Source organism: Streptomyces sp. NPDC017936, assembly GCF_044328485.1.
In the GTDB taxonomy this organism is placed as follows: domain Bacteria; phylum Actinomycetota; class Actinomycetes; order Streptomycetales; family Streptomycetaceae; genus Streptomyces.
Window position 1 is genome coordinate 659,866 of the sequence record NZ_JBIRHK010000002.1, and the last position, 47,173, is coordinate 707,038.

39 protein-coding genes and 2 pseudogenes are annotated in these 47,173 nt (G+C 74.2%); 17 read left to right on the forward strand and 24 right to left on the reverse strand.

Going from position 1 to position 47,173, the window contains the following annotated elements; translation table 11 throughout:
* Positions 1 to 125 precede the first annotated feature (125 nt).
* From ACH4F6_RS06455 to ACH4F6_RS06500, 10 genes are all read right to left on the reverse strand, one after another.
* Positions 126 to 461 carry a TcmI family type II polyketide cyclase gene (locus tag ACH4F6_RS06455; RefSeq protein ID WP_397958736.1) on the reverse strand — a complete coding sequence of 112 codons (336 nt, stop codon included), beginning with the start codon at positions 459 to 461 and terminating at the stop codon, positions 126 to 128.
* A gap of 21 nt (positions 462 to 482) precedes the next feature.
* Positions 483 to 962 (reverse strand): SRPBCC family protein, encoded by a 480-nt coding sequence (locus tag ACH4F6_RS06460; RefSeq protein WP_397958737.1) that lies wholly within the window; start codon positions 960 to 962, stop codon positions 483 to 485.
* Between the two features lies 1 nt (position 963).
* Positions 964 to 1,221, reverse strand: a complete 258-nt coding sequence (locus ACH4F6_RS06465) for an acyl carrier protein (RefSeq protein WP_397958738.1) — start codon at positions 1,219 to 1,221, stop codon at positions 964 to 966.
* A gap of 30 nt (positions 1,222 to 1,251) precedes the next feature.
* Entirely contained in the window at positions 1,252 to 2,502 is a 1,251-nt protein-coding gene (locus ACH4F6_RS06470) for a ketosynthase chain-length factor (protein WP_397958739.1), read from the reverse strand.
* A complete protein-coding gene (locus tag ACH4F6_RS06475; RefSeq protein ID WP_397958740.1) occupies positions 2,499 to 3,767 on the reverse strand; it encodes a beta-ketoacyl-[acyl-carrier-protein] synthase family protein in 1,269 nt (422 codons plus the stop codon). Before ACH4F6_RS06475 ends, ACH4F6_RS06470 begins: the two co-directional genes overlap by 4 nt.
* Positions 3,764 to 4,150: a cupin domain-containing protein gene (locus ACH4F6_RS06480; protein ID WP_397958741.1), complete on the reverse strand. Its 387-nt coding sequence runs from the start codon at positions 4,148 to 4,150 to the stop codon at positions 3,764 to 3,766. The genes ACH4F6_RS06475 and ACH4F6_RS06480 overlap by 4 nt, the downstream gene beginning before the upstream one ends.
* Positions 4,151 to 4,245: 95 nt before the next feature.
* Positions 4,246 to 5,400 (reverse strand): SchA/CurD-like domain-containing protein, encoded by a 1,155-nt coding sequence (locus ACH4F6_RS06485; RefSeq protein ID WP_397958742.1) that lies wholly within the window; start codon positions 5,398 to 5,400, stop codon positions 4,246 to 4,248.
* Between the two features lie 175 nt (positions 5,401 to 5,575).
* Complete coding sequence (locus ACH4F6_RS06490; protein ID WP_397958743.1) at positions 5,576 to 6,271, reverse strand: class F sortase; 696 nt, start codon at positions 6,269 to 6,271, stop codon at positions 5,576 to 5,578.
* A gap of 114 nt (positions 6,272 to 6,385) precedes the next feature.
* Positions 6,386 to 7,132 (reverse strand): hypothetical protein, encoded by a 747-nt coding sequence (locus ACH4F6_RS06495; RefSeq protein ID WP_397958744.1) that lies wholly within the window; start codon positions 7,130 to 7,132, stop codon positions 6,386 to 6,388.
* A 276-nt stretch (positions 7,133 to 7,408) separates the two neighbouring features.
* Positions 7,409 to 9,061, reverse strand: a complete 1,653-nt coding sequence (locus ACH4F6_RS06500) for an FAD-dependent oxidoreductase (protein WP_397958745.1) — start codon at positions 9,059 to 9,061, stop codon at positions 7,409 to 7,411.
* Between the two features lie 439 nt (positions 9,062 to 9,500).
* Between ACH4F6_RS06500 and pqqA the strand changes: the two genes are divergently transcribed.
* The 5 genes and pseudogenes from pqqA (at position 9,501) to pqqE (ending at position 12,902) form a co-directional block, all read left to right on the forward strand.
* Complete coding sequence (gene pqqA, locus ACH4F6_RS06505; RefSeq protein ID WP_397958746.1) at positions 9,501 to 9,641, forward strand: pyrroloquinoline quinone precursor peptide PqqA; 141 nt, start codon at positions 9,501 to 9,503, stop codon at positions 9,639 to 9,641.
* 9 nt (positions 9,642 to 9,650) lie between these two features.
* Positions 9,651 to 10,547 carry a pyrroloquinoline quinone biosynthesis protein PqqB gene (gene pqqB, locus ACH4F6_RS06510; protein WP_397958747.1) on the forward strand — a complete coding sequence of 299 codons (897 nt, stop codon included), beginning with the start codon at positions 9,651 to 9,653 and terminating at the stop codon, positions 10,545 to 10,547.
* Positions 10,544 to 11,278 (forward strand): annotated as a pseudogene (gene pqqC / locus ACH4F6_RS06515) (pyrroloquinoline-quinone synthase PqqC); the annotation flags it as partial. The gene pqqB and the pseudogene pqqC, both read left to right, overlap by 4 nt.
* A 275-nt stretch (positions 11,279 to 11,553) precedes the next feature.
* Positions 11,554 to 11,775, forward strand: coding sequence for a pyrroloquinoline quinone biosynthesis peptide chaperone PqqD (gene pqqD, locus ACH4F6_RS06520; RefSeq protein WP_397958803.1), 222 nt, complete (start codon positions 11,554 to 11,556; stop codon positions 11,773 to 11,775).
* On the forward strand, positions 11,772 to 12,902 hold the full coding sequence (pqqE, locus tag ACH4F6_RS06525; RefSeq protein ID WP_397958748.1) for a pyrroloquinoline quinone biosynthesis protein PqqE: 1,131 nt from the start codon (positions 11,772 to 11,774) through the stop codon (positions 12,900 to 12,902). The genes pqqD and pqqE overlap by 4 nt, the downstream gene beginning before the upstream one ends.
* A gap of 166 nt (positions 12,903 to 13,068) precedes the next feature.
* Here the strand turns inward: pqqE and ACH4F6_RS06530 are convergent, their stop codons facing one another.
* On the reverse strand, positions 13,069 to 14,553 hold the full coding sequence (locus ACH4F6_RS06530; protein ID WP_397958804.1) for a glycosyltransferase family 2 protein: 1,485 nt from the start codon (positions 14,551 to 14,553) through the stop codon (positions 13,069 to 13,071).
* 517 nt (positions 14,554 to 15,070) lie between these two features.
* On the opposite strand from ACH4F6_RS06530, the gene ACH4F6_RS06535 reads away from it, so the two are divergent.
* The 5 genes from ACH4F6_RS06535 to ACH4F6_RS06555 all read left to right on the forward strand — a co-directional run bounded on the left by ACH4F6_RS06535 (position 15,071) and on the right by ACH4F6_RS06555 (position 20,479).
* On the forward strand, positions 15,071 to 16,105 hold the full coding sequence (locus ACH4F6_RS06535; RefSeq protein ID WP_397958749.1) for a glycoside hydrolase family 5 protein: 1,035 nt from the start codon (positions 15,071 to 15,073) through the stop codon (positions 16,103 to 16,105).
* A gap of 89 nt (positions 16,106 to 16,194) precedes the next feature.
* On the forward strand, positions 16,195 to 17,355 hold the full coding sequence (locus ACH4F6_RS06540; RefSeq protein ID WP_397958750.1) for a PQQ-dependent sugar dehydrogenase: 1,161 nt from the start codon (positions 16,195 to 16,197) through the stop codon (positions 17,353 to 17,355).
* Positions 17,356 to 17,639: 284 nt separating this feature from the next.
* Positions 17,640 to 19,811, forward strand: a complete 2,172-nt coding sequence (locus tag ACH4F6_RS06545; RefSeq protein ID WP_397958751.1) for a SpoIIE family protein phosphatase — start codon at positions 17,640 to 17,642, stop codon at positions 19,809 to 19,811.
* Positions 19,812 to 19,912: 101 nt separating this feature from the next.
* Positions 19,913 to 20,140 carry a DUF2945 domain-containing protein gene (locus ACH4F6_RS06550; protein WP_397958752.1) on the forward strand — a complete coding sequence of 76 codons (228 nt, stop codon included), beginning with the start codon at positions 19,913 to 19,915 and terminating at the stop codon, positions 20,138 to 20,140.
* A 6-nt stretch (positions 20,141 to 20,146) separates the two neighbouring features.
* Complete coding sequence (locus tag ACH4F6_RS06555; protein ID WP_397958753.1) at positions 20,147 to 20,479, forward strand: DUF3140 domain-containing protein; 333 nt, start codon at positions 20,147 to 20,149, stop codon at positions 20,477 to 20,479.
* Between the two features lie 165 nt (positions 20,480 to 20,644).
* Here the strand turns inward: ACH4F6_RS06555 and ACH4F6_RS06560 are convergent, their stop codons facing one another.
* Both ACH4F6_RS06560 and ACH4F6_RS06565 read right to left on the reverse strand, forming a co-directional pair.
* The gene (locus tag ACH4F6_RS06560; protein ID WP_397958754.1) at positions 20,645 to 21,700 is read right to left on the reverse strand and encodes a YncE family protein; all 1,056 of its coding nucleotides are present in this window, start codon (positions 21,698 to 21,700) and stop codon (positions 20,645 to 20,647) included.
* An 84-nt stretch (positions 21,701 to 21,784) separates the two neighbouring features.
* Positions 21,785 to 23,614, reverse strand: a complete 1,830-nt coding sequence (locus ACH4F6_RS06565) for a hypothetical protein (protein ID WP_397958755.1) — start codon at positions 23,612 to 23,614, stop codon at positions 21,785 to 21,787.
* Positions 23,615 to 23,757: 143 nt separating this feature from the next.
* Here ACH4F6_RS06565 and fes point away from each other — a divergent pair, with 143 nt between their 5' ends.
* On the forward strand, positions 23,758 to 25,056 hold the full coding sequence (fes, locus tag ACH4F6_RS06570) for an enterochelin esterase (protein WP_397958756.1): 1,299 nt from the start codon (positions 23,758 to 23,760) through the stop codon (positions 25,054 to 25,056).
* Positions 25,057 to 25,088: 32 nt separating this feature from the next.
* Here fes and ACH4F6_RS06575 read toward each other — a convergent pair whose 3' ends face one another.
* The 7 genes from ACH4F6_RS06575 to ACH4F6_RS06605 are packed head-to-tail and all read right to left on the reverse strand — an operon-like array spanning position 25,089 to position 34,442.
* Positions 25,089 to 28,943: an amino acid adenylation domain-containing protein gene (locus ACH4F6_RS06575; RefSeq protein ID WP_397958757.1), complete on the reverse strand. Its 3,855-nt coding sequence runs from the start codon at positions 28,941 to 28,943 to the stop codon at positions 25,089 to 25,091.
* Positions 28,940 to 29,167, reverse strand: coding sequence for a phosphopantetheine-binding protein (locus ACH4F6_RS06580; protein ID WP_397958758.1), 228 nt, complete (start codon positions 29,165 to 29,167; stop codon positions 28,940 to 28,942). The genes ACH4F6_RS06575 and ACH4F6_RS06580 overlap by 4 nt, the downstream gene beginning before the upstream one ends.
* Positions 29,168 to 29,170: 3 nt before the next feature.
* A complete protein-coding gene (locus ACH4F6_RS06585) occupies positions 29,171 to 29,803 on the reverse strand; it encodes an isochorismatase family protein (protein ID WP_397958759.1) in 633 nt (210 codons plus the stop codon).
* Between the two features lie 14 nt (positions 29,804 to 29,817).
* The gene (locus tag ACH4F6_RS06590; protein WP_397958760.1) at positions 29,818 to 31,458 is read right to left on the reverse strand and encodes a (2,3-dihydroxybenzoyl)adenylate synthase; all 1,641 of its coding nucleotides are present in this window, start codon (positions 31,456 to 31,458) and stop codon (positions 29,818 to 29,820) included.
* On the reverse strand, positions 31,455 to 32,648 hold the full coding sequence (locus tag ACH4F6_RS06595) for an isochorismate synthase (protein ID WP_397958761.1): 1,194 nt from the start codon (positions 32,646 to 32,648) through the stop codon (positions 31,455 to 31,457). The genes ACH4F6_RS06590 and ACH4F6_RS06595 overlap by 4 nt, the downstream gene beginning before the upstream one ends.
* Positions 32,649 to 32,688: 40 nt before the next feature.
* The gene (locus ACH4F6_RS06600; RefSeq protein ID WP_397958762.1) at positions 32,689 to 33,471 is read right to left on the reverse strand and encodes a 2,3-dihydro-2,3-dihydroxybenzoate dehydrogenase; all 783 of its coding nucleotides are present in this window, start codon (positions 33,469 to 33,471) and stop codon (positions 32,689 to 32,691) included.
* Entirely contained in the window at positions 33,468 to 34,442 is a 975-nt protein-coding gene (locus ACH4F6_RS06605) for an ABC transporter substrate-binding protein (protein WP_397958763.1), read from the reverse strand. Before ACH4F6_RS06605 ends, ACH4F6_RS06600 begins: the two co-directional genes overlap by 4 nt.
* 498 nt (positions 34,443 to 34,940) lie before the next feature.
* On the opposite strand from ACH4F6_RS06605, the gene ACH4F6_RS06610 reads away from it, so the two are divergent.
* The 4 genes and pseudogenes from ACH4F6_RS06610 to ACH4F6_RS06625 all read left to right on the forward strand — a co-directional run.
* The gene (locus tag ACH4F6_RS06610; RefSeq protein ID WP_397958764.1) at positions 34,941 to 35,993 is read left to right on the forward strand and encodes a FecCD family ABC transporter permease; all 1,053 of its coding nucleotides are present in this window, start codon (positions 34,941 to 34,943) and stop codon (positions 35,991 to 35,993) included.
* A complete protein-coding gene (locus ACH4F6_RS06615) occupies positions 35,990 to 37,063 on the forward strand; it encodes a FecCD family ABC transporter permease (protein ID WP_397958765.1) in 1,074 nt (357 codons plus the stop codon). Before ACH4F6_RS06610 ends, ACH4F6_RS06615 begins: the two co-directional genes overlap by 4 nt.
* Positions 37,064 to 37,347: 284 nt before the next feature.
* A complete protein-coding gene (locus ACH4F6_RS06620) occupies positions 37,348 to 38,154 on the forward strand; it encodes an SDR family NAD(P)-dependent oxidoreductase (protein ID WP_397958766.1) in 807 nt (268 codons plus the stop codon).
* A 156-nt stretch (positions 38,155 to 38,310) separates the two neighbouring features.
* Positions 38,311 to 38,457: pseudogene (locus tag ACH4F6_RS06625) on the forward strand (winged helix-turn-helix transcriptional regulator); the annotation flags it as partial.
* Between the two features lie 33 nt (positions 38,458 to 38,490).
* Here the strand turns inward: ACH4F6_RS06625 and ACH4F6_RS06630 are convergent.
* From ACH4F6_RS06630 to ACH4F6_RS06645, 4 genes are all read right to left on the reverse strand, one after another.
* Positions 38,491 to 39,462 carry an anti-sigma factor RsbA family regulatory protein gene (locus ACH4F6_RS06630; RefSeq protein ID WP_397958767.1) on the reverse strand — a complete coding sequence of 324 codons (972 nt, stop codon included), beginning with the start codon at positions 39,460 to 39,462 and terminating at the stop codon, positions 38,491 to 38,493.
* Positions 39,459 to 40,313 carry an MEDS domain-containing protein gene (locus ACH4F6_RS06635; RefSeq protein WP_397958768.1) on the reverse strand — a complete coding sequence of 285 codons (855 nt, stop codon included), beginning with the start codon at positions 40,311 to 40,313 and terminating at the stop codon, positions 39,459 to 39,461. The genes ACH4F6_RS06630 and ACH4F6_RS06635 overlap by 4 nt, the downstream gene beginning before the upstream one ends.
* Before the next feature lie 196 nt (positions 40,314 to 40,509).
* The gene (locus ACH4F6_RS06640; RefSeq protein ID WP_397958769.1) at positions 40,510 to 40,869 is read right to left on the reverse strand and encodes an STAS domain-containing protein; all 360 of its coding nucleotides are present in this window, start codon (positions 40,867 to 40,869) and stop codon (positions 40,510 to 40,512) included.
* Positions 40,866 to 42,239, reverse strand: a complete 1,374-nt coding sequence (locus tag ACH4F6_RS06645; RefSeq protein ID WP_397958770.1) for a PP2C family protein-serine/threonine phosphatase — start codon at positions 42,237 to 42,239, stop codon at positions 40,866 to 40,868. Before ACH4F6_RS06645 ends, ACH4F6_RS06640 begins: the two co-directional genes overlap by 4 nt.
* Positions 42,240 to 42,452: 213 nt before the next feature.
* Between ACH4F6_RS06645 and ACH4F6_RS06650 the strand changes: the two genes are divergently transcribed.
* Entirely contained in the window at positions 42,453 to 46,613 is a 4,161-nt protein-coding gene (locus tag ACH4F6_RS06650; RefSeq protein ID WP_397958771.1) for a SpoIIE family protein phosphatase, read from the forward strand.
* Entirely contained in the window at positions 46,613 to 46,909 is a 297-nt protein-coding gene (locus tag ACH4F6_RS06655; RefSeq protein ID WP_397958772.1) for an STAS domain-containing protein, read from the forward strand. The genes ACH4F6_RS06650 and ACH4F6_RS06655 overlap by 1 nt, the downstream gene beginning before the upstream one ends.
* The last annotated feature ends 264 nt before the right edge of the window (positions 46,910 to 47,173 follow it).

Below are 47,173 nucleotides of genomic sequence, written 5' to 3' on the forward strand. Positions count from 1 at the left end.
GCTCCCGTGGTAGCCGCCCGCCGCCGCTCGCCCCGCCGGGGGGGGGCCGGGGGGGCCCCCCCCCGGGGGGGGGGCCCGGGGGCCCCCCCCCCCCCGGCGCCGGGTGGCCGGCCGGGGAACGTGCCTCAGCCGGCGGAGGAGTCCCGCTCCCAGCGGTAGAAACAGTGCGCCATGGCGTCCTTCGGCGAACGCCAGGTCTGCGGGTCGTACGCGCTGACGTACGCCTGCAGCCGCTCACTGACGTCCCGGAACTCGGGGTGCCCGGCCACCTTGGCGATGGCGGGTCCGGGGTCCTGCTCGGACTCGATCAGGTGCAGGTAGACGTCGTTGAACTGGAAGAGGCTGCGCCGGGCGACGCCCACCAGGTGCGGCAGCTCTCCCCGGTCGGACTCCTCGAACAGCTTGGCGATGTCGGGTGCCGACCCCGGAGCCATGCGGGCGACGATCAGGGCGTGGTGCATGGTCCTCTCCTTCCCCTCCGGCTAGTCGGTGACGGACGGCACGGCCCCGCGGTCCGCGGCGGCCTTCTCGATGCGGTCCCGGATCAGGGCCAGCTGGACCTTGGAGTTCCGGTTGATGTTGTCGGTCATCCAGGCGTCGTCGACCGGCGCCTCCGGCTTCATCTCGAAGTCCTGGGTCCACACCATCCGGACGCCCCGGGGCACCTCCTCGTACTGCCACCGGATGTTCATGTACGCGAAGGGACCGGTCTCGACGCGGCGGGCCTTGACGGTGAGCGTGTCGCGGTCCGTCTCCCGCTCCGAGACCCAGCTCCACACGGTGCCGTTCTCGTCCGGGTGCATCGTCAGCCGGAAGGTGGTCCTGTTCCCCTCCTGGGACAGGATGTCCGCGGAGGCGTACTCGCTGAACAGCCGCGGCCAGTTCGCCACGTCGTTCGTCATGTCCCAGACCAGGTCCAGGGGCGCCGAGATGGTGATCTCGTTCTGGGTGTGTCCGGCCATGTCACGCTCCTGCCGGCAGGGCGCTGTTGACGAGGTCGAGGAACTGCTGGGGGGTCTTGCAGCGTTCCGCGTCCGGGGGCATCGGCGCGCCGTAACGGTTCTCCAGCTCGCCGACGATGCCCAGCAGGCCCAGCGAGTCGATGCCGAGGGCGTCGAAGCCGGTGCCGGGCTGCTGCCGCAGCTGCTCCGGGGCGACGGTGATGCCGGCGGCCTTCTTCATCAGGTCGGCCAGCTCTTCCACGGTGATTCGGTCACTCATGCGGTTCCTCTCCTTTGCTCCGTTGCCTCGTCACGAGGCGTCGGCGGCGCCGTGCCGCAGCACCAGCGCCGAGTTCGAGCCCATGAGCCCCCGGCCCAGGACCAGCGCGGTGCGCAGCTCGGCGGCGCGGGCGCGGACGGTCACCAGGTCGAGGTCATGGCAGATGTCGAAAACGTGCGGGGTGGGCGGGATCAGGCCGTGCTCCATCGCCAGCACCGCCGCCGCCGTGTCCAGCACGGGCGCCGCGCAGAAGCTGCGGCCGATGCCGGTCTTCGGCGCGGTGACCGGCACCCGCCTGCCGTGCGCGCCCAGGGCGTCGCCGATCGCGAGCGCCTCGGCACGGTCCGCCTCCGGCACCCCGAGGGCGTCGGCGAAGACCACGTCGATCTCCTCCGGGGCGCAGCCGGCCTCGTCCAGGGCGCCCCGGATGGCCTGGGCGAGCCCCTCGCGGGACTGCTCCCAGCGGGAGGCCCCGGTGAAGGTCGCCGCGTGCCCGACGAGGGAGGCCCGCACCCGCGCTCCCCGCTCCCGGGCCGAGGACTCCTCCTCCACCACGAACATGGCGCCGCCCTCGGCGGGCACGAACCCGCACGCCCCCTCGGTGAACGGGCGGTAGGCGCGCGCCGGGTCGTCGGCGGTGCTCAGCTCCGCGTAGCCGAGCTGGCACACCACCGAGTACGGGGCGAGCGGAGCCTCCGTCGCCCCGGCCACGATCACGTCGGTGCCGCGCCGCACGGCGCGCGCCGCGTGCGCGAGGGCGTCCAGCCCGCCCGCCTCGTCGGCGGCGACGACCGAGCAGGGCCCCTTGAAGCCGCGGCGGATGGAGATCTGGCCGGTGCTCGCGGCGTAGAACCAGGCGATCGACTGGTACGGGCCGACGAAGCGACTGCCCTTGCCCCACAGCTGCTGCAGCTCGCGCTGCCCGAACTCGCCGCCGCCCGAGCCGGCCGCCGTGACCACGCCGACGGCGAACGGCTCGCCGGAGGTGTCGGCGTGGCCCAGACGGGCGTCGTCCAGCGCCAGGTCGGCGGCGGCCATCGCGAAGTGCGTGAACCGGTCGGTCTGGACGAGGTAGCGCTCCTCGACCGCGGCCGCGGGATCGAAGTCCCGGATCTCGCCGGCCACCCGCAGCGGCAGGTGCTCACAGCCCTCGCGGGTGACCCGGTCGAGGACGCTGATGCCCTCCTGGGTGGACTTCCAAAAGGACTCGGTGCTGGTTCCGTTGGGCGCGACCACACCGATGCCGGTGACGGCCGCGCGCCGCGGATGCGGTTCGCTCATCGTGTCCTCCCTCTCGGCCGGGTCAGGACCACCGCGGACTGGAAGCCGCCGAACCCGCTGCCCACGGAGAGCACGGTGTTCAGCCTCCGCTCGCGGGCCACCCGCGGGACGTAGTCCAGGTCGCACTCGGGGTCGGGGGTCTCGTAGTTCGCGGTGGGCGGCACCACCTGGTGGGCGAGGGCCAGCACGCAGGCGACGACCTCGATGGCGCCGATCGCGCCGAGGGAGTGGCCCACCATGGACTTGATGGAACTCATGGGCGTCGAGTACGCGTGCTGCCCCAGGGCCCGTTTCACCGCCGCCGTCTCGTGACGGTCGTTCTGCTGGGTGCCGGAGCCGTGGGCGTTGACGTAGTCGACCGCCGTGCCGTCGAGCCGGGAGTGGTCCAGGGCCACCCCGATGGCGCGGGCCATCTCCAGGCCCTCCCTGGTCAGACCGGTCATGTGGTAGGCGTTGCCGAAGGTGGCGTAGCCGCTGAGCTCGCAGTACACGTGGGCCCCGCGGGCCCGGGCGTGCTCCAGCTCCTCCAAGACCAGCACCGCGCCGCCCTCGCCCATCACGAAGCCGTTGCGGTCGGCGTCGAAGGGACGTGAGGCGTGGGCCGGGTCGTCGTTGTTCGGGGACGTGGCCTTGATCGCGTCGAAGCAGGCCATCGTGATCGGAGATATGGGCGAATCGGAGGCGCCCGCTATGCACACGTCGGCCCGTCCCTCCTCGATCGTGTGGAAGGCGTACCCCACCGCGTCCAGGCCCGAGGTGCAGCCCGTGGAGACGGTCTGCACCGGTCCGCGCGCCTCGAACCGCTCCGCGACCGTCGACGCCAGCGTGCTCGGCGCGAACGCCCGGTGCAGGTGCGGCTCCGCCTCCCGGTGGTCGACGTCCCAGCGCTCGCCCCGGTGGCTGACCAGGACGTAGTCGTGCTCCAGCCGGGTGGTGCCGCCGACCGCGGTGCCCAGGGAGACCCCGACCCGCCAGGGGTTCTCCCGGGCGAGGTCCAGGCCGGCGTCCCGGACCGCCTCCTCGCCGGCCACCAGCGCGAACTGGATGTACCGGTCGCTGCGGGCGATCTGGTCCGCGTCCAGTCCGTGGGCCGCCGGGTCGAAGTCGCACTCGGCGGCGATCCGCGAACGCAGACCGGACGGGTCGAAGAAGGTGATGCCCCGCGTCGCGGTGCGCCCGTGGGACAGCAGGTCCCAGAACGCGGGGACGCCGATGCCGCCCGGCGCGACGACGCCTATCCCGGTGACCGCCACACGCCGGTTCATGAGCCGACCACCGGAACCGCGTCGGTCTGCTCGGTGTCCACGTGGCCGAGCGGCGGGGTCGGGGCCAGCGGGCCGAGGTGGAAGACGATGCGGGCCTCGACGTCGCCGACGTTGCGGAAGCGGTGCCGCATGTTGACGGGGATCATGAGTCCCTGCTCGGGCCGCAGGGGGTGGGGCTCTCCGTCCAGGTCGACCTCCAACTGCCCGCAGACGACGTACACGAACTCCTCGGAGTAGGGGTGGTAGTGCTCGCCGATGCGGTCACCGGGCTGCACGATGGCCACGCCCATGAAGCCGCTGGTCGAGCCGACCGTGGTGGGCGTGAGCATGGCGCGCAGATCACCGCCGCGCCGGGTGTTGGGCTCGACCTCGCTGAGATCCACGATTCTGGGACGGGATGTGATCACGACGATGCTCCGATCGTGTGCTGTGTCGACAGGGGGGCCGGAAGGCCGCCACGACCCGTGTGCCGGACTGGTCAGGCGCGGGGGGAGAGGCGGTCGGTGATGAGGTCCATACGGGCGAGGTCGAGGAAGCGCGTGAGGCCGCCGTCCCGCGGTGCGGAACCGCGCCCGTCGGCGGCGCCCTCGGGGAACGTCGTCAGCTCCGCCGCCTGCGCCGGGTCCGGCAGGCCGAGGGAGAGGGCGGGGTCGCCGGCGGTCAGGCCGCCCCGGACGTCGATCAGCCGTACCACGACGTCGTCGCGCTGGAAGATGGTGCTGCCCAGGACCGGGTTGAGCGGGTCGTCCGCCGCCGCCTCGTCCTGCTGGGCCAGCAGGCGGGCCAGCCGCATGCCGCAGCCGGGCCGGGCCGGGTAGTACAGCGCGTGCCGCTCCGCCGCCGGGTCGTCCCGCTCCGCCGCCACGTGGTGGACGGCGGGCAGCGCCGCCCGGGTGAAGAAGACGCGGGCCGACTCGGGGTCGTCGAGGTCGCGGTCCTGCTCCAGGTAGGGGTTGATGGCCTCCTCGACGGCCCGCACCTCGGGCTGCCGGGCCACGTGCCGCAGCGCCGCGAGCAGGTCGCCCCGCACCTCGATGGCCCGCACCACACGGTTGCCGTGCATGAACAGGGACGTGCGGCACAGCCGGGTGGTGTCGTCGACCCTCGGGTTCGGCGGGGCGTAGTCGGCGAGGATCCCGGCGACGGCGTCCTCGCTGCCCGGCTTGACCGTGAAGGTGAGGGCGTGACGGGTGACGCCGTCACCGATCCGGGGCCTGGCCTGGAGGCTGCGCCGGCCGGGCTCGGCGCCGTCCGCCGGGCCGCCGGTCTCGCGGACGACGTGGAAGCGCAGCGACCTGGTGTCCCGGACGCAGCTGTGCAGCGGCTCCACCATCCGCACGTGCTCCTCGCTGTTCACCCAGGTGAGGAACGGCGGGGCGCTCTCCCACTCGCTGGTGATGAGCCACTGGCTGGGGTTCTCGATGGACTGGCACAGCTGGTCGCTGACGTGCCCGGGAACGGAGGCGACCTGGGTGCACAGTTGCTCGTACGCCTCCAGGAACTGGTGCTGGGCGCCGTCGTTGACGTCCACCAGCAGGACGACCCGGAGCCGGGAGCCGTCGAACACGGACTGGGAGACACGCGACGACACCTGTCGTGTCAGCGGCCTGGAAGCGGGTGCGGTGGTGGTCATACTGGGCACATCTCCTTCGCGGGGAGGACGGGGAGGACAGAGCAGGGGGCGGAGTTCACTTGCGTTCACTTGCGGCATGCGGTGCGGGCGTGCCTCGATCTTGAGCCGGTCCCCACCGGCGCGCGATCCGGGTGGACTACGTGGGTGACCGGCCGCTCCGGGGAGCCCGGTGAACTCACTTCAGGTGGGCGAAGACCACGAGGTTGGCTGTGTAGTCCTTGGCCGTGCGGTCGTAGTCACCCGCACAGGTGATGAGCCGGACCTGGGCCTCGTCCGTGTCGGCGTAGACGCGGCGGTCGGGGAAGTGGTCCTTGTCGAAGGTCTCGGTGTCGTCGACCACGAAGGACGCCTTGCGCCCGTCGGCCCGCTCGACGTGGAAGACGTCGCCCTTCTCCAGGTCGGTGAGCTCGGCGAAGACGGCGGCCGCGGTGGCCGTGTCGACGTGACCGGCGATGATCGCGGTGCCCGCCTCCCCGGGGGAGGCGCCCTTGGCGTACCAGCCGACCAGGTTGGTGTCGTGGGGCGGCGGGGCCTCGAGCTGTCCCTTGGCGTTGATGGCGAGGTCGACGAAGGGGGCGTCGACCGAGATCTTCGGGATGAGCAGCCGCACGGGCTTCGAGCGCGGCAGGTGCCTGCCCTTCGCGTGCCGTGCGGAGGAGCCGGAGGAGCCGGACGGGCCGTCCGACGGGGCGGCGGCCTGCGGGGCGCGCGGCGGGTGGGAGGGGGCGGACGAGGTCCGGTTGCCGCCGAACAGGTTGAGCGTGAGGACCAGCAGCACCACAGCGCACAGGACGGTCACGGTTCCGCGGGATCCCTGACCGGTGGGCTCGGGCGCGGTGTCGGTGGGGGAGGGGGAAGGGGACACTGCCATCGGGACGACCTCACTGGTGCGCGGCTGCGGAGCTCAGGAGCGGGTGGGGGCCGGGCCGGGGCCGCCACGGGGTGCGTCGTGGCGGCCACGGCTGCTATCGCGTCCGGCACGGGATCAGGCCAGGCCGTGCGCGGTCTTCTTGCGGCGCACGACGTACAGACCGGTGCCGGCGAGGGCCAGAACGGCGAGACCGCCCGCGGTCACGCCGGGCTCGGCGAGCGCGCCGCCCCCGGTGTGCATCCCGCCGCTGGGCTTGTCGTGGCCGCCGCCCCAGGACTTCTCCTCGTCGTCCTTGCCGTAGGACTTGTCCTCGTCGTCCTTGCTCCAGGACTTGTCCTCGTCGTCCTTGCCGTAGGACTTGTCCTCGTCGTCCTTGGACCAGGAGTCCTTGCCGTGCTCGCTGTCCTTGTCCTTGTACGACTCCGGGTCGTGCTTGGGGTCGTGGCCGCCGTCCTCGGTGTTCGCGAGGAACAGCGCGCCGCCGCCCGTGTGCACGCCGCCGCTGGGCTTGCCGTGCTTGTCGCCCTTGTCGTGGTCCTTCCAGGAGCCGTACTTGTCGCCCTTGTCCTCCTTGTCCTCGCCGTCGTCGTCCTTGTCCCCGTTGTCGTCCTTGTCGCCGTTGTCGTCCTTCGACGAGCTGTCGTCGTCCTTGGAGGAGCTGTCGTCGTCCTTCGACGAGCTGTCGTCGTCCTTCGAGGACGAGTCGTCGTCCTTGTCCCCCTTGTCGGAGGAGTCGTCCTTCTTGCTGTAGGACGACCCGTCGTGCTGCCACTCGCCGTCGGCCGCGTAGGAGCCGGGCACGGCGAGGGCGAGCGCGGCCGAGGCCGCCGCGGTTGCCAGCAGGAAACGAGCAGAACGCATGGTGATTCCTTCCGCCAAGGCCGAGCAGCTGGCGGTTTGTCAGCTGAGGGAACCCGACCCCGACGTGATCCACCGTCAGCCAGGTCCCCGGCTCTCACCACTCGGGGCGCTCAGCCGAGTGAACGCCCCGGCCGCGCGGAGCGCCCGCCGCCGGACCGACAGCCCCTCGCGCGGCGGGAGTTGACGACTCCGGACATGCGTGTCGCCCAGCAGCCGACAGGGGGACCGCTGAGCGACACGATCGGGAGGAGGCCGGCTCGCGCCCGCCCCCGCAGGTCAGCCGAGGGCCAGAGTCGTGGTGAGAACCTGACGCAGCGTGGATTCGGGGTCCGGGACCGCACCCGCCGTCCGCCAGGCGACGAACCCGTCGGGGCGGACGAGCACGGCGCCGGAGCGGGTCGTGCCGTGACGCTCCGCCCAGTCCGCACCGTCCTCGGGGACGAGCTCGGCGCCGGACCCGTCGCCGATCCGGTACGGGACGAGCGGCAGCGACATCCGCTCCGCGAGCCGCAGGGCGGCCGCGTGCCAGCCGTTCGGTTCCCCCGCGTCGCTGAGCAGCACCAGGGACCGCTCGTAGAGGTCGAGGGTGGAGATCCGCCGGCCCTGGTGCCGTACCCACAGGTGTGGTGCCCTGCTGCCGGGCTCACCGGTCAGGGCGAGCCGCTCCGGGACGACCGTGCCCGCCGGGTCGGCGTCCACGACGGCGCCGCGCGGATAGCGGTAGCCCAGGGTCACGTTCAGGATGCCGCGCTGCGGCGCGCCGCCGGTGCCGGGCGCGGGGCTGTAGCCGGGGTGGCTGTGCTCGACCGACCGGGCGGCCGCGCGGGCGCTGGTGGTCTCCGCCACCGGACGCCGTTCGTCGTCGTAGGTGTCCAGCAGCCCGTCCCCCGCCCAGCCGCCGAGCACCGCGGCCAGCTTCCAGGCGAGGTTGTGCGCGTCCTGGATGCCCGTGTTGGAGCCGAAGGCGCCGGTGGGCGACATCTCGTGGGCCGAGTCGCCGGCCAGCAGGACCCGGCCGGAGCGGTAGGCGCGCGCGACGCGCTGGGCGGCGTGCCAGGGAGCCTTGCCGGTGACCTGCACGTCGAGGTCCGGCACCCCGACCGCCCGCCGGATGTGGTCGGCGCAGCGCTCCTCGGTGAAGTCCTCGATGGTCTCGCCCCGCTCGGGGTGCCAGGGCGCGTGGAAGACCCAGTTCTCCCGGTTGTCCACGGGCAGCAGCGCCCCGTCGGCGTCCGGGTTCGTCAGGTAGCACACGATGAAGCGGCGGTCCCGCACCACGTCCGCCAGGCGGCGGGAGCGGAAGGTGACGCTGACGTTGTGGAACAGCTCGCCGGGGCCGCTCTGACCGATGCCGAGCTGCTCCCGCACGGGACTGCGCGGGCCGTCGGCGGCGACCAGGTAGTCGGCCCGGACGGTGGTGTGCTCACCCGTCTCGCGGCTCTTGACCAGCGCCGTGACGCCCTCGGGGTCGGTGTCGAACGACATCAGCTCGGTGGCGAAGCGCAGGTCGCCACCGAGCTTGACCGCGTGGTCGAGCAGGACCGGCTCCAGGTCGTTCTGACTGCACAGGCACCAGGTGCTCGGGCTGAACCTGGCCAGGCCGCCGCCCGGGTCGATGTCCCGGAACAGCCACTCGCCCGCGTCGCCGGCCAGGGTGGGCGTCTGCAGGATGCCGTGGTTGTCGGCCAGCGTGGCCGCGGCGTCGCGGATCGCCTCCTCGATGCCGGCCACCCGGAACAGCTCCATCGTGCGGACGTTGTTGCCGCGTCCGCGGGGATGGATGGAGGTGCGGGCGTGGCGCTCCACCAGGGTGTGCCGCACCCCCAGCCGGCTCAGGAACAGTGAGGTCGACAGACCCACCAGGGATCCGCCGACGACGAGGACGGGAACCTTGTGGACGGGGTCGGCGTGATCGGCTGTCTCGTTCATCACTCGCCTCCAGTGCGTGGTGTGGCCGCCGATGCGGCCGGATACGGCCGGGACCCTCATGCATGCCCCGCACGGCACCCGCACGGCGGACGGCGGCTCAGGCTTCACTCGCTTACCCCGCGGCGGCGGCCGGGCGGTCGGCCCCCGCGCCCGGTCCCCGGCCGCGGGGGCGCGTCCGAACGGACCGGGCGCCCGTCCTTTCGGCCCCCGCCGCTACGCAGGATGGGCGATTCCGGGTGGTCGGGACGTCCGCCGGTGTCCATACTCCTTGCAGCGAGCCACCGCCGTGCTCCGGCCTCGCGCCCTTCTTCCTTCCCCGACGCGCCGGCGAGGACCGCACCCTCCCGAGGCCACCCCCGTGCGACCTCCTTGCTCCGCGTCCCCGACCCCCCTCGACACGCAGGGGCCGACCCACCTCCCCGAAAGGAAGGCACACCCCATGACCGACACCGCCGACACCACGGAGCAGCCGGCCGGGACCACCGTGGAGCAGACGGACCGCACCCCCTGGCAGACGCCCGGCTACACGGTCGTCGACACCGCTCTGGAGGTCACCGCCTACTCCCTCTCCGCCCGCTAGTCCGCCGCCGTGCTGCTGCAGGTGCTCGGCACCGCGGCCGGCGGCGGCATCCCTCAGTGGAACTGCGCGTGCCCCGGATGCTCCGGGGCACGCGTGCATCCCGAGCGCCGCCGCCGCCACGCCTCGCTCGCGGTCCGTACGGACGAGGGCCGCTGGTACCTCGTCAACGCCACCCCCGACATCGGCGACCAGATCGAGGCCCACCCGGCGCTCCACCCGGGGCCCGGGGCCCGGCAGACCCCGATCGCCGGGGTGGTCCTCACCGACGCCGAACTCGACCACACCCTGGGCCTCGCGCGGCTGCGCGAGGCGGACGGCCTGGAGATCCTCGCCACGGCCCCGGTCCGCCGCGCACTGACCGACCGCCTGCGGCTCGACGCGGTGCTGGGCCCGTACACCACCCTCACCTGGCGGGACCTGCCGTGCCACGGCGGGACCTCCGGGCCGGCCGGCCGCGGCCCGCGGATCAGCGCCGTCCCCGTCTCCGCGAAACGCCCCCGCTACGCCGCCGACGCCCCCGAGGACGACGCCTGGGTCGTGGCCCTGCGCCTGTACGAGCCGGCCACCGGGAAGTCGGCGGTCTACGCCCCCGCCGTCGCCGTCTGGTCCGACGCGCTGCACCAGGCCGCCGCCGAGGCCGACTGCGTCATCGTCGACGGCACCTTCTGGGACGACGACGAGCCGCGCCGCACCGGCATCTCCTCCCGCACCGCCACCGGCATGGGCCACCTGCCCATCGACGGGCCGGGCGGCACCGCGGGCATCCTCGCCTCGCTGTCCGCCCGCTGCTTCTACACGCACCTCAACAACACGAACCCCCTCGTCGACCCCGCCGCGGCCCAGCACAAACAGCTGGCCCGACTGGGTGTCGAGGTGGCCGACGACGAAATGGTGATCGAGCTGTGACCACGGCACCCGCCGCCCCGACGGCGCCCTGGAGCCCCGACGAGTTCGAAGCCCGCCTGCGCGCGGTGGGCCAGGAGCGGTACCACGACCACCACCCCTTCAACGTCCGGATGCACGAAGGCGACCTCAGCCCGGCCGAGGTGCGCCGCTGGATCACCAACCGCTTCCACTACCAGCGCCACATCCCCGTCAAGGACGCCCTGATCGTCGCGAAGCTGGACCGCCCGCGACTGCGGCGCATGTGGCTGCGGCGGATCGAGGACCACGACGGCCGCACCGAGGGCGAGGGAGGCATCGAGCGCTGGCTGCGGCTCGGCGAGGCGGCCGGCCTGGACCGCCGGAGCCTGCTGACGGGCGCCTCCGTCCTGCCGGGCGTCCGGCTGGCGGTGGAGGGCTACGTCAACTTCTGCCGGCTGCGTCCGCCGCTGGAGGCCGTCGCGGCCTCGCTCACCGAGCTGACCGCTCCCGATCTGATGCGCCGGCGCATCGACGCCTTCGAGCGCCACTACTCGTGGATCGCGCCGGACGGGCTCGCCTACTTCCGCACCCGTGTCGACCAGGGCCGCCGCGACAGCACCGAGGCGCTCGCGCTGGTCATGGAGTGGGCCCGCACCCGCGAGGACCAGGAACGGGTCCTCGCCGCGCTGGCCTTCAAGTGCGACGTCCTGTGGGCCCTGCTCGACGCCGTGCAGCAGGGACGTCCGGGAGAGCGGGACCGGGCGGAGCGACGGCACCCGGACGGGGAGCCGGGTCCGGAGGGCGCGCGGGGCCCGGACGGCGGCCGGGACCTGGGCGGCGTGCCGGGTGCGGACGGTGCGCGGGGGCCGGACGGCGGCCGCGGCTCGGACGGTCTGCGGGGCCTGGAGGGCGGCCGCGGCCTGGACGGCCGGCCGGAGCCGGACGGGCAGCCGGAGCCGGACGTCCGGCCCCGGCGGGCCGGTTCGCGGGGCCGGGGGTGACCGCGGTGCCGGGCGGCGCGTGGCGCCCCGCCCTCGCCCCCGCCCTGATGCTGCGGCACGACACCGTGCGCGGCACGGACCTCCTCGTCCTGCCGGAACGCGTCGTCGTCCTCCAAGGGCACGCCGGCCGCATCGTCCGCCTGTGCGACGGCACGCGCACCGTGCGGGGAATCGTCGACGAGCTGGCCGGGCGCCACCCGGACGCCCCGGTGGCCACCGAGGTGCCCGCCTTCCTCGACCGCCTGCACCAGGAGGGCTGGCTCACGTGAGCGTTCTCGAGGCCACGGAGGTCCCGGCGGACCCGGCACGCCCCTGGGCGCTGCTCGCCGAGCTCACCCACGCCTGCCCCCTGCACTGCCCCTACTGCTCCAACCCGCTGGAACTGGCCCGCCGCTCCGCCGAACTGACGGCCGACGACTGGGCGGACGTCCTGCGCCAGGCCGCCGGGCTGGGCGTCGTGCACACCCATCTCTCCGGCGGCGAACCGCTGCTGCGGCCCGACCTGGAGCGGATCGTGGCCGCGGCCGAGGCCGCCGGGATCTACACCCAGCTGGTCACGAGCGGCACCGGCCTGGACGAGGCCCGGCTGACCGCGCTGCGGGCGGCCGGGCTGCGCAGCGTGCAGCTCTCCGTCCAGCACGCCGACCCCGCGGCCAACGACCGGATCGCCGGACGCCCGTCCTCCTTCGCCGCCAAGGAGCGGGCCGCGGCCCTCGTGCGCCGGGCCGGGCTGCCGCTCGGCCTCAACGTGGTGCTGCACCGGGACAACCTCGACGCCGTCGACTCCCTCGTCGAACTGGGCGCGTCCTGGGGAGCGGACCGCGTCGAGCTGGCCAACACCCAGTTCTACGGCTGGGGCCTGCTCAACCGCGCCGCGCTGCTGCCGACGCGCGAACAGCTGGCCCGCGCCCGGGAGTCGGTCGAACGGTGGCGGGAGCGGCTCGCCGGCCGGGTCGAGCTGGTCTGGGTCCTCCCCGACTACTTCGACGGAGTCGCCAAGCCCTGCATGGGCGGCTGGGGGGCGGTCTCGCTCACCGTCGCCCCCGACGGCACCGTCCTGCCCTGTCCGGCCGCCGCCTCCCTCCCGGACCTCGACCCGCCGAACGTCCGGGACCACACGCTCGCCTGGATCTGGGAGCGTTCCCCGGCCTTCGGCCGCTACCGCGGCACCGGCTGGATGACCGGCCCCTGCGGCACCTGTCCGCGCCGCGAGGAGGACTTCGGCGGCTGCCGCTGCCAGGCGTACGCCCTCACCGGCGACGCCGCCCGCACCGACCCGGCGTGCGCGCTGTCCCCCGACCACCACCTCGTCCGCGCCCTCACCGACGGCGCCCCCGCCCCGGAACCACCGCCGTACGTGCACCGCCGCCCGGGGGCCCTGCCGCAAGCCCGCTGACGTCCGGACCCGGTCCCCGCACCGCACACAGCACGCACGAACGCACCGCACGCGCCGGCACATCGCACACGCCGGCACACCGCACACGCGGGCACCGGCACGAGCGGGCACACGCACAGAGGTCCTCGGAGCCGCGCCGTCCGGGCTCCGAGGACCTCTTCGCGTTTCACAGAGCTCCGAGGTTCTCCGCGGGTTCCAGCTTTCTCCGCGCGATCCCGGGAACGGACGCCTCCGTGGCGGCGCGGGGCGGGACGAGCACGCGGCCCACGACCACGGCGTAGAACAGTCCGGAGGCCAGGACGAGGGCGAAGTCCGGCGGGTACAGGGTGAGCATGCGCCAGAGCGCGCCGCCGACCCACAGCAGGGCCGTGCCGCCGCTCCAGACCCAGACGCCGACGCCGAAGCGCCTGTTCCTCTTCCGGCCGGCGGCGGCCGAGCCGGTGGGCCGCCAGGCCTGGCGCCTGCCGCGGGCGATGTCCCAGATGGCGAACAGGTGCGCCCAGCCGTACATCAGGCGCACGGCCCAGGCCTCGATCCGGTAGGGGCACCTGTGCCAGCAGGGGAAGATCAGCAGCGTGTAGACGACGCTGGGCAGGACCAGCGCCGCGTACTCGACCTTGAGTTTCTCGGGCATGGCCACCAGCAGGACGATCGGGATCAGCGGGGCCACGACGGTGAACAGGGCGGTGTGGATGTAGTAGAGGAAACCGGAGAAGTAGCAGAGCCGGGTGGTGAGCCTGAGCTTGGCGCTCCAGAACTTCCTGCTCCCGAGCAGGCTCATGGAACCCGAGCACCAGCGGTACTGCTGGTGGTAGAAGGCGCTCTTGTTGTCGGGGCAGTTGCCGGTGGCGAGCGGAATCGGCACGTAGCGCAGCGTCCAGCCCAGACGGCCCAGGTCGAAGCCCGTGTGCACGTCCTCCGAGTGCTCGATCAGCGTGGTGCCGCCGTTGGCCTCCAGGGCCGCCCGCCGGTAGACGGCGCAGCTGCCGACGCAGATGGCGCCGCCGTGGCGCTGACGGGACACCTGGATGGCCCGGTAGAACAGCTCCTGGACGGCGCCGGCGCCGCGTTCGATCCACGTCTGCCGGTCGGCCACGCGGAAGTACTGCGGTGACTGGACGATGCCGGTCTCGGGGTGGCGTTCCATGTACGGCAGCAGTTCGTGCAGCAGGTCCGCACGGGGAGCGAAGTCGGCGTCGAGGATGAGGACGTACTCCTCGTCGGAGATGCCCAGTCCGTAGTGCAGGTTGCCGGCCTTCTTGAACCAGCCCCGGTTGGGCCGGCTGCCGTAGACGAAGCCGAGCTCACCGGCCAGGGCGGCGAGCTCGGGGGCCGCGGAGTCGTCGAGCACGTACGGGGTGACCTTGCCGGGGTAGTGGTCGGCGAGGCGGCGCACGTGCGTCCAGGTGTTCCTCAGGACGTCGAGGGGTTCGCCGCACACCGGCAGGAAGACGGCGACCGTCGGATACACCGTCGGACGCCATTCCTCGACCAACCGGCGATGGGCCACGAGGTCGAAGTCGGCGGTGAAGCTGTTCACGCGCAGCGAGACGATGTAGTAAAGGACGCTGAAGCCCAGGCACGGCAGCAGGACGAACAGCAGTGTCGACGACCGGATCAGCATGAACTGGCTGAGGACGAGGCAGCTCATGCTGATGAGCGAGGCGACCGTGAGGACCCAGAGGTGACGCCTCGCGTAGGAGTACTTCTCCTTGTCGTCCGGGGGTTGGGGGAGTACGCAGGTGGCGCTCTCCTCGAACCGATGAGTTATCTTCCGGCCGGTTGTCGGCCGGTCCGTCGTCTCCATCGTGGTGTCGGAGGAATCAACGCTCAAGGTGTGCTCCTTGAATGTGGTGGTCCCTCAAACCACTAGCCAGACAGGCTGTGACCTGCGCATTCGGCTAAGCCGATTGCTGCACCGGTCGCTCGAATGAAGGATGCGCCGGAGTGGCTGGCCGACCCGGGACGAGGAAGTGCGGTTATCCGAAAGCCTGGTGATCGGAATAATCTCGACGGGTAGGGCCGGGGCGACGCGACGCCGGGCGGTCGTGCCCCGCAGGGGTGAACATTCACCGTCGCCCGGACGAAGCGCGGGGGCGCCGCATAACGAATGACTGTCGTTTCGTCATATTTGCCTTCGGATTCATTCCCACGAACTGGAGGCAGAAGTGCGTTCACTGACTTCCCGCAGCCGTCGCGTCGCCTGGTCTTCGCTGGCCCTCGCGGGGACGCTCGGCTTTCTTCCCGCGACCCCGGCGCACGCGGAGGGAAGCGGAACGGCGGCCAAGGCCGTGACTCCGATCCAGGCGTACGGCAAACTCCGCGTCTGCGGCACACAACTGTGCTCCCAGTCCGGCAAACCGGTCCAGCTGCGGGGCATGAGCACGCACGGCACGCAGTGGTACCCGCAGTGCCTGACCGCCGCCGCCCTGGACGCCCAGGCACGCGACTGGAAGGCCGGCGTGCTGCGCGTCTCGACGTACGCGCGGGAGGGCGGCTACCACGCGAATCCGAAGAAGTACACCGAACTGGCGAGCCGGCTCGTCGACATGGCGACCGCCCGCGGCATGTACGTCATCGTCGACTGGCACACGATCCACCCGGGGGACCCGCACCAGGACCTCGCCAACGCGCGCACGTTCTTCCGGCAGATCGCCGAGAAGCACAGGAACAAGACCAACGTCCTCTACGAGATCGCCAACGAGCCGCACCACGTGAGCTGGCCCACGATCAAGGACTACGCCCAGCAGATCATGCCGGTGATCCGCTCCCGCGTCCCCGACAGCGTGATCCTCGTCCCGACGCGGGGCTGGGCGACGTTCGGCCTGGCGGAGCGCAGCAACGAGAAGATCGTCGTCGACGACCCCGTACGCGACAAGAACGTCATGTACACCTTCCACTTCTACGCGACCGCGGGACGCGAGCAGTTCCTCAAGGTCCTCGACCGCGCCTCGGACAAGCTCCCGATCTTCGTCACGGAGTGGGCCGTCGCGTCCTGGAACGGCTGGGGCACCGACTACGCCATGGCCCAGAAGTTCGTCGACGTCATGGCCAAGAAGAAGATCAGCTGGACGAACTGGAGCCTCTCCGACAACCACAAGGACCTCTCGGTCTTCAAGAAGGGCGCCTGCGGCACCGCCAAGTTCACCGGCACCGAGCTCACCCCCAACGGCGTGTGGGTCAGGAACCGGGTCAGGGGCTGAGCACCCGCCCGTTGCGCACCGCTGCCGGCCGCTCCCGGCCTCTCCCCACCTCGGACGTCGTCATCAGCCGCTTTCAGGAGGATCCGCCTGTGTCCATCGTCAGAACCGGCCGGACGGCCGTGGCCCGCGCCGTGATCGCCGTGGCCGCGGCCGCCGGTCTGCTGGCCGTGCCCGCCGCCACCGGCCACGCCACGCCCTGGCCCGGCGGGCCGGACGGGCCCGGCCGTGCCGTCCCCTGGCCCGACGGGTTCGGCCCCGCGCCGTGGTCCGCCGAGCCCGCCCCGTCCGAACCCAGGGCCTCCGCGCCCTCGGGCGTCAAGACCGTCTCGTCGGGCTGGAACATCCCCTGGGGCGTGAACTGGCTGCCGGACGGCACGGCGCTGATCAACGAACGGGACTCGCTCAAGCTGTACCGGGTCACCCGGTCCGGCGCCAGGTCCGAGGTCAAGGCCGAGCCGCACATCGCCGCGTTCGGCAGCGGCGCCTCGCTGCTCGGGATCGCGGTGTCGCCGAACTGGAGCCGGGACCACCACATCTTCGTCTACCACGGGGCGAAGAACGACTGCCGCATCGCCCGGCTGACCTTCGACGGCTCCCGGATCAGCGACTACACGCCGCTCGTCACCGGCATCAAGAGGGGCCTGCACAACGGCGGCCGCATCAAGTTCGGCCCGGACGGCTACCTCTACGCCACCACCGGCGACGCGGACGAGCCGCGCATCGCGCAGGACAAGAAGTCGCTCAACGGCAAGATCCTGCGCATGACCAAGGCGGGCAAGCCGGCACCGGGCAACCCCTTCGGCACCCTCGTCTACTCCTACGGCCACCGCAACCCGGAGGGCCTCACCTGGGACGACCGGGGGCGCCTGTGGGAGACGGAGATCGGCGAGGCGACGCACGACGAGCTGAACCTCGTCAAGCCCGGCAGGAACTACGGCTGGCCCACCTGCGAGGGCCCCTGCTCCACCGCCGGCATGACCGCTCCCGCGCACCACTGGCACCCCAGCCGGGGCGTGCCGAGCGGTCTGGTGTACACCGACGGCGCCCTGTACGTCGCCGCGCTCAGGGGCCAGCGCCTGTGGCGCATCCCGGTCCACGCCACCGGCATCGGCACCCCGGTCGCGTACTACGCCGACACCTACGGCCGTCTGCGGGACGTCGTGAAGGTCCCGGGCGAGCGGGCCCTGTGGGTCACCACCGACAAGGCCGGCAAGAACGCGGACAAGGTGCTCGAGGTGAAACTGCGCTGACACCGGGCGGCGGGGGCGCCGGGCGCCCGGCATCCGGCATCCGGCATCCGGCATCCGGCGTTCGCCGGCCGTCGAGAGGTCCCCGCAGGCCCGCCGGCGCGGGCTGCGGGGACCTCTCGCGCGCCGGCCGGGTGATCCGCCGGCCCGCGCCGGCCCCGGACCGACCGCCCCGCGGCCGCCCCGGGCCCCGCGGCCCGGTTCCGCGGGGCGGCCGGCACCCGGCCGGCGCACCTCACGCCCGCACCGGTCGGAGTCACCCGCGCGAGCGGCGTAGCGTCGTCAGTGTGAAGCCCACGGTCGGCGGTCTTCTGGCGCGCGCGGCGCACGAGCTCGGCTCGCGAGCGGACGCGCTCGCCGCCGACGTGGAGCGGTGCCTGCGCGGCGAACTCCCCGAACCGTGGGACGACCCGGACGTGGCCCGGGTGACCTCGGACAACATCGCCGACCACATCGCCGCCGCCCTGTCCGGCCTCGCCCAGGGCACCGGACGGACCGTGGTCGAACCACCGCTCGCCGACGAGGAGCGGGCCCGGCGGCCGGCCCGGCACGGCACCCCCCTGAGCACCGTGCTGCGCGCCTTCCGCCTGGCGCAGGGGATCGTCAACGACGGACTCCTCGCGCAGCTGCCCCGGCTCAGCGGCGACCCCGAGGCGATCAGCGCGGCGGCGCGCGAGCTGACCGCGCTGTCGACCCTCTACGTGGACCGCACCCCGGAACAGGGCGTCGCCGCGTTCGAGGAGGAGCGGGACCGGCGGCTGCGGTGGCGGACGGCCGTGGTGTACGAGGCCGGCACGCGCATCGGCACCACCCTGGACATCGTCCGCACCGCACAGGAGCCGGCCGACCTCGCCACCGAGAACTTCGCCGACGTCGTCACCGTGGACCTGCTCGACACCGCGCTGCGGGGAGAGGACACCGCGGACGGAAGCCGGCTCCTGGTGCGCCGGACGGCGCGGGGACCGGCGGCCGGGAGCGGGCCGGACGACATCGGGCCGGACGACACCGTCGCGCTGCAGCAGCTCCACACCTGCCCGGACGGGTCGCCGTCGGCGTGCGCCCTGAGCACCGGGCGGCCCTCCCGGCACCGGTACGACGGGGCCCCCGACGGCCGGCGGGCCCGCTCCGCACCGGTGGTCCCGCTGCGCGCCCGGGGCGCCACGCTGGGCGTCGCCCAGTTCCTCCGGCGCGGCGACACCGTCGGCTACGACGACGAGGACCTGCTCCTCGCCGAGGAGATCGCCGCCAGGGCCGCGGTCGCCGTCGACAACGCCCGCCGCTACGCGCACGCCCGCGCCACCGCCCTCACCCTCCAGCGCAGCCTCCTCCCGCGCGGCGCGCCGCGGCAGTCGGCCGTGGACGTCGCCTACCGCTACCTCCCGGCGGGCTCCGACGCCGGGGTGGGCGGCGACTGGTACGACGTCATCCCGCTGTCCGGCGCCCGGGTGGCCCTCGTGGTGGGCGACGTGGTCGGCCACGGCATCCGCGCCGCCGCCACCATGGGCCGGCTGCGGACCGCCGTGCGCACCCTGGCCGACATCGACCTGCCGCCCGACGAACTCCTCACCCACCTCGACGACGTCGTCCTGCGCCTGTCCGCCGAGGCCTCCACCGACCCGGAGACCGGGTCCGACGGGGACATCGGCGCCACCTGCCCGTACGCGGTCCACGACCCCGTCTCCCGCCGCTGCACCCTGGCCCGCGCGGGGCACGTGCCGCCGGCCGTCGTGGTCCGGGACGGCACGGCCCACCTCCTGGACCTGCCTCCCGGCCCGCCGCTCGGCCTGGGCGGCCTGCCGTTCGAGACGGTGGACGTCGACCTGTCCGAAGGCAGCCTGATCGCCCTGTTCACCGACGGTCTGATCGAGGCGTACGACCACGACGTCGACGTCGGCCTCACCGCGCTGCGGCACGCCCTCGTCCGGCCCGCCCCCTCCCTGGACGCGGTCTGCGACACGGTGCTCACCACCCTGCTGCCCGACCGTCCCGACGACGACATCGCCCTGCTCCTCGCCCGCACCCGCGCCCTCGGGGCCGACCAGGTCGCCACCTGGGAGGTGGAACCCGACCCGGCGGCCGTCGCCCGGGCCCGCTCGGACGTCGCCCGGCAGCTGAGCGCCTGGGGACTGGAGGAGCTCGGCTTCACCGCCGAACTGGTGGTCAGCGAACTGGTCACCAACGCCGTCCGCTACGGCCGCACCCCGATCCGGCTGCGCCTCATCCACGACCGCACCCTGCTGTGCGAGGTCTCCGACGCCGGCAGCACCACACCGCACCTGCGGCGCGCCCGGATCTTCGACGAGGGAGGGCGCGGCCTGCTGCTGGTCGCCCAGCTCGCCGAACAGTGGGGGACCCGCCACGCCCGCCGCGGCAAGACCGTCTGGGCCGAGCTGAGCGACGCCACCGGATTCCCGGCCTTCGCGCTCGAACCCGACGAGGCGGCACGGGTGGACGGCTGACCGGCGCCCGCGGCCCGCTCACCGGTCCGCACGAGCTGCGGGGCGGGCGGAACGCGTCCACGCTGGAAGAGCGGACCCGTCGTCCCCGAAGGAGTGGCCGTATGGCGAAGAGCCGTGGTGAGGGCAGGAAGCTGGAGAAGGGCGACGAGGTCGCCTGGGAGAGTCACGGCGGCCGGGCCGAGGGCGAGGTGGAGAAGGAGATCACCGAACGCACCGAGGCGGCGGGCCGCACGGTGGACGCGTCGCCCGACGCACCGCAGTACCAGGTGCGCAGCGACAAGTCCGGCAGGTCGGCGGTGCACAAGCCCTCCGCGCTGAAGAAGAAGTGAGGCGGCGTGCGGGACGAGGAGCGCAAGGAGACCTGGGACGACTTCCACGAGCTGGTGAACATGACACCGGCCCGGCTCGACGAGTGGCTCGAGTCCGAGCCCTCGCGCGGCGCCGGACAGCACCAGGACGGAGGCGAGTCCACCGGGCACGCCTCCGGCCGCCGGATCGCGCGGATCCTGCGGGCGAAGAAGGGCGACCTCTCGGACGACGACTACGAGCACATGCGCAAGGTCGTGGGCTACATCCGCCGTCACCTCGCCCAACGCCCGTCGGGGGACGTGCGGGACACCCGCTGGCGGCACTCCCTGATGAACTGGGGCCACGACCCGCTGGCCTGACCCGGCCCCGTCCGGACCGCGCTCCCCCCGCGGCCGGTGGACGAACCGGGTCGCCGGAGGGGAACAGCGGTTCGTCGGAGGGGAACAGCGCTTCGGCGCACGCCACGCCCACCGCGTCCGCGCGGCGGGCGTGGCGTGCGCCCCGGGGGAAGGACGCCCGATCCGTCAGCGGGCGAGGCGGATCCGGGTCAGGGTGTCCTCGGTCTGGCCGGCGCCGGACTTGTCGAGCACGTAGGCGGTGCCGTCGGCGACCTCCACGTGGTTGGGATTGGCGCCGGTGGCCACGGTCTCCTCGACCACGCCCCGGCGCGGGTCGACCACCGTGACGGTGGCGGCGGTGCGGTTGACCACCACGACGTCGCCGGAGCGCTCGTCGGTGGCCACCGAGAGGGCGCCGGCGCCGGTCGCCACGGACTTGGTCACGGTGCCCTTGCGCAGGTCGATCACGGACACGGTGCCCGAGGTCTGGTCGGCGGTGTAGGCCGTCCGGCCGTTCTTCGACAGGGAGACCGAGATCGGGCCGTCGCCGGCCGGGAGGAAGCGCGGAGCCGCGGAGCCGGGCGTCAGCTCGATGAGCCGGTCGTTGTTGAGGTCGGCGGCGTAGAGGGTGCCGGTCCTCTCGTCGACGGCCAGGCCGGCCGGGCCCGCGCCCTCGACGGTGACGCGCTTCTTCTCCTCGAAGGTCTTGGAGTCGAAGGCGACCAGCGTGCCGTCGCCGAAGCCGCTCGCCCAGACCGTGTCGTGCCGCTCGTCGACGACGATCTCGCGGGCGTGGGCCACGTTCGGCAGGCCGGCCAGGCGCTCGCCGGTGCGCTGGCTGTAGACGGAGACGCTGTTGTCGCGGGTGTTGGTCGTCCACACCGTGTTGTGCTCGTCGTCCACGGCGACGCCGTAGACCGCCTCGACGGCACCGGTGGCGGTGTCGGTGACCGGCGGGGTGTAGTCGGCCTCGATCTCGAGGGTCTTCGGGTCGACCTTCAGCAGGTGGGACTCGGTGACCGGCGGGCGGCCCACGGCGGAGGTGGCCCACAGGACGCCGTTCCGCTCGGAGTAGGCCGACTGGTACAGGCCCTTGGTGAGCTTCGCGGTGGTGACCTCCGCACCGCTCGTGTGCGCCGACGCGGTGCCGGCCAGCGTCAGCGTGGTGCCGGCGGCGAGCGCCACGGCGACGGCCGCGGCGACCGCGGGACGGCGGGGGGTGCGGGTGGCGGGAACGGACATGGTGGGGGAACTCCCTCTCTCGGGGATCAACGGGGTACTCACTGCAGGGGAGCAGTGGTTCGGGGGCCGCACGGTGGCGGCGTGTCAGTCGCTCGACGCGGGGCGCCCGGCGGTGCGCCGGCGGACGACGAGCAGCGTGGTGGCCGCGGCTCCGGCGGCGCCGCCGGCCGCGGCGGCCGCCGCGGACCAGGCGATCGTGGCGTAGGAGACGGGGACCGCCCCGGAGGTGGCCGCGACGGCCTTCAGGGAGTCGGTCCGGGGCGGGGCGGAGGAGTTCGCGGACGGTCCGGCGCCGTCCGTCCCGGCCGTGGTGACCGTGAACGCCACCTTCAGCGAGGTGGGCGGATCGGGCGCGAGGAACCGCAGCCAGTGGTCGCCGGCCGCCGTGTCCGCGGGGACCGTCACGTCGTCCTCGTGGGAGCCGTCGCCGTCGGCCTTCCACTGGCCGAGGACGGCCTCGTCGTCGAGCTTGATCGTGACCTGGTGCCCCGCGGGGAATCCGGTCACCCGGAAGTGGAGCGTGCCGCCGGCCTGCACCAGGCTGGCCGTGATCTCGGCCTTCGCCCCGGCGTCGTCGGTGGCGGAGGCCGGTGCGCCCGACGCGGCCGGCGCGGGGGTCGCACCCGCCGTGCCCGCTCCGGTGCCGCCCGACGTGCCGGACGCTCCGGTGCCGGACGCTCCGGACGCGCCGGACGTGACGGTGAAGCCGGCCTTGAGGCTGGTCGGCGGGTTCGGGGCGAGGAAGCGCAGCCAGTGGGCGCCCTCCGTGGTGCCGGCGGGCACCGTGACGCCGCCGGAGTGCGACCCGTCGGAACCGGTCGTCCACTGGCCGAGGATCTCGCCGTCGTCCAGCTTCACCGTCAGCTGCTGCCCGGCCGGAAAGCCCGAGACCCGGAACGAGACCTCGCCGCCCGCGGCGACCCGGGAGCCCGCGGTGACGGTGGCGGACGCCCCGGCGGCGCTGCCGGAGCCGCCGGCCGTGCCGGAACCGCCCGTCGTGCCGGAACCGCCGGTGCCGCCGGAGTTCCCGCCGCTCGATCCGCTCCCGCCGCCCGCCGAGCCGCCGCCCGCCGAGCCGCCGCTCGCGGACCCGCCCGAGCCGCCGCCCGTGGACCCGCCCGAGCCGCCGCCCGCGGACGGCGTGACGGTGAAGCCGGCCTTGAGGCTGGTGGCCGGGTCCGGGGCCAGGAAACGCAGCCAGTGCGCCCCGGCGGGGACCGACCCGGGGACCGTCACGGTGCCGGAGAACGTCCCGTCGGCCCGCACCGCGTCCGTCCACCGGGCGAGGATGTCGCCGTCGTCCAGCTTCACGGTGACGTCCTGGCCCGTGACGAACCCGGAGAGGGCGAAGGAGACCTTGCCGCCCGCGGCGACCTGGGCGCCGCCGGTCAGCCGCACGCTCGGTCCGGCCGCCGGGGGTGCGGTCGGTGTCGGTGTCGGCGTGGGCGTCGGCTGCGGCGCCGGGGTGGTGGGCGCGGGGGAGGCGGTGACCGTCAGATCCGCGCTGCGCACACTCGTCCGCGGAGCCAGGAACCGCAGCCAGTGGCCGCCGCCGGCGCTCGCGTCGGCGGGAACGGTCACCGTGCCCGACACGCTGCCGTCCGCGCCGATCGGGAACTGCCCGAGCAGGGCGGTGTCGTCGAACTTGACGCTCAGGGTCGCCCCGGCCGGAAAGCCGGTGGCGGTGAACGGCACCTCGCCGCCCGGCCGTACCGAGGACGCGCCCAGGGCGACCGAGGGCGCGGCCGCGTCCGCCGCGGACGCCACCGTGCCGGTGGCCTCCGTGCCGCCCGGGCCGGCCACGGCCACCGGCGCGGCGCAGAGGGCGCCCAGACCGAGGGTCGCGCCGGCGGTCAGGACGGCCACGCGGCTCAGCCGGGCACCGGAGGGCGAAGCGGATCTGTCAGAGGTCATGATGCTGCTCCTGGCAGGCGGACGTCCGGGAGGGGACGGAGGGGAGAGGAGGAGGCACGACGGGGCGGCGACGGCCGGCGCGGAACACGACGTGCGATCAAGTAAGGTAAGGCTAACCTAACTCAGAGATCATGGACCGTCAATTGGATTCCGTACACACGCTTCTGGCCTCGCCTCCCCGGAACACCCCGCACCACCCGCCCCGTCCGGCCCGGCCGCACCCGGTACCCCGGCTGGCCGAGCCCGTCCGGGCGCTGCCCGGCCCGGACGGCGTCGAGGAGTTCTGGGCCGAGGTCCGCGCCCACGGCACGCCCCTGGTGGGGCCGGACCCGTACGGCAGCGCCGAGCACCGGGCGGTGACGTTCCTGTGGCGCGGCACGACCGCCACCCGGGCCGTCGAGGCGCTGCCCAACAAGCTGGGCGATCCGCGCGCCCCCGAGAACAACCTGATGGAGCGCGTCCCGGGGACGGACGTGTGGCACCTCACGCTCCGGCTGCGCCACGACTGGCGCGGCACCTACGAACTGCACGTCGACGAGGGGACCCGACTCGACCCCGGCGCGCCGGACTACTGGCGCCGGCTGCGCTCCCACCGGGCCGGCGACCCGTTCAACTCCCGCACGCTGCCCCGCCGCTGGGGCGGCGACCCGGTGCCGTACGCCGAACTCCCGGCCGCGCCGCGCGCCGTGGACTGGGAACCGCGCCCGGACGTCGCCCGCGGCACCGTCACCGAGCACCGCGTGCCCGCCGGGCGCCTCGGCGGCAGCCGGCGCGTGTGGCTGTACGCGCCGCCCGGCGCCGCGCCGGACGCCGGGCACCGCGCGGCAGCGTGCCGCACGGCCGGGCTGCCCGTGCTGGTGCTGCTCGACGGCGAGCACTGGCAGCCCCGGCTGGGCCTGTCGCACCTGCTGGACAACCTGATCGCCGACGGCCGGATCCCGCCCGTCGCCGCCGTGCTGCCGGAGGCCGTGGACGCGCCCACCCGCTGGGCGGAACTGACCTGCAACCCCGCGTACGTCGCCTTCCTCGCCGACGACCTGCTGCCCTGGGCGGCCGGGCGCCTGCCCCTGACCGCCGACCCGGCGCGCACCGTGATCGCCGGGCAGAGCCTGGGCGGACTGACCGCCGCCTACGCCGCCGTGGCGGCTCCGCACCGCTTCGGCAACGCCCTCGTCCAGTCGGGCTCGTTCTGGTGGCCGGTGGGCGAGGACGCGGAGTGGCTCACCCGCGTCCTCGCCGGGGCGCCGAGGCTGCCGGTGCGCCTGTGGCTCTCCTTCGGCGAGCAGGAGTGGGTCGCCCTGCCCGCGGCCCGCCGGCTGCGCGACACCCTGGCGTCCGCGGGCTACCACGACTCCTCCTACCGGGAGTTCAACGGCGGCCACGACTACCTGTGCTGGCGCACGGAACTGGCCGACGGCCTGGTGGAGCTCCTGGCCCGCTGACCCCCGCCCGCCGGGCCCGGCGGCCTCACGGTTCACGCGTCCAGCTCCTTCAGCCGGGCGGCGAGGACCGCCGCGACGTCGTCGAGGTGGCGGCCCCGCATCAGCTGCGGGTGGGTGCAGTCCAGGTCGTGGTTGACGAGGCGGCCGCTCACGTGCGGCCGCCACGCCTCGCGGGTCAGCCAGTGCTCGGCGCGCGGGGCGGCGGCCGTGAAGAACAGCACGTCGCCGTCGTACCTGCCGTGCGCGTGCTCGCGCATCATGCGGGCGTGGTTGGGCACGATGTCGACGATCCGGGACAGGGCGCGCCCGGGCAGCCCGGCGAGCGGGCTGCCCGCCCGGCGCAGCGTGGCCAGCACGTCCTCGCGGGTGCGCTCGCCGGTGCGGTCGAAGCCGGCCATGCGCAGCACCGCGGTGAGCGCGTCGCCCTCCTCGGGCGCGGGGCGGTCCCGCCACTGCTCGGACGGGAACGCGTCGAGCAGCGCCAGCAGTTCGACCTCCTCGCCGGCCTCCTGGAGCAGCACCGCCACGGTGTGCGCGAGAACGCCGCCGACCGACCAGCCCACCAGCCGGTACGGGCCGTGCGGACGGATCGCGCGGATGCGTCCGGCGTAGTCCTCCGCCTCCTCCCGCAGCGTGCGCGGCAGCGCCTCGTCGCCGGTCAGGCCACGGGCCTGGATGCCGTACACCGGCTGCTGCGGGCCGAGCCGCGCGGCCAGCCCGGCGTAGCACCAGGCGATGCCCCCGGCCGGGTGGACGGCGAACAGCGGCGGCCGGTCGCCCTCGACGCGCAGCGGCAGGACGACGTCCAGCGCGGCCTCGGAGACCGGGGCCGAGGCCTCCAGCCGGGCGGCGAGCGCGGCGGGCGTCGGCGCCTCGAACAGGGCCCCGATCGTCACCTCGGCGCCGAACTCCTCCCGGATCCGCCCCACCAGCCGCACCGCGAGCAGCGAGGTGCCCCCCAGGTCGAAGAACGCGTCGTCGGGACCGACCCGTTCCACGTCCAATACCCGTGCGAACAGCCGGGTCAGCGTCTCCTCGCGGGGGGACGCCGGGGGTCGCCCGGCCGTGCCGCCCGCGAAGACCGGGGCGGGCAGCCCGCGGCGGTCCAGCTTGCCGTTGGGGCTGAGCGGGAACGCCTCCAGGGCGACGACCGCCGACGGCACCATGTGCTCCGGCAGTTCGCGCGCCAGCGCCGCCCGCACCACGGCCGGGTCGGCGTCGCCGGTCACGTAGCCGACCAGCCGGTCCTCCCGCACCACCGCGCAGGCGCCGTCCACACCGGGACAGGACGCCAACGCGGCCTCGATCTCGCCGAGTTCGATGCGCTGGCCGCGCAGCTTGACCTGGTGGTCGGTGCGGCCGAGGTACTCGGCCTCGCCCTCGCGCGTCCAGCGCGCCAGGTCGCCGGTCCGGTACATCCGGGCGCCGGCCGGCCCGAACGGATCGGGCACGAACCGGGACGCCGTCAGCTCCGGCCGGCCCAGGTAGCCGTCGGCGAGCTGCACGCCCGCCAGGTACAGCTCGCCCGGCACACCGGGTGGGCAGGGCTGCAGGCCCGCGTCCAGCACGTACAGGCGGGTGTTCCACACCGGCCGCCCGATCGGCACCGGGCCCGAGCCCGCCGGGTCGCAGGCGTGGTACGTCACGTCGACCGCGGCCTCGGTCGGCCCGTACAGGTTGTGCAGCTCGACGTCCGGCAGCGTGCGCGCGAAGGCGTGCGCGGTCTCCCGGGGCAGGGCCTCGCCGCTGCAGAACACCCGGCGCAGCGGCCCGGCGCACCCGGCGGCCCCCGGCTCCGCCAGGAACACCCGGAGCATCGACGGCACGAAGTGGCAGGTGGTCACCGCCTGTTCGCGGATCAGCCGGGCCAGGCGCACCGGGTCCTTGTGGCCGCCCGGCTCGGCGACGACCAGCGTCGCGCCCTCGCGCAGCGGCCAGAAGAACTCCCACACCGACACGTCGAACGACGACGGCGTCTTCTGCAGCACCCGGTCCGCCGGGGTCAGCCCGTACGCGTGCTGCATCCAGCGCAGCCGGTTGTCGATCGCCCGGTGCGGCACGACCACGCCCTTGGGGCGGCCCGTCGATCCGGACGTGTAGATGACGTACGCCGGGTGGGCGGGGGTCAGGGCGCGGGCCGGATCGGTCCCCGGGTACCCGGACACGTCGAGCCCGTCCAGGACGACCACCTCCGTGCCGGCGCCGTCCGGGAGGCGGTCGGCGCGGTCGGCGACGGCGCACACCGGGGCCGCGTCCCGGAGCATGTACGCCAGCCGCGGCGCCGGATAGTCCGGGTCGAGCGGCAGGTAGGCCGCCCCCGCCTTCAGCACGGCGAGCAGCGCCACGACCAGCTCCACCGAGCGCGGCACCGACACCGCCACCACCGTGCCCGGCCCGGCGCCCAGGGACTGCAGGTGCCACGCCAGCCGGTTGGCCCGGGCGCCGAGTTCGGCGTAGGTCAGGGCGCGCCCCGCGAACACCAGGGCGGTCGCGTCGGGGGTGCGGCGGATCTGCGCCTCGACGGGGCCGACGAGGGTGGTCGCCGGCAGCGCCCGCTCCGTGTCGTTGAACTCGCCGAGGACCAGGGCCCGTTCCGCCGGGGTGGCGATCGGGTGCGCGGCGAGCGGGAGCTGCGGGTCGGCGTCGGCGAGGCGCTCCAGCAGGTGCAGGAACCGCTGCTGGTGCGCGGTGAGGTCCGCGTCGTCGTACAGCGCGGGGTTGCCGTCGACGTCGATGTGCAGGCCGCGGCCGTCGGCGCGGTCGTGGACGTTGACGGTCAGGTCGTCCACCGGGCCGGCGGACAGGTTCCGGGCCCGGGCGGGGGCGCCCGCGAAGTCCACGCCGTAGTCGAAGGGCATGATGTTGACGAGCGGGCCGACCAGTCCCCGGCTCTCCCCCAGCAGGCCCAGGTCGCGGCGGATGTCCTCGTAGCGGTAGCGCTGGTGGCGGCGCGCCTCGCGGATGCCGAGCACCACCTGCCGGACCAGTTCGGCGAACGTCGCGCCGGGGGAGACGGTGAGCCGGAGCGGCAGCACGTTCATCACCATGCCGGGCACGCGCAGCGCCGCCGAGCCCATGCGGCCCATCATCGGCAGGCCCAGCACCACCTCGGTCCGCGCCGTGGCCCGGGAGGTGTACAGCGCCTGGGCGGCGACCAGCACGTCCGGCCAGGTCGCGCGCAGCCGGGCGGCGAGGTCCTTCAGGCGCCGCGTGGTCCGCGGGGCCACGGGGGAGCCGCGGCGGCGGAACGTGCGGGACGGCAGCGCGCCGCGCCCCGCGAGCCGGGGCGGCTCGGGCCGGTCGGCGAACGCCCCGGTCCAGTGGGCGCGGTCGGCGGCGAAGGCGGACGACGACCGGTACGCGGCGTCGTCCGCGACGAGGTCGGCCAGTCTCCCGAAGGCGCGCGGGGCGGGTTCCTCACCGCGGACGAGCGCCGAGTACACCTCGGCGGTGCGGCGCACCAGCAGCGAGCAGCCGTACCCGTCCATCACCAGGTGGTGGACGCACTGGTACCACAGCCACCGCTCCTCACCGACGCGGAACAGGGCGTGCCGGAACAGCGGCCCGCGCGCCAGGTCGAACGGCTCGGCCAGGTCGGCGCGCATCCACGCCTCGGCCCGCGCCGGGCCGCTCGCCCCGTCCACGGTCAGCGGCAGCTCACCGAGCGGCCGCAGGTGCTGGCGGGGCCCGTCCGGGGTGTCCTCGACGCGGACGCGCAGCGCGTCGGCCTCGGCGGCCACCCGGCGCAGCGCCGCGGCGAACAGGCCGGGATCGAGCGGCCCGTCGATCTCCAGGCACTCGGCGGTGTTCTGCGCGGGGCTGAGCGGGTCGAGTGCCTGTGCGTACCACATGCCCGACTGGGCCGCCGTCAGGGGCAGGGCGGTCATGCGGCCCCCAGCAGGAGCGCCCAGGCCTCGACGGTCGGCCGCTCGGCGAGGTCGGCGAAGCCGGCCGTGACGGCGTGGTCGCGGCGCCAGCCCTCCAGGAGCGCCATGACGCGCACGGAGTCGAGGCCGTGGTCGACGAGGTCCTCGTCGACGGGGATGTCCGCGGGGTCCTCGCCGAGGCAGTCGGCGACGTCGTTGCGGATCTGCTCCACGGTGAGCGGCATGGTTCAGGCCTCCTGGAGGAGTGCGTCGGTGGTGGTCACGACCGCGCAGCGGCCGGCCGCCCAGCGCAGCGCCAGGTCGTGGTCGTCGCGGGAGAAGTCGGCGACGGCGTCACCGACCACGAACGCCCGCACGTCCCGCATCCACGCGTCGGCGGCGGTCATCAGCACCCCGATGTGCGCGTACACGCCGGTGATCACCAGCTGGTCCCGGCCCCGGTCGCGCAGCAGCCCGGCCAGGTCGGTGCGGACGAAGGCGCTGTACTTCCACTTGGTGAGCACCGTGTCCCCGGCCGCGGGCGCCACCGCCGCCGGCACGGCCAGCGCCTCGGGGTCGTCGGCGGCGCCGGGGCCCCAGAAGTCGAGCTGGAGGCCGCGCTCCTCGGGCGTCTGGCCGCCGCGCTGGACGGAGTACACGACCGGTACACCGAGGCGCCGGTACGCCGTCAGCAGGCGGGCGGTGTTGGCGAGCACGCCGGTCAGCGGCTGTTCCCCGGCGGGGTAGGCGGACAGGAAGTGCTGCTGCAGGTCGTGCACGAGCAGCACGGCGCGCTCCGGGTCCACGCGCCAGGTGACGCGGTTCGCGGGGAGCTCGTCCGGTGTCGGGAGCGGATAGGGGGCTATGGCGGGCAGGGCCATGGGGGAGGGGCCTCTCAGTGCGTCTCGGACTGCTCGGCGGCGGACCGCAGGTGTTTCTTGCTGACCTTGCCGACGCCGGTCTGCGGGAAGGCGTCGACGAACTCGACGAGGTCGGGGACCTTGTGGGCGGCGACGCCGTGCTCGCGCACGAACCGCCTGACCGCGGCCGGCTTCAGGGGCTCGGCGCCCTCGCGCAGGATCACGTAGGCGAGGGAGCGCTCGCCGAGGTACTCGTCGGGCACGGCGACCACCGACGCGTCGTGGACGGCCGGATGGGCGAGCAGGATGTTCTCGACCTCCTCCGGCGCGATCTTCTCGCCGCCGCGGTTGATCTGGTCCTTGGCCCGCCCCTCCACCACCAGGTGCCCGGTCGGGGTGCGCCGCACGATGTCGCCGGTGCGGTAGAAGCCGTCCTCGGTGAAGGTCCGGCGGTTGTGCTCGGGGGCCCGCCAGTAGCCGCGGATCGTGTACGGGCCGCGGGTCAGCAGATGGCCGGACTCCCCGTCGGGGACGTCCTTCCCGGCGTCGTCGACGACGCGGATCTCGTCGTCGGGGGAGATCGGCCGGCCCTGCGTGGTGACCACGGTCTCGGGGTCGTCGTCCAGGCGGGTGTAGGCGACCAGGCCCTCGGCCATCCCGAAGACCTGCATCAGCCGGCAGCCCAGCGCGGGCTCCAGCCTGCGCGCCGCCCGCTCGCTGAACTTGGCGCCGCCGACGAGGACCAGCTCCAGGCTGGACAGGTCGTGCCCGGTCTCCGGCGCGGCCCGCGTCCACACCAGGGCGAGCGGCGGGACCAGCCCGGTCATCGTGACGCGTTCGCGCTCGATCAGCGCGAACGCGGTGACCGGGTCGGGCTTCGGGCACAGCACCACCGTGCCCCCGGCGTACAGCGTGCCCAGCCAGCCCGGCGAGCTCGCCGGGAAGTTGTGCGCGGCGGGCAGGACGACGAGGAAGCGGGTGTCCGCGTCGACGCCGCAGATCTCGTCGGAACCCCGCACCGAGTACAGGTAGTCGTCGTGCGTGCGCGGGATCAGCTTGGGGACGCCGGTGGTCCCGCCCGACAGCTGGAGGAAGGCCGGCTCGTGCGGGGCGGGCCCGTCGAACGGGCCGGACGGCTCGCACGGCACCTCGGCCAGCGCGGTGTGCCCGCCCGGATCCCCCGCCACGAACACGTGCCGCAGGCCGGGCGTCCGCTCGCGCACGCGGGAGGCGAGCACGCGGTGGTCGTGGCCGTCGTGCACGTCCGGGACGACGTACGCGACGGCCTCGGTGAGGGAGCAGAAGTGGGAGATCTCCGTCTCCCGGTGGGCCGGCAGCGCGTACACCGGCAGCGCGCCGATGCGCAGCAGCGCGAAGACCACCTCGAAGAACTCGCCGACGTTGGGCAGCTGGACGACGACCCGGTCGCCCTTGCCGATGCCGCGCGCCAGGAAACCGGCGGCCAGCCGGTCGGCCCGCTCGTCCAGCCGGCGGTACGTCCAGGTACGGCGCCCGGGCGCCGGGTCGACCAGGGCGATCCGGTCGGGATGGGCGGCGGCGCGCTCGCGCAGCACGCCGCCGAGCGTCTCGCCGCGCCAGTGGCCCGCCGCGCGGTAGCGCTCGGCGAACTCCGCGGGCCAGGTGGGGAAGTCCGCCCCCGGGGCGAGGGCGTTCACAGGGCGGCTCCCACGGCGTGCAGGAAGGTGCGGAACTTGGCGGCCGTCTCCGCCGTCTCGGCCTCGGGCGTGGACGCGGCCACGACCCCGGCGCCGGCGAACAGCCGCAGGGTGCGGGCCTCGGCCTCGGCGCAGCGGATGGTCACGACCCACTCGCCGTCGCCGTCGGCGTCCTGCCAGCCGACCATGCCGGTGTACGGGCCGCGGTCGAAGGGTTCCGACTCGGCGATCACGGCGCGGGCCACGTCGGTCGGCGTGCCGCACACCGCGGGCGTGGGGTGCAGCGCCGAGGCCAGGTCGAGCGCGGTGACGTCCGGGTCGGCGACCTCGCCGGCGACCGTGGTGGACAGGTGCCACAGGGCGGCGGTGCGCACCAGCGTGGGCCGCTCGGGCACCTCCAGCGAGCGGCACAGCGGGGCGAGCGCCTCGCGTACGGCGGCCACGACGACGGCGTGCTCGTGCAGGTCCTTCTCGGACTCCAGGAGCGCGGCCGCGCGCCGGACGTCCTCGGCGAGGTCGGCGCTGCGCGGCGCCGACCCGGCCAGCGGGTTGGCCGTCAGCCGGCCGCCGCGCCGGGCCACGAGCAGTTCGGGGCTGGCGCCGATCAGCGTGCGGCCCGGGCCGCTGGGCACGGCGAAGGTGTAGCCGGCCGGGTCGCGGCGGGCCAGGCGGCGCAGCATGACCGGCAGGTCCGGCTCGCGGTGCGACGTCAGCTCCAGCGTGCGGGCGAGGACGACCTTGTCGAACTCCCCGGCCCGCATCCGCGCGACCGCGGCGGCCACCGCCTCGCCGTACCGCTCCGGCGCCGGCACCTCCCGCACCCGCCAGCCGGACCGGTCGCCGTCGTGCGGCACGGGCAGGGCGATCAGCGGGTCCTCGCGCAGCGGCGGGGCCCAGCGCACCTCGTCGGGGACGGCCAGCGCGGACGGCGCGTCCGGGGCGAAGGGCAGCGCCCCCACGACCACCGGCGCCGGGGCGCCCGGGCGGCGCAGCGCGCCCAGCACCTCCCGCACGCGCCGGGCGGGCGGCCGCGCGTCGTGGGGTATCTCGGCCGCGGTGCCGCGCCCGAGCAGGGTCCGGTGCGGGGAGGCGAGGAAGCGGTCGCCGGTGGGGCGGTAGGCCTCCAGCAGGGCGGTCGCCGCGCCGGGGGAGACCGCCGTGGCGGCGGGTTCGTCGAGGGAGAGGGACATGGCTGTCTCCAGTGGGGGAGGACGTGGACCGGGGACGGGATCAGGCCCGCAGGGTGGCGCCGCCGTCGACGTACAGGTCGTGCATCGTGATGTGCCGGGCGCGGTCGGAGGCCAGGAAGACCACCGCGTCGGCGATGTCGGCGGGCTCGGCGATCCGGCCGAGCGGGATGCCCGTGCGGTACGTCGCGAGGTCCCCGTCGATCACGCGCCGGGCGGCGGCCGTCTCGTCGCCGGCCGTCCACAGGGCGCGCTGCATGTCGGTGAGCGTGGAGCCGGGGGAGACGGTGTTGCAGCGCACGCCCCGCCCGGCCATCTCCAGGCCCAGGCACTTGGTGAACATCACGGCGGCGGCCTTGGACGCGGCGTACGCGGCCAGGCCCGCGCGGGGGACGCCGGCCGCGTTGGAGGCGACGGTGACGACGCAGCCGCTCCCGCGGCCGGCCATGCGGCGGGCGACGGCGCGCGAGACGTGGAACACGCCGGTGGCGTTGACCGCGAACGTGGCGGCCCAGTCCTCGTCGGTCAGGTCCACGACGTCCGAGGAACGCAGGATCCCGGCGACGTTGACCGCGACGTCCAGCGGCCCGAGACCGTCCTCCACCTCGTCCACCAGGGCCTGGACGGCGGTGGCGTCGGTGACGTCGAGGGGGCGCGCGGTCACCCGGTCCCCGTGCCGGCCGGCGAGCGCCTGGACGCCGTCGGCCGCGAGGTCGGTGGCGACGACGCGGGCGCCCTCCTCGACGAGCGCCGTGACGACCGCCGCGCCGATGCCCCGGCCCGCCCCCGTCACGAGGGCGAGCCTGCCGCGCAGTCCGGCGGTCATGAGGCGAGGGCCTTCGTCAGGTCGTCCAGCACGATCCGCGCGGCGAGCGGACCGCCGGCGCTGTTCCAGGCGGAGCCCTGCACCACCACGACGTGCCCGGCCCGCTCGGCCTTCAGCCGACCGAAGTTGGGCACCTTCTTCGCCTCGGCGTACGCCTTCTGCCCGTCGGCCTCGTCGCCGAGGGTGCCGAGGAACAGCCAGTCGCCGTCGACGGTGGACAGCTTCTCCAGGCTGACCGGCTCGCTGTGGCCGGTGCCGACGCCCTGCTGGTCCTTCGGCCGGTCCAGGCCCAGGGCGGTCAGGGTGGAGCCCACGTGGCCCACGCCGCGGCCGACGACGGAGGGCGCCTTGTTCTGCCAGCGGATCACGCTGACGACCGCCCCGGCGTTGTCGCCCAGCTTCCCCTTGACCGCGGCCACGTCGGCGTCGAAGCCGGTGAGGAGCTTCTCGGCCCGCGCCTTCTGGTTCAGCGCGTCGGCGGTGGCCGTGAACGCCTTCTTCCAGTCCTCGTTCAGCTTCGCGGTGACGACGGTCGGGGCGATGGACTCCAGGGTGGCGACCTCGCCCTTCACCGCCGTGGTCTCGTCGAGCAGGATCAGGTCGGGCCGGAGCGCGGCCACCTTCTCCATGTCGGCCTCGGCGACGGTGGCGACGACCTGCGCCTCGCCCGCCCTGCCGGCCAGGTAGGCGGACACGCCCTGCTGGCCGCGTCCCGCGGTGGTGCCGACCGGCTCGACGCCGAGGGCGAGAGCGGCGTCCAGCGTCGGCTCGCTCAGCGCGACGACCTTCTTCGGGGCGGCCGGCACGTCGACCTCGCGGCCCGTGGCATCCGTGATCCGGCGGGTGCCGGACGCCTTGCCGCCCGCCCCGTCGCCGCCGCCGTCATCGCAGCCGGTCAGGAGCAGCGCTCCCGCCACGACGGCTGCGGCGGACGTCAGGACGGTTCTGCGGGAGGCGCGTACGGGGGACATGTGAGGGGGACTCCTCGGATCGGGTCGGGAAGGGGACGGGGGCGGAGAAGGGAGGGATCACCGGGCGGCGGGGGGATCCCGGGCCGACCGTGCCGGACCCGCGGACCCGGCGCGGTCCGCCGGTCCGGGACCCGGCGGCCGGGGCCGCCCGGCAGGCGGACCGGCCCACAGGCCACGCCGCCGGGCCCACGGCCGGGACGGGGCGCCGGCCCCTCCGCCCTCGTCCGGCGGACGTGCGACGCGCGGACCGGTGATCCGGACCGGGCGGACGTCGCCCGGAGCGGCGGTGACGGACCGTCGGGCAGGGGGGAGGAGGGTCATCGGATTCTCCGTCAACCGCTGGTCGGAGGGCAGGCGTGCCCCTGTGCTGTCGACGAAATCGTCAACAGCGCTAGTTAGGTTAGCCTAAGCTAAGCACATGTCCATCGGAATGCTTGCACCACACCTGAGCCGTTCGGCGCCTGTTCGCGGATGCGGCCCCGCCGCGACGGCCGTCTCGTGAGCGCCGCGACGCTCCCGGCGCCACCGGACGGAACCCGTCCCGCGGACCGGCCCCGCCGCCGGACCGCCACCCGCTCGGCGGGCCTGCTGCTCGGCCTGTTCCTGCTGGTGGCGGCAGTGGCCCTGTCCCTGGCCGTCGGCACCCAGCGGATCCCCCTCCACGAGGTCTGGTCGGCCCTGTTCACCCCGGCCGGGACCGAGAACGACGCGATCGTCCGGGAACTGCGGCTGCCCCGCACCCTCATCGGCGCCGCCGTGGGCGCGGCCCTCGGCCTCGGCGGCGCCGTCATGCAGACGCTGACCCGCAACCCGCTGGCCGATCCCGGACTGCTCGGCGTGAACGCGGGCGCCTCGGCCGCGGTCGTCACCGCGATCGGCGTCCTCGGCATCACCTCGTTCACCGGATACCTGTGGTTCGCGCTCGCCGGCGCCGCCCTCGCCGCCACCGGGGTCCAGGCCCTGGGCGGCGGCCGCCGCGCCACGCCGGTCCGGCTCGCCCTGGCCGGAACCGCCGTCAACGCGGCCCTGTTCGGCTACGTCAACGGGCTCCAGCTCCGGCACCTGAGCACCCTCGACGAGATGCGCCACTGGTCCGTGGGGACCCTCGCCCGACGCGACGCGTCCCTGCTGCTCGCCGTGGCGCCGCTGCTGGCGGCCGGCGCCCTGCTCGCCTTCGCCCTGGCCCGCCCGCTCGGGGCCGTCGCCCTCGGCGACGACCACGCACGCGCCCTCGGCACCCGGGTCCGGCGCGTGCGGGTGCTCTCGGTGGTCTCGATCGCCCTGCTGTGCGGCGGGGCGACCGCCCTGTGCGGGCCGATCGGCTTCGTCGGCCTGATGGTGCCGCACGCCGCCCGGGCGTTCTGCGGACCCGACCCGCGCCGGCTCATGCCGTTCTGCGCGCTGTACGCGCCGGTGCTGCTGCTCGTCTCCGACGTGATCGGCCGGATCGCCGCGCCGCCGTCGGAGATCGAGGTCGGCACCGTCAGCGCCTTCCTCGGCGGTCTCCTCTTCATCCACCTGGTACGGCAGCGGAAGGTGGCCCAGCTGTGAGCCTCGTGCGGCACCGGGGGACGCGGCCCCGGCCCGGGACGCGGCACGGCCTGCTGCGCACCGGCCGCTGGTCGCTGCGCTACGACACCCGCGCCCTGCTGGTGTGCACGGCGATCGCCCTCCTGACGGCCCTCGCCGTGGTGCTCGCCCTCGGCACCGGGACCTACGCCCTGTCCCCGGCCGAGGTGGTGCGCACGCTCGCCGGGAACGGCCCGCCGGGCGCCGGCTTCGTGGTGCTCGACCTGCGCCTGCCGCGCGCCCTGGTGGCCGCGCTGGCCGGCTTCGGGATGGGCACGGCGGGCGCGGTGTTCCAGTCGCTGACCCGCAACCCGCTCGGCAGCCCGGACGTCATCGGCTTCGGCAACGGCGCCTCGGCCGGAGCGCTGGTCGCGATCATCCTCCTCGACGCGGGCGCCCCGCAGACGGCGGCCGGCGCGGTCTGCGGAGGCCTCGCCGCCGCCGCCGCCGTGTACCTGCTGGCCTGGCGGCGGGGCGTGCACGGCTACCGGCTGGTCCTCGTCGGCATCGGCGCCTCCGCCGTGCTCGGCGCGGCCACCGGCTTCCTGTACGTCCGCGCGGACCTCGGCAAGGCGGCCCAGGCGGCGAGCTGGATGATCGGCTCCCTCAACGCCCGCGACTGGACGGACGTCCGCGTCGCGGCGCTCGGACCGCTGGTGCTGCTCCCGGTCGTGCTGGGGTACGCCCGGCGGCTGACGCTGCTGGAGATGGGCGACGACACCGCCGCCGCGCTCGGGGTGCCGCCCGAACGCAGCCGCCTGGTGCTGCTGAGCGCCGGCACGGGGCTCACGGCGATGGCCGTCGCGGCGGCCGGCCCGATCCCGTTCGTGGCGATGGCGGCCCCGCAGCTGGCGCGCCGCGTGACCCGTGCCACCGGCCCCCACCTCCTCCCCGCCGGATGGACGGGGGCGCTCCTGGTGACCGCCGCCGACCTGGCCACCCAGCGGCTGACCGGTTCGGCACTGCTGCCGGTCGGCGTGCTCACCGGCGTGGCGGGCGGCGCCTACCTGGCGTGGCTGCTCCACGGGGAGCGCCGCGGCGGCCGGCTGTGACGCGCCCGCGGGAGCGGGGCACCGCCCGCCCGGTGCCGCGGAGCGGCGCGCTTCGGGGCCGGCTCGCGCCGTCGCCGACTCGGGACCGGCGGACGGCGCGGCACGGGGCCGGGGAGGGGGAGCCACCGCCGCTCCGGCCGGCCGGACACGCGTACGTCCCCACGGCGCCGACGGGAAGCGGAGGCCTCCGGTTCACCCCGCGAAGGACCGGATGTCCGGCCGCCGCGGGACGCCGGGAATCCGTCGGCGCGCTTGGCGACCCACCCGCGGGTTACTCGGCCGGCATGACTGACACACGGCCCCTCGCCCTGATCACCGGTGCTTCCGGCGGGATCGGATACGAACTGGCCCGGCAGTTCGCCGAGCACGGCTACGACCTCGTGGTCAACGCCGAGGACGAACGGCTGGAGTCCGCCGCGCGCAGCCTGCGGGAGACGGGTGCGCGGGTACGTCCCGTACGCGCCGATCTCCGCACCCGTGAGGGCGTGGAACGGCTGCTCGCCGCGGTCGAGGGGCTGACGGTCGACGTCGCCGCCCTCAACGCGGGAGTCGGCCGGGGCGGCGCGTTCGTGGACACCGACCCCGCCGACGACCAGGACGTCATCGATCTGAACATCACCGCGACCGTCCGTCTGGCGAAGCCGTTGCTGCGCGCCATGGTGGCGCGCGGCGCGGGCAGGATCGCCTTCACCTCGTCCGTCGCCTCGATGATGCCCGGCCCCTTCCAGCCCGTCTACAACGCCTCGAAGTCGTTCGTGCAGTCCTTCGCCGAGGCGCTGAGCGAGGAGGTCCGGGACACCGGCGTGACGATCACCTCGTTCATGCCGGGAGCGACGGAGACGGACTTCTTCCGCCGGGCGGGGATGGCGGACGACACCCGGATGGGAACGTCGAGGAAGGACGACCCCGCCCAGGTCGCCGCGCAGGCGTTCACGGCGATCGTGAAGGGCGAGGAGAAGGCCGTCACGGGGTCTCTGAAGACCAAGGCGATGGGCGCGGCGGCGAAGGTGCTGCCGGACAGCGCCAAGGCGGCGGCCCACCGGAGAATGGCGGAACCGGGAACCGGCGAGGACACCGGCTCCCGGGAGTGAGGCGTGAGCGCGACGACGTGCCGGGGCCCGGGACCCCGCCGTCCCGCAACGCCCCGGAGGCGCGGCGGGCCGGCGCGCCCGGTCACCCGGCGGACGGCTTCACCCGGGGCGTACCGGCTCAAAAGCCGGTCAGCGTGATCTTGCCGCTTCGGGGCGTTCCAGCGGCGTCTGGAGGGCGTCAGCCCCAAGGCGCTCACGTCGACGCTCCGCCGTCCGGAGGAGAAGGGGTCCGGGGACCGGACGATCCACCCCGCGGTGCCGCCGCACGTGGAGGAACACGTCGACGAGATCACCCGGGCGTGACGCACCCGGACGCGGGATCCTCTCCCGTCGGCCTCACACGAGGCTGATGTGGAGGCGTACGGTCGTGCCGTCCTCGTCGGTGTGCACCTCGAGCAGGTCGCACAGCTGGCGCACCACCCACATGCCGTGGCCCTGCTGTCGCCGCGGGTCGGGCGGGAGGTAGCCCAGATACCAGTCGGAGTCGTTCCTGCCCTTGCTGGTGACGTCGCACACGACGCGCCGGCCCGCGCGACGCAGCACGAGGTGACCGGTGCCTCCACCGTGCTGGACGGCGTTGGTGGCCACCTCGTTGACCGCGAACACGAGACGCTGGGTCCCGGCCGCGGACAGGCCCAGCCGGGCAGCGGACGCGGCGACCTCGGCGCGCACGGCCGACAGATCGGTTCCGAAGCGCATGACGGCGTCCTCCTCCTCCGGGGCCAGGGGCGCGAGCGGCTGTCGCCAGCCGTCGTCGGTCCTGGGGTCCGCGTACCGTTCGCTGGGCAGGGCGGACGCCCCCACCGCCGTCTCGGGGTGCGTGCGGCGGGCGTCGTCCACGACGGCTGCGGGCAGGACCCGGGTGTCGTACGGGCACACGATCCAGGCCGGGCAGCCGGCGAAGGCGACGTTGACGGCGGACTCGTAACGGGTCCATTCCGCCGTCTCCAGCGCGTCCCTGCCGGTCCAGACCGGCTCGCCGATGATCCGCACCCACGGACGGCCTCCGGTACCGGTGCACCGGTCGACGTACCGGTGGTAGGCGCCCAGCGTGCGGCCGGGAGTGCGGTACCACTCGGCGGCGTCGACGAACTCGACCTGCTCGGACGCGCCGCCCAGGGCTCGGCGCAACAGGTCCGTGTTGGCCGGCGTGGTCACCGCCAGCACGGTGTCTCCCCGGTCGAGCCCCTCCCGGCAGAAGGGGACCGTCGTGGCGAGGAACTCGTGGTCGTTCCGGTAGATCAGCGCCTGGTGGACGAAGCGGTCGTTCCCGGAGGGCGGTGGGGACGTGGTGAGCGTCTCCGTCACGCGGTGGCCTCCCGCGCGGTGACGACCAGGGCCGCGGTCTCGTCGAAGCCGACCATGCCGATCACCTGGCAGAGGAGGGGCGCGAGTTCCCTCACGTGCAGCCGTCGGCCCGGCTCCAGCCGCGCCGCGCACCGGGCCAGCACCCGCACCCCGGCGAGGTCGATGAACTCCAGGTCCGTCATGTCCACCTGGATGTCGCCCGGCCAGGTCAGCGCCGTCCGCAGGGCCGCGGCGAGCGCCTGGGTGGTGCGGTGGTCCACACTGCCGGCCACGCGCAGCGTGCGGCGGCCCTCGCGGAAGGACGGGACCAGTCGGAGGGTGCCGTCGTCGTGGAGCGGCTGCGCCTCGACCGCTCCGGGATGACACCGGTCGAAGGCGTCCAGTTGCTCGGCGGTGAAGCGCCGGGCGTCGTACTGGCAGACGGCGGACGCCTTCTGCCCGGCGAACACCGTGTTGACCTTGGTCTCGTACGTGCCGAGCTGGTCGGCGCCGGGGACGGCGCGCAGTGCCCAGCCCATCTCACCGCTCACCCGGAACCCGGTGTAGCCGGCTGCCAGCGAGTCCCTGACCTCGTGCCGCAGAGCGGTCACCATGCCGTCGACGTCGAACGAACCGGCTGCCAGGTAGCTGTCGTCGGCCGTCGTCACCACGAGCTGGCCCCTCCTCAACGCGGGCTCCGGATCGGTCCCGGACGCGCTCAGCCAGCCGAGGACGTCCACCGGGGCGCTCTGGTCGGCGAAGTACATGACCCGCTCGCCGCGCTCGAGCCCGGCGGACAGGTAAGCGGTGACGACCCGGCGCTGCTCGTCGTCATCGGCGAACGCCAGGCACAGGTGGTCACCGTGATCCACTTCCCGGACCGGTCGTTCCGTACGCTCGTGTGTGAGCACCGCGGTCCCCAGCCCCTCCCACCGCTCCGGCCGACCGAGGCGTTCTCCGCGCCTCCGGACGTGTCTGTACCGGGCAGTCTAACCTCTGTCCGGCTCGCCGCGCCGACGATACGTCCGTCGCCGACCGGGCGGAGGAGCCGGAGCGGGCGGCGCCCGGTCACTTCCGCAAGGACGCGACGGCGGCCTCGGTGCTGGGGTGGAACGTGAAGACCTGGTCGAGTCCCACGACGGCGAAGACGCGCATCTGGTCCGGACGGACACCGGCCAGGCTGAGCGGAGCGCCGGTGGCCTGCGACCTCTGGTAGGCGCTGATGAGCACGGTGATGCCCGTGGAGTCGCAGTAGGTCAGGCCGGCCAGGTCGATGACCACGCCGCTGTCGTCGAAGGGGGCGTCGTCGACCGCCCGGGACAGGAGCTGGGCGGTGTGGTGGTCCAGCTCGCCCCTGACCTCCAGGACAAGAGGTCCTTCGGGGGTCTGGCGCGGGGTGACTGCCAGGAGGTTCTCGTTCTCGATCACCGATTCTCCTGAATGCGGGACGTGGCGGGTGGGGGTACGGACAGGGCGAGGCAGGCGGTGTCGTCGCTGACGCCGTCGCCCAGCTGCCGCAGCAGCGTCTCGACCGAGTGCAGCAGTTCGTGCGCCGTGCGGGGAGCCGTGGCGGTCAGACGCCGGGTGAGACCGTCCTCACCGAGCATGGTGCCGTCGGCGGTACGTGCTTCCGTGAGGCCGTCCGTGTACAGCAGGAGGCTCTCGCCGGGCCGCAGTCGTGTGGTGGTCTGCACGAACTGCGGGTCGGGCAGCATGCCGACGAGCTGGCCGCCCGCCGTGGAGATCGGCTCCACGGAACCGTCCGCGCGCACGGCCAGGGCGGAGGGGTGCCCGCCGCCGGCCAGGGTGATGGCGTGGGAACCGTCGGGCAGGGGCTGCAGGACGCCGAAGGCCGCGGTGCAGTAACGGGGGGCACTGCCCTGGTACTCGCCCTTGAGGACGGTGTCCAGGTTGGCCAGCGCGGCGCACGGGTCCGGGTCGTAGATGGCCGCGGCGCGCAGGGTGTAGCGGGTCAGCGAGGTCAGCGCGGCGGCGTCCGCGCCCTTGCCGCACACGTCGCCCAGGAAGAACGCCCACCGTCCGTCGTCCAGCGGGAACAGGTCGTAGAAGTCTCCGCCCACCTCGTCCGTGGAGGCCGGGTGGTAGGCGGCCGCGGCGAGCAGACCGGGCACGTCGGGCAGGGCGGGCGGCAGCAGGGTGCGCTGCAGGACCCGGGCGAGGCGTTCGGCCTCGGCGCGCCGGTCGCGTTCGGCCGCGACCGTGCGCATGGCCGACAGCCGCAGTTCGAGTTCGTCCATGACCAGGGCGGCCAGGTCCTGCAAGGACTCGAGCTGGTCGTCGGTGGGTTCGCGGGGGCGGGTGTCCAGGACGTCGACGGTGCCCAGTCGCTGTCCGTCGGCCGTGGTGATCGGTGCGGCGGCGTAGAAACGGACCCCCGACTCCCCCCGGACCAGGGGGTCGGCGAGCGCGCGCGCGTCGGCGTCGGCGTCCTTCACCACGTAGGGCTCGCCGTGGAGGATGGCGGAGGCGCACAGGGCCGGTTCGCGGTCGATCTCGGTGACACCGCCGAGGCCGTGGGCGGCTTTGAACCACACCCGGTCGGTGTCGACGATCGCCACGGTGGCCATGGGCGCGTCGAAGAGGCGCGCGGCCAGGGACGCGATCCGGTCGAAGGCGCCGTCGGGCGGCGTGTCCAGTATCCGGTAGCGACGGACGGCGGCCAGCCGCGTCTCCTCGGCGACCGGTATCGCCGGGGCGGTCCGCACGGGGCTCACCGTCATCGTCTCCGCCTGTCCGTCGTTCTCGGTCTCGCTCTTCGTCCGCGGGTCGGTAGGCACCCGGCGACTGGCTTATCCTACGAAGTCGTCGCGAGTGGCGGGCGGTCCCCCGGGTCCGACGGGCCGACAGCGGCAGTGACGGGGGACGGTCCAGGTGTCCTTCCCGGTGTTGTTCTCGGACGGTGCGGGCGCTCGGCGGGGTGGGACGGGGTCGGCCGGCCGGGGCCGTCGATGCGACTGCCCGCTCGGGCGGTGCGAGGGAAAGGGTGTCCAGTGGGGCGTTCGGAAGACGCTGCGCACGAGATCGTGGCAGTGCCCGGGGCAGGCGTGTTCACCGTCGACGAGGAGGTCGGTCCGGACCTCGCCCGGGTGGACTGGTCGGCGACTCCGCTGGGTCCGCCGCAGCAGTGGCCGCAGAGCCTGCGGACCGCGGTGAGCATCCTGCTGTCGTCCCGGTTCTCGATGTGGATGGCGTGGGGCCCGGAGCTGACGTTCTTCTGCAACGCCGCCTACCGGCGCGACACCCTGGGCGCCAAGTACCCGTGGGCGCTGGGACGGCCGGCCAGTGAGGTGTGGGCGGAGATCTGGGAGGACATCGGCCCCCGGATCGACACCGTGATGACCACGGGGGAGGCGACCTGGGACGAGGGGCTGCTGCTGTTCCTGGAACGGTCCGGCTACCCGGAGGAGAGCTACCACACCTTCAGCTACAGTCCGCTGCGCGACGACTCCGGTGCGGTGGTCGGCATGCTGTGCGTGGTCAGCGAGGACACCGAGCGCGTCATCGGCGGACGCCGGATGGCGACCCTGCGCGACCTCGGCTCCGACCCCAGCGTGGTCCGCACCGAGCAGGAATGGCTCGCCTTCGCCCACCAGCAGCTGGCCCGGAACAAGCGCGACCTGCCCTTCACGCTGACCTACCTCCTGGAGAGCGACGGCACCGCCCGCCTGGCGGACGCCACCGGACTGGCCGCGGGCCACCCGGCCGCCCCCGGGACCCTGCCGTCCGACGGATCCGGCGCGTGGCCCGTGGCGTCGCCGGCGCACGGTGAGCCCGTGCTGGTGCCGCTCGACGACACCCCGTTCGCCGGTCTCCTGCCGGCCGGTGACTGGCCGCAGCCGCCCTCCCAGGCGCTGGTGCTGCCGCTGCTGCAGCAGGGCGCAGCCCCCTACGGATTCCTGGTGGCCGGCCTGAACCGGTACCGGGTCCTGGACGACTCCTACCGCGGCTTCCTCGAACTCACCGCCGGTCACCTCGCGGCGGGGATCGCCAGCGCCCGCAGCTACGAGGCGCAGCAGCGGCGGGCCGAGGAGCTCGCGGAACTGGACCGGGCCAAGACCGCCTTCTTCTCGAACATCAGCCACGAGTTCCGCACCCCCCTGACGCTGATCATGGGGCCGGTGGAGGAACTGCGCTCCCGGCTGGCGGACGCCGACGCCCAGGTGCGGGAGGAACTGGAGGTCGTCCACCGCAACGGGCTGCGGCTGGGCAAGCTGGTCAACTCCCTGCTGGACTTCTCCCGCATCGAGGCCGGCCGGATGCAGGCCCGTTACGAGCCGGTCGACCTGCCCCAGGTCACCGCCGACCTGGCCAGCGTGTTCCGGTCCGCCGTCGACAAGGCCGGCCTGGACTTCCGCATCGACTGCGACCGGCTCCCCGAGCCGGTGTACGTCGACCGCGGCATGTGGGAGAAGGTGATCCTGAACCTGCTGAGCAACGCGCTGAAGTTCACCTTCGAGGGCTCGATCGGCGTCACCGTACGGGCCGGGGACGCGCACGCCGTCGTCACCGTCGCCGACACCGGCATCGGGGTGGCCCGGGAGGAGATGCCGCGGCTGTTCGAGCGGTTCCACCGCATCGAGAACGCCCGCTCCCGCTCCAACGAGGGCAGTGGCATCGGGCTGGCCCTGGTCAAGGAACTGGTCGGCCTGCACGGCGGCACGATCACCGCCGACAGCGCCGAGGGCGAGGGCACCCGCTTCACCGTCCGTCTGCCGTTCGGCGCGTCCCACCTGCCCCCCGACGCCCTCGCACCGGCCGAGGACGGCCGTGGGGCGCTGACCGCGGACCCCTACGTGCAGGAGGCGCTGCGCTGGCTGCCGGACGAGGTCACCGCGGACGCGCGCACGACGGTGACGGCGGCCGACCCGTCGGGCTACGCCACCGCACCCGCGGTCCCGGCGCGTGTGCTCGTCGCCGACGACAACGCCGACATGCGCGAATACCTCACGCGGCTCCTGGACGGCGCCGGATACCAGGTGCGCACCGTCGAGGACGGCCTGGCGGCGTTGCGGGCGGCCCGCGCCGACGCTCCCGACCTGGTGATCAGCGACGTGATGATGCCGGGCCTGGACGGGCTCGGTCTCGTGACGGCGCTGCGCACCGATCCGCGGACCACGTCGGTGCCGGTGGTGCTGCTGTCCGCCCGGGCCGGGCAGGAGGCCTCCATCGAGGGCCTGCAGGCCGGCGCCGACGACTATCTCGTCAAGCCGTTCACCGCGGCCGAACTGCTGGCCCGGGTGAGGGCCAACGTCGAGCTGGCGCGGCTGCGCAACCACCAGGCGCGCTGGCGCAAGGCGCTGGTGGACTCCCTGCAGGAGGCGTTCTTCGTCTGCGACGAGGAGGGTGCCGTCGTCGAGATCAACGCGGCCTTCACCGACATCCTCGGCTTCGGCCCCGAGGGTCTCCCCTACCGGCCGGTCCACCCCTGGTGGCCGGACGCCGAGACCGACCCCGACGCGCACCGCGAGGTCGAGGACGCCTTCTCGCAGGTGTTGAACGACCCCAAGGGGTCCTACACCATCCCCGTGACGCACCGGGACGGGCACCGGCTGTGGGTGACGGCCAGTTTCAACCAGGCACAGGACCCGGACACCGGGCGCCGGGTGACCGTCGGGACCTTCCGTGACGTCACCGCCGAGCACTACGCCGTCCAGCGCAAGAGCGCCCAGGCCGCTCTGAGCATGCAGCTGACCCAGGCGACCAGCCTGACGGAGGCCCTCGAAGGCTCCCTGAAGGAGCTGAAGAACCTGTGGCGGGCCGAGTGCGTGCTGGCCGCCGTCGCGACCGCCGACCAGGACGTGTCGGTGACGGCGACCGATGCCGGTCTGCGCTGGCGGGACCTGCCCGCCGAGCGCCGGGAGCAGCTGTCCGCCTGGCTGGAGCAGCCCCTGCTGACGCCCGTCGACGACGCCACCGGAGCGGGCATCACGGTCAGCCACCCGGAAGGAACCATGGTGGTGTGGATCGATCTCGGTGACCACCGGCCCTTCACCGGCGAGGACCAGCTGCTGCTGTCCCTCCTGGCCGGACAACTCGCCCAGGGTCTGTCCCGCGCCCATCAGATCGACCAGCAGCGCGAGACGGCCCTCGCCCTGCAACGCTCCATCCTCGGTCCGGCCGACCTCCCCGCCGGCTTCGCCGTCCGCTACGAACCCGCCACCCGCCCCCTGGAGGTCGGCGGCGACTGGTACGACACCGTCCGGCTCCAGGACGGGCGCATCGGCATCGTCGTCGGCGACTGCGTCGGACGCGGTCTCGAAGCCGCCACCGTCATGGGCCAGCTGCGCAGTGCCTGCCGCGCCCTGCTGCTCCAGGACTCCAGCCCCGCACAGACCCTGATGGCGCTGGACCACTTCGCCGCCGGCGTCCCCGGCGCCCTGTGCACCACCGTGTTCTGCGGCGTCCTCGACCCGGACACCGGCAACCTCACCTACTCCAGCGCCGGACACCCGCCGGGCATCCTCACCCACCCCGACGGCACCACCGTCCTCCTCGACGAGGGACGCTCCGTGCCGCTGGCCGTGCGCCCCGGCCGGAACCGTCCCGAAGGCACCTGCACCGTGCCCGCCCGTGCCACCCTCCTGCTGTACACGGACGGCCTCGTGGAACGCCGGCGCCGTCCTCTGACGGCCGGCATCGACCAGGCCGGCGAAGCCGTCCAGGCCGGCCGCGACGTCGCGGTCGACGACCTCGCCACCCAGGTCATGACGCAGCTGGCGCCCGCCGGCGGCTACGACGACGACGTGGCGCTCCTGCTGTACCGGCACCCGGCGCCGCTGGACGTGTCCTTCCCCGCCGAGTCCGCGCAGCTGGCACCGGTCCGCAAGGCCCTGCGCAGCTGGCTCGCCCAGTGCGAGCTCCCCCCGCACACCGTCCAGAACGTCCTGGTGGCAGCGGGGGAGGCCTGCGCCAACGCCATCGAGCACGGCCACCGGGACGCCCCCGGCGACACGGTCCGGCTCCGCGCCGAGGCGCTGGTCGACGACCTGCGCCTCACCGTCGCCGACACCGGCCGCTGGAAGACGCCCCAGCCCGAGGCCAACACCCACCGCGGCCGCGGCGTGGCACTGATGCGGGCGCTGATGCACCAGGTCACCATCACCTCCGGCGTTGCCGGTACCACCGTCGACATGCACACGAGGATCGCCTGATGACCACGCTCCTGACCTTGACTCCCAGTCGACGGCCCGACGGTGTCACCCAGTTGACCGCCATCGGTGAGATCGACATGAGCAACACCGACGCGTTCGCCGCCGCGATCGAGACCACGGAGGGCCCGCTCGTCATCGATCTGACCGGGATCGAGTACCTCGACAGCGCCGGTCTGAGCATCCTCTTCCGCCACGTCGACCGCATCGAGCTGATCGCCACCCCGCTCCTGGCACCCGTACTGGAAGTCTCCGGACTCGCCGGCCTGACCACCGTGCACGGCCTGGACACCGCCTGACGGCGCTTCCCGGCCCGGAGCCACGGCGTGGTCCCCGCCCGCCGGCGGGCGACGTCCGACCGGGTCATGGCCCGGATCGCCGGGCGGGAGGGGCGTCCGACCGCCCCCCGGCCGGAGCCCCTCCGTTCACCTCGGGGCCCGCACCGTGCCGACGTGCACCTCGCCGTCCCCCTCGGCCGCGGCCAGGGCGCGGTTGCGGCGGACGGAGGACCAGAAGGACCAGCCGATCAGGACGACGCCGATGAGACCGGTGATGATCTCGTT

What these genes read in the sequence shown, in the direction of transcription:
- ACH4F6_RS06455 (WP_397958736.1), bottom strand. Translation starts at nt 461, where the DNA reads ATGCACCACGCCCTGATCGTCGCCCGCATGGCTCCGGGGTCGGCACCC.
- ACH4F6_RS06460 (WP_397958737.1), bottom strand. Translation starts at nt 962, where the DNA reads ATGGCCGGACACACCCAGAACGAGATCACCATCTCGGCGCCCCTGGAC.
- ACH4F6_RS06465 (WP_397958738.1), bottom strand. Translation starts at nt 1,221, where the DNA reads ATGAGTGACCGAATCACCGTGGAAGAGCTGGCCGACCTGATGAAGAAG.
- ACH4F6_RS06470 (WP_397958739.1), bottom strand. Translation starts at nt 2,502, where the DNA reads ATGAGCGAACCGCATCCGCGGCGCGCGGCCGTCACCGGCATCGGTGTG.
- ACH4F6_RS06475 (WP_397958740.1), bottom strand. Translation starts at nt 3,767, where the DNA reads ATGAACCGGCGTGTGGCGGTCACCGGGATAGGCGTCGTCGCGCCGGGC.
- ACH4F6_RS06485 (WP_397958742.1), bottom strand. Translation starts at nt 5,400, where the DNA reads ATGACCACCACCGCACCCGCTTCCAGGCCGCTGACACGACAGGTGTCG.
- ACH4F6_RS06490 (WP_397958743.1), bottom strand. Translation starts at nt 6,271, where the DNA reads ATGGCAGTGTCCCCTTCCCCCTCCCCCACCGACACCGCGCCCGAGCCC.
- ACH4F6_RS06495 (WP_397958744.1), bottom strand. Translation starts at nt 7,132, where the DNA reads ATGCGTTCTGCTCGTTTCCTGCTGGCAACCGCGGCGGCCTCGGCCGCG.
- ACH4F6_RS06500 (WP_397958745.1), bottom strand. Translation starts at nt 9,061, where the DNA reads ATGAACGAGACAGCCGATCACGCCGACCCCGTCCACAAGGTTCCCGTC.
- pqqA (WP_397958746.1), top strand. Translation starts at nt 9,501, where the DNA reads ATGACCGACACCGCCGACACCACGGAGCAGCCGGCCGGGACCACCGTG.
- pqqD (WP_397958803.1), top strand. Translation starts at nt 11,554, where the DNA reads ATGCTGCGGCACGACACCGTGCGCGGCACGGACCTCCTCGTCCTGCCG.
- ACH4F6_RS06530 (WP_397958804.1), bottom strand. Translation starts at nt 14,553, where the DNA reads ATGAGCTGCCTCGTCCTCAGCCAGTTCATGCTGATCCGGTCGTCGACA.
- ACH4F6_RS06550 (WP_397958752.1), top strand. Translation starts at nt 19,913, where the DNA reads ATGGCGAAGAGCCGTGGTGAGGGCAGGAAGCTGGAGAAGGGCGACGAG.
- ACH4F6_RS06560 (WP_397958754.1), bottom strand. Translation starts at nt 21,700, where the DNA reads ATGTCCGTTCCCGCCACCCGCACCCCCCGCCGTCCCGCGGTCGCCGCG.
- ACH4F6_RS06565 (WP_397958755.1), bottom strand. Translation starts at nt 23,614, where the DNA reads ATGACCTCTGACAGATCCGCTTCGCCCTCCGGTGCCCGGCTGAGCCGC.
- ACH4F6_RS06575 (WP_397958757.1), bottom strand. Translation starts at nt 28,943, where the DNA reads ATGACCGCCCTGCCCCTGACGGCGGCCCAGTCGGGCATGTGGTACGCA.
- ACH4F6_RS06580 (WP_397958758.1), bottom strand. Translation starts at nt 29,167, where the DNA reads ATGCCGCTCACCGTGGAGCAGATCCGCAACGACGTCGCCGACTGCCTC.
- ACH4F6_RS06585 (WP_397958759.1), bottom strand. Translation starts at nt 29,803, where the DNA reads ATGGCCCTGCCCGCCATAGCCCCCTATCCGCTCCCGACACCGGACGAG.
- ACH4F6_RS06595 (WP_397958761.1), bottom strand. Translation starts at nt 32,648, where the DNA reads ATGTCCCTCTCCCTCGACGAACCCGCCGCCACGGCGGTCTCCCCCGGC.
- ACH4F6_RS06600 (WP_397958762.1), bottom strand. Translation starts at nt 33,471, where the DNA reads ATGACCGCCGGACTGCGCGGCAGGCTCGCCCTCGTGACGGGGGCGGGC.
- ACH4F6_RS06605 (WP_397958763.1), bottom strand. Translation starts at nt 34,442, where the DNA reads ATGTCCCCCGTACGCGCCTCCCGCAGAACCGTCCTGACGTCCGCCGCA.
- ACH4F6_RS06620 (WP_397958766.1), top strand. Translation starts at nt 37,348, where the DNA reads ATGACTGACACACGGCCCCTCGCCCTGATCACCGGTGCTTCCGGCGGG.
- ACH4F6_RS06655 (WP_397958772.1), top strand. Translation starts at nt 46,613, where the DNA reads ATGACCACGCTCCTGACCTTGACTCCCAGTCGACGGCCCGACGGTGTC.